The 57,671-nt window shown below is 36.3% G+C and carries 50 protein-coding genes, 16 tRNA genes, 2 rRNA genes and 1 pseudogene (1 of these 69 running past the window's edge); 48 read left to right on the forward strand and 21 right to left on the reverse strand.

Features of this window, described 5'->3' with window-relative positions; translation table 11 throughout:
- The 18 genes from ACFVT8_RS15400 to ACFVT8_RS15485 form a co-directional block, all read left to right on the forward strand.
- Positions 1–89: ribosomal RNA gene (locus tag ACFVT8_RS15400) — 23S ribosomal RNA — on the forward strand; the annotation flags it as partial.
- A gap of 117 nt (positions 90–206) precedes the next feature.
- A 5S ribosomal RNA gene (rrf, locus tag ACFVT8_RS15405) occupies positions 207–322 on the forward strand.
- A gap of 16 nt (positions 323–338) precedes the next feature.
- Positions 339–415: transfer RNA gene (locus tag ACFVT8_RS15410), tRNA-Asn, on the forward strand.
- 5 nt (positions 416–420) lie between these two features.
- Positions 421–512 (forward strand) — tRNA-Ser (locus ACFVT8_RS15415).
- Positions 513–542: 30 nt separating this feature from the next.
- Positions 543–617: transfer RNA gene (locus ACFVT8_RS15420), tRNA-Glu, on the forward strand.
- 14 nt (positions 618–631) lie between these two features.
- Positions 632–707: transfer RNA gene (locus tag ACFVT8_RS15425), tRNA-Val, on the forward strand.
- A gap of 25 nt (positions 708–732) precedes the next feature.
- Positions 733–807 (forward strand) — tRNA-Met (locus ACFVT8_RS15430).
- A 4-nt stretch (positions 808–811) separates the two neighbouring features.
- Positions 812–887, forward strand: a tRNA-Asp gene (locus tag ACFVT8_RS15435).
- Between the two features lie 15 nt (positions 888–902).
- A tRNA-Phe gene (locus tag ACFVT8_RS15440) sits at positions 903–978 on the forward strand.
- A 9-nt stretch (positions 979–987) separates the two neighbouring features.
- Positions 988–1,063, forward strand: a tRNA-Thr gene (locus ACFVT8_RS15445).
- Positions 1,064–1,073: 10 nt separating this feature from the next.
- Positions 1,074–1,157: transfer RNA gene (locus ACFVT8_RS15450), tRNA-Tyr, on the forward strand.
- A gap of 13 nt (positions 1,158–1,170) precedes the next feature.
- A tRNA-Trp gene (locus ACFVT8_RS15455) sits at positions 1,171–1,244 on the forward strand.
- Between the two features lie 12 nt (positions 1,245–1,256).
- Positions 1,257–1,332 (forward strand) — tRNA-His (locus ACFVT8_RS15460).
- A gap of 35 nt (positions 1,333–1,367) precedes the next feature.
- Positions 1,368–1,443, forward strand: a tRNA-His gene (locus ACFVT8_RS15465).
- A gap of 4 nt (positions 1,444–1,447) precedes the next feature.
- Positions 1,448–1,522, forward strand: a tRNA-Gln gene (locus ACFVT8_RS15470).
- A gap of 6 nt (positions 1,523–1,528) precedes the next feature.
- Positions 1,529–1,603: transfer RNA gene (locus ACFVT8_RS15475), tRNA-Gly, on the forward strand.
- 8 nt (positions 1,604–1,611) lie between these two features.
- Positions 1,612–1,685: transfer RNA gene (locus ACFVT8_RS15480), tRNA-Cys, on the forward strand.
- Between the two features lie 47 nt (positions 1,686–1,732).
- Positions 1,733–1,813, forward strand: a tRNA-Leu gene (locus ACFVT8_RS15485).
- A gap of 439 nt (positions 1,814–2,252) precedes the next feature.
- On the opposite strand, the gene ACFVT8_RS15490 is transcribed toward ACFVT8_RS15485, so the two are convergent.
- Complete coding sequence (locus tag ACFVT8_RS15490) at positions 2,253–3,446, reverse strand: MFS transporter (RefSeq protein ID WP_387083400.1); 1,194 nt, start codon at positions 3,444–3,446, stop codon at positions 2,253–2,255.
- Between the two features lie 247 nt (positions 3,447–3,693).
- On the opposite strand from ACFVT8_RS15490, the gene ACFVT8_RS15495 reads away from it, so the two are divergent.
- The gene (locus ACFVT8_RS15495) at positions 3,694–4,272 is read left to right on the forward strand and encodes a TetR/AcrR family transcriptional regulator (protein ID WP_387083700.1); all 579 of its coding nucleotides are present in this window, start codon (positions 3,694–3,696) and stop codon (positions 4,270–4,272) included.
- A 215-nt stretch (positions 4,273–4,487) separates the two neighbouring features.
- Here ACFVT8_RS15495 and ACFVT8_RS15500 read toward each other — a convergent pair whose 3' ends face one another.
- From ACFVT8_RS15500 to ACFVT8_RS15510, 3 genes and pseudogenes are all read right to left on the reverse strand, one after another.
- The gene (locus ACFVT8_RS15500; protein WP_387083401.1) at positions 4,488–5,015 is read right to left on the reverse strand and encodes a hypothetical protein; all 528 of its coding nucleotides are present in this window, start codon (positions 5,013–5,015) and stop codon (positions 4,488–4,490) included.
- Entirely contained in the window at positions 5,002–5,493 is a 492-nt protein-coding gene (locus ACFVT8_RS15505) for an RNA polymerase sigma factor (protein WP_387083402.1), read from the reverse strand. The genes ACFVT8_RS15500 and ACFVT8_RS15505 overlap by 14 nt, the downstream gene beginning before the upstream one ends.
- A 423-nt stretch (positions 5,494–5,916) precedes the next feature.
- Positions 5,917–6,105: pseudogene (locus ACFVT8_RS15510) on the reverse strand (alpha/beta hydrolase); the annotation flags it as partial.
- Between the two features lie 396 nt (positions 6,106–6,501).
- On the opposite strand from ACFVT8_RS15510, the gene ACFVT8_RS15515 reads away from it, so the two are divergent.
- Complete coding sequence (locus tag ACFVT8_RS15515; protein ID WP_387224291.1) at positions 6,502–11,157, forward strand: DUF8202 domain-containing protein; 4,656 nt, start codon at positions 6,502–6,504, stop codon at positions 11,155–11,157.
- Between the two features lie 554 nt (positions 11,158–11,711).
- On the opposite strand, the gene ACFVT8_RS15520 is transcribed toward ACFVT8_RS15515, so the two are convergent.
- Positions 11,712–14,672: a hybrid sensor histidine kinase/response regulator gene (locus ACFVT8_RS15520; protein ID WP_387083405.1), complete on the reverse strand. Its 2,961-nt coding sequence runs from the start codon at positions 14,670–14,672 to the stop codon at positions 11,712–11,714.
- Positions 14,673–15,036: 364 nt separating this feature from the next.
- Positions 15,037–16,203, reverse strand: a complete 1,167-nt coding sequence (locus ACFVT8_RS15525; RefSeq protein WP_387083406.1) for a response regulator — start codon at positions 16,201–16,203, stop codon at positions 15,037–15,039.
- 1,577 nt (positions 16,204–17,780) lie between these two features.
- Between ACFVT8_RS15525 and ACFVT8_RS15530 the strand changes: the two genes are divergently transcribed.
- The 6 genes from ACFVT8_RS15530 (at position 17,781) to ACFVT8_RS15555 (ending at position 22,430) form a co-directional block, all read left to right on the forward strand.
- Positions 17,781–18,698 carry a DUF3885 domain-containing protein gene (locus ACFVT8_RS15530; protein WP_387083407.1) on the forward strand — a complete coding sequence of 306 codons (918 nt, stop codon included), beginning with the start codon at positions 17,781–17,783 and terminating at the stop codon, positions 18,696–18,698.
- A gap of 225 nt (positions 18,699–18,923) precedes the next feature.
- A complete protein-coding gene (locus ACFVT8_RS15535) occupies positions 18,924–19,154 on the forward strand; it encodes a hypothetical protein (RefSeq protein ID WP_387083408.1) in 231 nt (76 codons plus the stop codon).
- Between the two features lie 360 nt (positions 19,155–19,514).
- Entirely contained in the window at positions 19,515–20,075 is a 561-nt protein-coding gene (gene thpR / locus ACFVT8_RS15540) for an RNA 2',3'-cyclic phosphodiesterase (RefSeq protein ID WP_387083409.1), read from the forward strand.
- 148 nt (positions 20,076–20,223) lie between these two features.
- Positions 20,224–21,258 carry an ABC transporter permease gene (locus tag ACFVT8_RS15545; RefSeq protein ID WP_387083410.1) on the forward strand — a complete coding sequence of 345 codons (1,035 nt, stop codon included), beginning with the start codon at positions 20,224–20,226 and terminating at the stop codon, positions 21,256–21,258.
- A gap of 1 nt (position 21,259) precedes the next feature.
- Entirely contained in the window at positions 21,260–21,946 is a 687-nt protein-coding gene (locus tag ACFVT8_RS15550) for an ABC transporter ATP-binding protein (RefSeq protein WP_387083411.1), read from the forward strand.
- 199 nt (positions 21,947–22,145) lie between these two features.
- Entirely contained in the window at positions 22,146–22,430 is a 285-nt protein-coding gene (locus tag ACFVT8_RS15555) for a hypothetical protein (RefSeq protein WP_387083412.1), read from the forward strand.
- 227 nt (positions 22,431–22,657) lie between these two features.
- Here the strand turns inward: ACFVT8_RS15555 and ACFVT8_RS15560 are convergent, their stop codons facing one another.
- The 3 genes from ACFVT8_RS15560 to ACFVT8_RS15570 are packed head-to-tail and all read right to left on the reverse strand — an operon-like array spanning position 22,658 to position 24,784.
- Positions 22,658–23,473, reverse strand: a complete 816-nt coding sequence (locus tag ACFVT8_RS15560; RefSeq protein WP_387083413.1) for an SDR family NAD(P)-dependent oxidoreductase — start codon at positions 23,471–23,473, stop codon at positions 22,658–22,660.
- A gap of 18 nt (positions 23,474–23,491) precedes the next feature.
- On the reverse strand, positions 23,492–24,187 hold the full coding sequence (locus tag ACFVT8_RS15565) for an SGNH/GDSL hydrolase family protein (protein ID WP_387083414.1): 696 nt from the start codon (positions 24,185–24,187) through the stop codon (positions 23,492–23,494).
- Positions 24,188–24,784 (reverse strand): TetR/AcrR family transcriptional regulator, encoded by a 597-nt coding sequence (locus tag ACFVT8_RS15570; RefSeq protein ID WP_387083415.1) that lies wholly within the window; start codon positions 24,782–24,784, stop codon positions 24,188–24,190. It abuts the gene before it with no gap.
- A 203-nt stretch (positions 24,785–24,987) separates the two neighbouring features.
- Here ACFVT8_RS15570 and ACFVT8_RS15575 point away from each other — a divergent pair, with 203 nt between their 5' ends.
- On the forward strand, positions 24,988–25,338 hold the full coding sequence (locus ACFVT8_RS15575; RefSeq protein WP_387083416.1) for a VOC family protein: 351 nt from the start codon (positions 24,988–24,990) through the stop codon (positions 25,336–25,338).
- A gap of 111 nt (positions 25,339–25,449) precedes the next feature.
- On the opposite strand, the gene ACFVT8_RS15580 is transcribed toward ACFVT8_RS15575, so the two are convergent.
- Positions 25,450–26,193, reverse strand: coding sequence for an arylamine N-acetyltransferase family protein (locus tag ACFVT8_RS15580; RefSeq protein ID WP_387083417.1), 744 nt, complete (start codon positions 26,191–26,193; stop codon positions 25,450–25,452).
- Positions 26,194–26,388: 195 nt separating this feature from the next.
- Here ACFVT8_RS15580 and nagB point away from each other — a divergent pair, with 195 nt between their 5' ends.
- The 5 genes from nagB (at position 26,389) to ACFVT8_RS15605 (ending at position 29,498) form a co-directional block, all read left to right on the forward strand.
- On the forward strand, positions 26,389–27,102 hold the full coding sequence (gene nagB / locus ACFVT8_RS15585) for a glucosamine-6-phosphate deaminase (protein WP_387083701.1): 714 nt from the start codon (positions 26,389–26,391) through the stop codon (positions 27,100–27,102).
- 100 nt (positions 27,103–27,202) lie between these two features.
- Positions 27,203–27,421, forward strand: a complete 219-nt coding sequence (locus ACFVT8_RS15590; RefSeq protein WP_387224293.1) for a hypothetical protein — start codon at positions 27,203–27,205, stop codon at positions 27,419–27,421.
- Positions 27,414–27,851, forward strand: a complete 438-nt coding sequence (locus ACFVT8_RS15595; protein WP_387083419.1) for a hypothetical protein — start codon at positions 27,414–27,416, stop codon at positions 27,849–27,851. Before ACFVT8_RS15590 ends, ACFVT8_RS15595 begins: the two co-directional genes overlap by 8 nt.
- Positions 27,852–28,146: 295 nt before the next feature.
- The gene (locus tag ACFVT8_RS15600; RefSeq protein WP_387083420.1) at positions 28,147–29,049 is read left to right on the forward strand and encodes a S66 peptidase family protein; all 903 of its coding nucleotides are present in this window, start codon (positions 28,147–28,149) and stop codon (positions 29,047–29,049) included.
- A 47-nt stretch (positions 29,050–29,096) separates the two neighbouring features.
- The gene (locus tag ACFVT8_RS15605; protein WP_387083421.1) at positions 29,097–29,498 is read left to right on the forward strand and encodes a cytidine deaminase; all 402 of its coding nucleotides are present in this window, start codon (positions 29,097–29,099) and stop codon (positions 29,496–29,498) included.
- Between the two features lie 60 nt (positions 29,499–29,558).
- On the opposite strand, the gene ACFVT8_RS15610 is transcribed toward ACFVT8_RS15605, so the two are convergent.
- Positions 29,559–31,145 carry a catalase gene (locus ACFVT8_RS15610; protein ID WP_387083422.1) on the reverse strand — a complete coding sequence of 529 codons (1,587 nt, stop codon included), beginning with the start codon at positions 31,143–31,145 and terminating at the stop codon, positions 29,559–29,561.
- 879 nt (positions 31,146–32,024) lie between these two features.
- Here ACFVT8_RS15610 and ACFVT8_RS15615 point away from each other — a divergent pair.
- Together ACFVT8_RS15615 and ACFVT8_RS15620 are read left to right on the forward strand one after the other, a co-directional pair.
- Positions 32,025–32,627 (forward strand): hypothetical protein, encoded by a 603-nt coding sequence (locus ACFVT8_RS15615; RefSeq protein ID WP_387083423.1) that lies wholly within the window; start codon positions 32,025–32,027, stop codon positions 32,625–32,627.
- Between the two features lie 137 nt (positions 32,628–32,764).
- Positions 32,765–33,430: a hypothetical protein gene (locus ACFVT8_RS15620; protein ID WP_387083424.1), complete on the forward strand. Its 666-nt coding sequence runs from the start codon at positions 32,765–32,767 to the stop codon at positions 33,428–33,430.
- 100 nt (positions 33,431–33,530) lie between these two features.
- Here the strand turns inward: ACFVT8_RS15620 and ACFVT8_RS15625 are convergent, their stop codons facing one another.
- Both ACFVT8_RS15625 and ACFVT8_RS15630 read right to left on the reverse strand, forming a co-directional pair.
- Positions 33,531–34,040 carry a hypothetical protein gene (locus tag ACFVT8_RS15625; RefSeq protein WP_387083425.1) on the reverse strand — a complete coding sequence of 170 codons (510 nt, stop codon included), beginning with the start codon at positions 34,038–34,040 and terminating at the stop codon, positions 33,531–33,533.
- Positions 34,041–34,054: 14 nt separating this feature from the next.
- Positions 34,055–34,744, reverse strand: coding sequence for a B3/B4 domain-containing protein (locus ACFVT8_RS15630; protein WP_387083426.1), 690 nt, complete (start codon positions 34,742–34,744; stop codon positions 34,055–34,057).
- 59 nt (positions 34,745–34,803) lie between these two features.
- Here ACFVT8_RS15630 and queG point away from each other — a divergent pair, with 59 nt between their 5' ends.
- Positions 34,804–35,934, forward strand: a complete 1,131-nt coding sequence (gene queG / locus ACFVT8_RS15635) for a tRNA epoxyqueuosine(34) reductase QueG (RefSeq protein WP_387083427.1) — start codon at positions 34,804–34,806, stop codon at positions 35,932–35,934.
- A 13-nt stretch (positions 35,935–35,947) separates the two neighbouring features.
- On the forward strand, positions 35,948–36,421 hold the full coding sequence (gene trmL, locus ACFVT8_RS15640) for a tRNA (uridine(34)/cytosine(34)/5-carboxymethylaminomethyluridine(34)-2'-O)-methyltransferase TrmL (RefSeq protein WP_049668897.1): 474 nt from the start codon (positions 35,948–35,950) through the stop codon (positions 36,419–36,421).
- Positions 36,422–36,592: 171 nt separating this feature from the next.
- On the opposite strand, the gene ACFVT8_RS15645 is transcribed toward trmL, so the two are convergent.
- Positions 36,593–37,438, reverse strand: a complete 846-nt coding sequence (locus ACFVT8_RS15645; RefSeq protein WP_387083428.1) for a VOC family protein — start codon at positions 37,436–37,438, stop codon at positions 36,593–36,595.
- Positions 37,439–37,959: 521 nt separating this feature from the next.
- On the opposite strand from ACFVT8_RS15645, the gene ACFVT8_RS15650 reads away from it, so the two are divergent.
- Together ACFVT8_RS15650 and ACFVT8_RS15655 are read left to right on the forward strand one after the other, a co-directional pair.
- Positions 37,960–38,136 (forward strand): hypothetical protein, encoded by a 177-nt coding sequence (locus ACFVT8_RS15650; RefSeq protein WP_170939047.1) that lies wholly within the window; start codon positions 37,960–37,962, stop codon positions 38,134–38,136.
- An 84-nt stretch (positions 38,137–38,220) separates the two neighbouring features.
- Positions 38,221–39,051, forward strand: coding sequence for an aldo/keto reductase (locus tag ACFVT8_RS15655; RefSeq protein WP_387083429.1), 831 nt, complete (start codon positions 38,221–38,223; stop codon positions 39,049–39,051).
- Between the two features lie 52 nt (positions 39,052–39,103).
- On the opposite strand, the gene ACFVT8_RS15660 is transcribed toward ACFVT8_RS15655, so the two are convergent.
- The 3 genes from ACFVT8_RS15660 to ACFVT8_RS15670 all read right to left on the reverse strand — a co-directional run bounded on the left by ACFVT8_RS15660 (position 39,104) and on the right by ACFVT8_RS15670 (position 43,156).
- On the reverse strand, positions 39,104–41,278 hold the full coding sequence (locus tag ACFVT8_RS15660) for a 5'-nucleotidase C-terminal domain-containing protein (RefSeq protein ID WP_387083430.1): 2,175 nt from the start codon (positions 41,276–41,278) through the stop codon (positions 39,104–39,106).
- Positions 41,279–41,839: 561 nt separating this feature from the next.
- Entirely contained in the window at positions 41,840–42,676 is an 837-nt protein-coding gene (locus ACFVT8_RS15665; protein WP_387083431.1) for an RluA family pseudouridine synthase, read from the reverse strand.
- Between the two features lie 54 nt (positions 42,677–42,730).
- Positions 42,731–43,156: a disulfide oxidoreductase gene (locus ACFVT8_RS15670; RefSeq protein WP_132364075.1), complete on the reverse strand. Its 426-nt coding sequence runs from the start codon at positions 43,154–43,156 to the stop codon at positions 42,731–42,733.
- Between the two features lie 232 nt (positions 43,157–43,388).
- Here ACFVT8_RS15670 and ACFVT8_RS15675 point away from each other — a divergent pair, with 232 nt between their 5' ends.
- Complete coding sequence (locus tag ACFVT8_RS15675; RefSeq protein ID WP_387083432.1) at positions 43,389–44,504, forward strand: GAF domain-containing sensor histidine kinase; 1,116 nt, start codon at positions 43,389–43,391, stop codon at positions 44,502–44,504.
- Between the two features lie 11 nt (positions 44,505–44,515).
- A complete protein-coding gene (locus tag ACFVT8_RS15680) occupies positions 44,516–45,163 on the forward strand; it encodes a response regulator (RefSeq protein WP_387083433.1) in 648 nt (215 codons plus the stop codon).
- A gap of 73 nt (positions 45,164–45,236) precedes the next feature.
- On the opposite strand, the gene ACFVT8_RS15685 is transcribed toward ACFVT8_RS15680, so the two are convergent.
- Complete coding sequence (locus ACFVT8_RS15685) at positions 45,237–46,358, reverse strand: response regulator (RefSeq protein ID WP_387083434.1); 1,122 nt, start codon at positions 46,356–46,358, stop codon at positions 45,237–45,239.
- Positions 46,359–46,962: 604 nt separating this feature from the next.
- Here ACFVT8_RS15685 and ACFVT8_RS15690 point away from each other — a divergent pair.
- Positions 46,963–47,883, forward strand: a complete 921-nt coding sequence (locus ACFVT8_RS15690; protein WP_387083435.1) for a helix-turn-helix transcriptional regulator — start codon at positions 46,963–46,965, stop codon at positions 47,881–47,883.
- 67 nt (positions 47,884–47,950) lie between these two features.
- A complete protein-coding gene (locus ACFVT8_RS15695) occupies positions 47,951–48,694 on the forward strand; it encodes a zinc ribbon domain-containing protein (RefSeq protein WP_387083436.1) in 744 nt (247 codons plus the stop codon).
- 332 nt (positions 48,695–49,026) lie between these two features.
- Here ACFVT8_RS15695 and ACFVT8_RS15700 read toward each other — a convergent pair whose 3' ends face one another.
- The 3 genes from ACFVT8_RS15700 to ACFVT8_RS15710 all read right to left on the reverse strand — a co-directional run bounded on the left by ACFVT8_RS15700 (position 49,027) and on the right by ACFVT8_RS15710 (position 51,746).
- Positions 49,027–50,364, reverse strand: a complete 1,338-nt coding sequence (locus ACFVT8_RS15700; protein WP_387083437.1) for a hemolysin family protein — start codon at positions 50,362–50,364, stop codon at positions 49,027–49,029.
- Positions 50,365–50,896: 532 nt separating this feature from the next.
- A complete protein-coding gene (locus tag ACFVT8_RS15705; RefSeq protein WP_387083438.1) occupies positions 50,897–51,310 on the reverse strand; it encodes a hypothetical protein in 414 nt (137 codons plus the stop codon).
- A gap of 232 nt (positions 51,311–51,542) precedes the next feature.
- Entirely contained in the window at positions 51,543–51,746 is a 204-nt protein-coding gene (locus tag ACFVT8_RS15710; RefSeq protein ID WP_387083439.1) for a YheE family protein, read from the reverse strand.
- Positions 51,747–52,070: 324 nt separating this feature from the next.
- On the opposite strand from ACFVT8_RS15710, the gene ACFVT8_RS15715 reads away from it, so the two are divergent.
- From ACFVT8_RS15715 to ACFVT8_RS15740, 6 genes are all read left to right on the forward strand, one after another.
- Positions 52,071–53,213 carry a DUF445 domain-containing protein gene (locus tag ACFVT8_RS15715; protein ID WP_387083440.1) on the forward strand — a complete coding sequence of 381 codons (1,143 nt, stop codon included), beginning with the start codon at positions 52,071–52,073 and terminating at the stop codon, positions 53,211–53,213.
- 17 nt (positions 53,214–53,230) lie between these two features.
- The gene (locus tag ACFVT8_RS15720; RefSeq protein ID WP_387083441.1) at positions 53,231–53,575 is read left to right on the forward strand and encodes a YlbF family regulator; all 345 of its coding nucleotides are present in this window, start codon (positions 53,231–53,233) and stop codon (positions 53,573–53,575) included.
- Positions 53,576–53,833: 258 nt separating this feature from the next.
- On the forward strand, positions 53,834–54,496 hold the full coding sequence (locus ACFVT8_RS15725) for a ribonuclease H family protein (protein ID WP_387083442.1): 663 nt from the start codon (positions 53,834–53,836) through the stop codon (positions 54,494–54,496).
- A 430-nt stretch (positions 54,497–54,926) separates the two neighbouring features.
- Positions 54,927–55,847, forward strand: a complete 921-nt coding sequence (locus tag ACFVT8_RS15730; RefSeq protein WP_387083443.1) for a stalk domain-containing protein — start codon at positions 54,927–54,929, stop codon at positions 55,845–55,847.
- Positions 55,848–56,028: 181 nt separating this feature from the next.
- Positions 56,029–57,066 carry an LCP family protein gene (locus ACFVT8_RS15735; RefSeq protein ID WP_387083444.1) on the forward strand — a complete coding sequence of 346 codons (1,038 nt, stop codon included), beginning with the start codon at positions 56,029–56,031 and terminating at the stop codon, positions 57,064–57,066.
- 148 nt (positions 57,067–57,214) lie between these two features.
- Positions 57,215–57,671, forward strand: the 5' end (the start) of a protein-coding gene (locus ACFVT8_RS15740) for a coproporphyrinogen III oxidase (protein ID WP_387083445.1). Its footprint extends 1,049 nt past the window's final position; the window shows 457 of its 1,506 coding nt (coding positions 1–457); its start codon is at positions 57,215–57,217; its stop codon lies beyond the right edge, outside the window.

Genomic DNA, 57,671 nt, shown 5'->3' on the forward strand with positions numbered 1-57,671 from the left:
CCTCAAAGACGATGAGGTAGATAGGTTCGAGGTGGAAGTGTGGTGACACATGGAGCTGACGAATACTAATCGATCGAGGACTTAACCAAAAAAGTTTGAAACATTCAATGAACCGTTTATCCAGTTTTGAAAGAACAAAAACTATTAAAAAGATACTTGAACTTCATTGTGAAATATGTTATAATAAATATTGTCTTTCAAAATAGTCTAGTGATGATGGCAAAGAGGTCACACCCGTTCCCATACCGAACACGGAAGTTAAGCTCTTTAGCGCCAATGGTAGTTGGGGGCTTCCCCCTGTGAGAGTAGGACGTCGCTAGGCTATATGATAAAATTATTCCGAAGTAGCTCAGTTGGTAGTAGCACCTGACTGTTAATCAGGTTGTCGCAGGTTCGAGTCCTGCCTTCGGAGCCATTCTTGGAGAGTTGTCCGAGTGGCCGAAGGAGCACGATTGGAAATCGTGTAGGCGGTTAACACTGTCTCAAGGGTTCAAATCCCTTACTCTCCGCCAGCACTTTAAGGATTTTTCATTCCAAACGAAGGCCCCTTGGTCAAGTGGTTAAGACACCGCCCTTTCACGGCGGTAACACGGGTTCGAATCCCGTAGGGGTCACCATTTAATACCCAGATGGAGGATTAGCTCAGCTGGGAGAGCATCTGCCTTACAAGCAGAGGGTCGGCGGTTCGAGCCCGTCATCCTCCACCATTATTTAAATAAATTACCTTATTATCGCGGGGTGGAGCAGTGGTAGCTCGTCGGGCTCATAACCCGAAGGTCGTTGGTTCAAATCCGGCCCCCGCAACCAAAATGGTCCCGTGGTGTAGCGGTTAACATGCCTGCCTGTCACGCAGGAGATCGCCGGTTCGATCCCGGTCGGGACCGCCATTTTTTAAAAAATATGGGTCAGTAGCTCAGTTGGTAGAGCATTAGATTGAAGCTCTAAGTGTCGGCGGTTCGATTCCGTCCTGACCCACCATATTTTTTTGCCGGTGTAGCTCAGTTGGTAGAGCAACTGACTTGTAATCAGTAGGTCGTGGGTTCGACTCCTATCGCCGGCACCATGGCTTTTCCGGAGGGGTAGCGAAGTGGCTAAACGCGGCGGACTGTAAATCCGCTCCTTAGGGTTCGGCGGTTCGAATCCGTCCCCCTCCACCAGTTTTTATTTAATAGGGGCATAGTTCAACGGTAGAATAGAGGTCTCCAAAACCTTTGGTGTGGGTTCGATTCCTACTGCCCCTGCCAATTAATTTTATGGCGATTGTGGCGAAGTGGTTAACGCACCGGATTGTGGTTCCGGCATTCGTGGGTTCGATTCCCATCAGTCGCCCCATTTTCAATAAAATTAATAAATACAATATAACAATGGCGATTGTGGCGAAGTGGTTAACGCACCGGATTGTGGTTCCGGCATTCGAGGGTTCGATTCCCTTCAGTCGCCCCATTGTTGGGGTATAGCCAAGCGGTAAGGCAACGGATTTTGATTCCGTCATGCCTAGGTTCGAATCCTAGTACCCCAGCCATTTTTTGCGGAAGTAGTTCAGTGGTAGAACACCACCTTGCCAAGGTGGGGGTCGCGAGTTCGAACCTCGTCTTCCGCTCCAAATATTATGGCGGCATAGCCAAGTGGTAAGGCACAGGTCTGCAACACCTTTATCACCGGTTCAAATCCGGTTGCCGCCTCCATAATTTATTACTTAATCGGTTTATCCGATTTTTTTTATCTCCATTATGCCGGTGTGGCGGAATTGGCAGACGCGCACGACTCAAAATCGTGTTCCTTTGGAGTGTCGGTTCGACCCCGACCACCGGTATCATTAGAAGTTTCTTAGTCAAGATAAGAAATACTTGAAAGCCCATAAACCTTGTATATCAAGGTTTATGGGCTTTTTTCGTTTTAAAGAAAACGATAAGAATTGAATTCATTTTACACAAGAAGAAACCTTGATAATACTGCTTTCTTTAGCAGTAAGTCATATAAATTTTATACAAATTGTTCTCAAATCCCTTATGAGTATCGATTATTAATTGTATTAAATATAAAAAACGCATATGCATAAAAGTGATATATTATTATGCACACGTTACGCAGGAATTATGTGCAGATATTTTTTGCCTCTGGATCTAATTCCAATTTAGCTTGAGCATGTTAGGACGATGTGATTAAGAATAAAGCGAATGTGGAAGATAGTAATTCCACATTCGCTTCTTTTGTTTAAGTAATGATAAAGGTTCTTTAAAACTATCTTAGAATTACTTCTTTTCTGTGGTAAAGTAAAATATGGAAAGTATAGGAGGAATTATTCCAATCCATAATGTAGTATTCCATCCTCCAATTGCATAGGCCCATCCTCCGATTGCTGACCCAATCGCACCACCAAAAAAGAAAATTGCCATGAATAGTCCATTTAGACGACTACGAACTTCGGGACTCAACGAGAAAAGCGCACGTTGGCTGAGCACAAGATTTGCGGATACTCCAGCATCTAACAATAAGGATGAAACTACGAGAACAGCAATTCCAATAGGTGAACTAGTATGGATAATAAGCGGCAATAAAAGAGAAATGACAACAATAAAAAGTGCTATCCCTGTTGCAGGTCTAGTCATGCCACGATCAGCAATTCGTCCTGCAATAGGCGCGGCTACTGCACCAGCGACTCCAACAAGCGCGAATAACGCAACGTCTTTCTGAGAAAAATGAAAGGCAGGGCTAGTTAACAGTTGTGGAACTGTTGTCCAAAATAAACTAAAAGATGCAAACACACCTGCATGATATGCAGCTCGACGGCGTAAAATTGGGGTTGTTCGTAACAAATGCCACATAGAACCGAGTAGAGCTATATAGTGTGTGTCGGTTGAAGGTTTTCTTCTAGGTAACACCTTCGAAAGTACAATAGCCAAAACCATTATAGTTATTGCAGACAAAATGAATATGGCATGCCAGTCAAGAAACTCAGCAACTAAGCTCGACAAAGGACGTGAGAGCATGATTCCAAGTAACAAACCGCTCATGACATTGCCGACAACACGGCCACGTGAAGAATCGGATGCAAGATATGATGCAAAAGGTACGAGTACTTGCGTAGCTACCGAACCTAAACCTATGACAAACAAAGCGACTAAGAACAGCAAAATTTGTTTCGTCATTGCTGTGATTGCAAGGGCAACTGCCGTCATAAGTAAAGATGAGACAATTAGCTTCCGATTTTCAAGAATATCTCCTAAAGGCACGATAAATAGCAAACCGACAACGTAACCAATTTGCGTTAACGTAACGATTAAGCCAGAACTGTTTGCTGACAATCCAATTGATGAGCTAATTATCCCAACTAAGGGCTGCGCGTAATATAAATTAGCTACAATGATACCGCATGCGGCAGCCAAAAGAATAGTTAACCAAGAAGGAATATTTTTTTCGATTGTTTGTTTCTTTATATCAGTCATTTTGTACAACTCCTTGTATGTGAAATATAATGCTTTACTGTTAAAAATACGTTGTGTAGTTTCCCTCCTTAAGTTAGTTAATTATTTTTATTTTAAAATACTGAACGTTTAGTATATAAAATCATTAACCACATAATATACTGAACGTATAGTTTTGTAAATAGGCAATTTCAACTTTCTGTTTTTTTATTTAATTGATATACTGAACATACAGTTTATTAATTTCGGAAGAAAGGTGGTATTTATGATGAATGGAAAAAGAGGCAGACCACGTAATTTAGAAGCACAAAATTCAATCCTTTCCGCATCTTATGATTTATTGTTGGAAAATGGGTTTCAGGCTGTCACAGTTGATAAAATCGCAGAATATGCCCAAGTTAGCAAAGCAACTATTTATAAATGGTGGCCAAACAAGGCTGCAGTAGTGATGGATGGTTTCCTTTATGCTGCCTCTGAAAGATTGCCTGTGCCTGATACTGGTTCGGCGTACAATGATATTCTAATTCACGCTACAAATTTAACCAAGTTTTTGACAAGCCGGGAGGGAACCATAATTACGCAGTTATTGGGTGAAGGACAGTTTGATTCAGGATTGGCAGATGCCTATCGTACTCGATATTTCCATCCCCGCCGACTTGAAGCAAGGAGTCTTTTGGAAAAAGGAATTCAACGTGGTGAATTGAAAAAAAGTATCGACATTGATATATGTATTGATTTAATTTACGGTCCAATCTTCTATCGATTACTGGTGACAGGCGAAACGTTAGATGAATCATATGTACAACAATTAATATTAAACGCTTTTGATGGAATTCGTTCTTCCTAGTTGTAAAAATAGGTTTAACCGAATCATCTTATTTAGCATTCTAGAAAGATTTTTTAAAAATGATGTAACTTTGCTGAATACTATTCTTAGCAGGCTTATAAATCGCATTCAGCGGGCAATTTTTTTAATTTTGTCCGCTGAATATAATTGTGTAATTAAATATGTGTTCGTTTCTTGAGAATCCCATTTTCTAATTCATTATGAATAAATATTATTTATTCTACAGGAGCCATATTGTTGTAGATTACGTCGGCAGTGACTTTTCCAGTACTAACATCTTGAGATGTGTAACCAGAAATGAAGTTTCCTACTTTAAATTCTTTTTGCAACAGTTCTTCTGATGGTTTCGCTGCAGTTGGGCCATTGATCCCTAGCTGGGTTTTGTTTGTTACCGTTACCCATAAATTGCCGATCTTAAAGCTTTTACCGTTTGTACTAACCTCAGTAATCGTTCCCTCGATATTCACAGCTGCTTTGGCTGTGATTTGCGGTCTGTTCGTATCTACTGAAGTACTTTGCGTGTCGGTCTTCGAGTGCTGTATCATCGTGTATGAACCTGTCAATACTGTACAGACTGTGGCTATCAGGCCCAAGTTTTTTAAGGATAATTTCATGCTACTTTTATTCATTTTAGTTTCCTCCTTAATTGGTGTTGATTGAATAAGTTTTTTATAAGTTTCTTCTTTGAATCTATCGTTCATCTTCACCTTATCTATCGCCGATTTATAGCTAGATTTCCTCATTCTCAAGCCCTCCAATCTTTTCTTTTAAAAGAAGGCGTCCACGCGCAAGCCAAGTACCCACTGTTGCTGGCTTTGCCTGCAGGATCTCTGCAATTTCTTGGATCGTATATCCCTCATAATAGTGCAGATGGATGGGAATTCGATATTTTTTATCCAGAGCTAATACTGCCTGTAATAACTCATTCTCTTCCTTAGGGAGGTAGCTTAAGTTCTCAGGAATTGGATTTCTGCTGCGGAACCAACCGGTTTTCAACATGTTTTTGCTTTTGTTAATGGTTGTGCGTATGAGCCAAGCTTTTTCATGTTCAGTGTTGTTGAATACAGGGGAATTCTGCAAATAAGTTAAAAATACCTCTTGTGTAACCTCTTCAGCATCCGCTACATTTTTTAGATATGCGAACGCCACTTTTATCAGACTCTGGGAATATAACTCCAGTATCCGTTGCAAAGCATCATGAACTTCTAGAGAATGATGCACCCCACCATCTCCTTTCACTTTAAATACAACTGAGGGCGCCTTTATTTTTCATTGAGAATAGAATTTCTTTAAAATATTATTTTAAGCTGAGTTCACAAGTTGTCTAAAAAGGAACAAGCAAAATTCTCAAGTTCTATAATGTAACATGTTATGGAGTTAAAGATTGCACAATAGAAGCAACACAGGACGAAAAGTTGTTTGTGGATGCAATTAAAATTAAGAAATAAAAGGACCAAATATTATTGGTTTTAATTATAGATGGTTTTGCCGATTGGGAAGCAAGTTATGTGACTACAGAAGGGTATATATTTGCGATAAGTTATTGGATAAATATACGATCCACTCAAATAGTCAATTATTTGAGTGGATCTACTTGTTTTTTATTTATTTGCAGTAGTCTCTATATACGAAACAATAGATTAATTAAAACCCTTTACTTAACCAAGTTGTGGCAAGATCAATTGCTCCACGTGCAGCTTCAGTTTTGGCTAAGGCGTTGAGCATCACGAAATTGTGAATGATACCTTGGAAACGTACTGCAGTGACCGGAATACCTGCTTCACGAAGTTTATTGGCATATGCTTCTCCCTCGTCACGAAGTACATCAGTTTCAGTAAAAAATGATTCAGATGTTAGGAAGCCTAAATGTAGTAAAGCCTTATGGAAATGTAAAAGGCGGTATCAAGTATGTAGATTGGAAAGTCTGGAATATGATTAGATAGAAACATAAAATCGTGGTGAGTTTCCTAGTAAAACAAATCTACTTAGCGGATTAATTAAATTCTGTAATAGAACTTAGACTGAAAAAGATAAGGGGTAACCCGCAAAGTCAGGGCTGAACTTGTAAATGTTTTGTATATATCTCTCGTTTATATTTAAATATCTAGAAATCTGTCGAAAAAAGACCAGATTACTAATGAAAAAAAAAGCATTTGTAAATAAAGAGGGAGATGAGTAAAACCATTACAAAAAATCTATAAAGTTTTTAAAAAGATTGGAGGAACAAACATGCAAACAAAAAAACAACAAAAATGGTGGAAACGCTCTCTCAACACTTTTCTTGCCACAGTACTAATCGCAAGTAGTATCTCATTTGTTGGTGTTCCACAAGAGGCAAAAGCAGCAATAAATGATACGCCAATATCATCCCCAGCAGGTGTAGATGGTGCAGCTTTATGGCTTCGACCAGATAAAGGAATTAGTACTGAAAGTGGAGAGCTTGTATCTGAATGGAAGGATCAAAGTAGCCTAGCAAATGATGCTACACAGAGTACAGCAACTTTCCAACCAACATATAGAAATGATGCACAATATAATGTGAATTTTAATCCGACGTTGGAGTTTAATAATAAGTATCTCAATTTGGATGTAGCAAAGCTTCCTACAGGAAAAGAGCCTCGAACAATTGTGGCAGTAGCAGCAACAAATACTCCAACAGGTAATCATTACATTATTTCATGGGGAAATCCAGCATCTGGTCAAATGATGGGGATGTTACAGTATAGTACAGCAATGGGAGCATTGTCTGGATATGGTACTCAATTTGCAACTGGTGCTAATTTCTGGCAACCGAAAGTACCAAATGAGCTTTTTGGTACATTTGACGGCATTAATGGTGCTTTATACAGTAAAATGCAACTCATAGGTCAAGGTACCAGACCGTGGAATACAGCTAATACACAGGCAAGAGTAGGTTCTATTGTTTACGGAAGTTCTAGTCCTTCAGAACCATGGACGGGAATGATTGCGGACATAATTGTATTTGACCGAGTTCTTGATAATACAGAGCGCCAACAGTTAAGCTCGTACCTTTCTATTAAATATGGATATACCCTTACTAATGTAAGTTATTTGAACTCGTCAGCAGGTACTCTTTGGGATGCAACGACAAACGCAACATATCATCATAGTGTAGCTGGTATTGCGCGTGATGATAATGGTGGTTTATTGCAAAAACAAAGTAACAGTACAAACTCTGGTCATCAAGTGATTATTGGTTTAAGTGAAATTAGTGAGAAAAACTCTAGCAATACAGCACAATTTTCAACGGATATGCAATATTTAATGTGGGGAGATAATAATCAACCATTTACTTATACTCAACCACTTGGTGATAGAGCACATACTGAACGTATTTGGAAAGTCCAAAATGTAGGGGATGTTGGACAAGTGGAATTTGCCATTCCTAAAGATGCGTTACCAGAAAAAGGAGCATTGCTTGTTGGAAATGAAGATTTTAGTAGTGCTAAAGAGTATTCATTAACATTGAGAACAATTAACGGAAAAGAATACTACACAACAAAGTTAACGTTCACTGATGGGCAATACTTTACTCTAGTGACAACAAAGCCTGAATTAGAAACGGCAACACTGACACAAACAGTCACAGATAACAATGAAGTTACACTAGTTTTTGATCAGAGTGTGACATTAACGGATTTAAGTGGATTTACAATTACAAAAGATGGAATCGAAATCCCTATAGGAAATGTCTCATATAAAATAGATGGAAATACAATTGTTTTAACATTACCTACAAATGAAAATGTTACGGATGAATCAATTATTAAGGTAAAATATGAAAAAGATACGGGTAACTTAATAGGTAATACAAATAATCTTCCAGTTGGGGATTTTGACATAAAGGCAGTAAATTCGTTTGCAGCCTCTTTAACAATTGATACACCAACATCGACAATTGTGGAAACACCACAACCAGAGATTAAAGGTATGGTAGAAGTAGGTTCAGATGTTGAGGTTGTGATAAAAGATAAACAGGGGAATGTAATAACCAATGCGGGTGGCACGGCTAGTGTTGATGGCAGTGGTAACTGGACATTTATCCCATCTGTGAACTTAGCACCTGGTAATTACACAATTGAAGTGAAAGCTACAAAAGATCGAAAGACATCCACAAAGACAAAACCTTTAACAATTGTTGATAAAACAGCCCTTCAAGCAGAAGTAGCGAAAGCAGATGCATTAAAAGCAACAGACTATACAGCCGAGACATGGTCAGTTTATGAAGCAGCATTAGCGTCAGCTCAAGCAGTATTAGGCAATGACAATGCGACACAAGAACAAGTGGAAGAAGCACGAGCGGTATTAGCAGCAGCACGAGCAGCGTTACAAGAAAAACCAGGTGTTGTTAATAAAGTATCACTTGAAAAAGAAGTAGCGAAAGCAGATGCATTAAAAGCGACAGACTATACAGCAGACACATGGGCAGCTTACCAAAAAGAATTAGCAAAAGCTCAAGCAGTATTAGGCAATGACAATGCGACACAAGCAGAAGTAGATGCAGCAGAAGCAGCATTAGCAGCAGCACGTGAAGCGTTACAAGAAAAGCCAGGTGTTGTTAATAAAGCGGCACTTCAAGCAGAAGTAGAAAAAGCAGCAGGTTTAAATGAATCAGACTATATAGCAGACACATGGGCAGCTTACCAAAAAGAATTAGCAAAAGCTCAAGCAGTATTAGGCAATGACAATGCGACACAAGCAGAAGTAGATGCAGCAAAAGCAGCATTGGCAGCAGCACGTGAAGCGTTAAAAGAAAAGCCAGGTGTTGTTAATAAAGCGCCACTTCAAGCAGAAGTAGAAAGAGCGGCAAATTTAGACAAATCAGACTACACAGCAGACACATGGGCAGCTTATGAAAAGGAATTAGCAAAAGCCCAAGTAGTATTAGGCAATGACAATGCGACACAAGCAGAAGTAAATGCAGCAGAAGCAGCATTAGCAGCAGCACGTGAAGCGTTACAAAAAAAATCAGGTGTTGTTAATAAAGCAGCACTTCAAGCTAAAGTGGATGAAGCAAAAGGTTTAGTCGCATCAAAGTTCACGCCAGAAACATGGGCAAACTATCAAAATCAATTAGCAGCAGCCCAAAAAGTATTAAACAATGCAGATGCAACACAAGCAGAAGTAGATAAAGCATTAGCTGATTTAACAGTAGCCAAAAATTCTTTAAGACCTGTTCTAACAACACCAGGTCTAGGCTCATTAGTACCATCACAAGGTGCATTAAGCCCAAGCTTCTCATCAGAAATGACAAATTATACAATGAACGTTGATTATGCAACATCACAATTATCGTTCTTGGCAACACCAATTAACCCAGGTGCTTCGGTTACGACAACTGTTAATGGGCAGCCAGGCACTATTGGACAAATTCCACTACAAGTAGGGGAAAATATAATTGTTATCACAGTGACAGATTCAAATGGTAATGTGAGACACTATACAATTAAAGTATATCGTGAAGCATACACAGGCGGTGGCGGAGGTACATGGACACCAACACCACCAACGACTGAAACTGGTACAATAACAACAAAAATCCAAGTGGCATTAGAAATTGATGGCGACAACCCACTGGAAAAAACAACGGTGGAAATTGAACGCACAAAACATACTAATGGTGAAATCACAGATTTCGTGGCATTAACAGAAGCGAATGCGAAGGAAGTTGTAGAAAAAGCAAAACAAATTAGCAATAACATCGCACGTATCGTCATTCCAGATGTGAAAGATGAAGTGGATAAAGTAACGGTGGAAATTCCAAAGCAATCTCTAAAATTACTACGTGAAAACGGATTATCGTTTGAAATTGCCACAGAGAATGGACTGATTGCAATTCCACTTAGCTCGATGAACGGCGTGGATGACAACTTCTACTTCCGCTTAGTGCCTGTCAAGAAGGAAAGCGAGCGCAAGGCGATTGAAGAACGCGCTAGAGTGGAAAAAGTGGTGCGTGAGACACTACAAAGCAAAAATGTACGTGTAGTAGCTCGTCCAATGACGATTGAAACGAATATGCCAAGTCGTCCTGTCCAAGTGACATTGCCTTTAAAAGGTGTTAAAGTGCCAAAAGCGACAGCGGAGCGTCAAGCCTTCCTAGACCAACTAGCAGTGTTTATTGAACATTCGGATGGTGAGAAAAAGGTCGTATTCCCTGAAGTGGTGACAATGGCGAAAGGAGAACTTGGCTTACGCTTCACAGTCGACAAGTTCAGCACATTTACAGTTATTCAATTCGAGAAACCATCAGTAGGTAAGCATGAGGCTTATATTAAAGGCTTCCCGAATGGTACGTTTGGTCCTGAGAAAAACGTGACTCGTGCACAAGTAGCGACGATGATTGCACGTATCTTAGGCTACACAGATGACCAAACAATAGATTATGCACCATTCAAGGATATTCCAAGTAATCATTATGCAGCAGGAGCTATTGCCTTTGTGAAAGAGCGAGGCATTATGAACGGGGATATGGCTGGTAATTTCCGTGCAAGCGAGAATATTACACGTGCACAAATGGCAACAGTGGTTGCGAACTATAAGCACCTACAGATAGAAGAAGGTGTAGAGATCACTTTCAACGATACAAAAGGTCATTGGGCACAATGGATTATTGAAGCAAACCGTACTGCCGGCATTATTAACGGTCGTCAAGATGGAAGCTTTGCACCGAACGAGCACCTAACACGTGCGCAAGCAGTTGTCATGATGAATCGCATGTTTGAACGTGGCCCATTAAATGGTGTGACAACACCTAGCTTCCCAGATGTGAAAGATACGCATTGGGCATTCAAAGAAATCGAAGAAGCCGCAAATTCTCACTCTTATATTATTAATGAAGATGAGAAAGAAGAGCTTTCAAAATAATATAATTTAAATGCAAACACCTCATGTATGTATGGGGTGTTTGCTTATGTTCAGAAGTTGTTGAGAGGTTGTGATAAACATTTATCTCAATGGTCAGAATGCTTCGACAGGTACTGTGCGGAAGCGAAAGTCACTAAATGAGACATCGAATTTTCATGTTGTAACAGATACATATAAATCTCGACAAGCTGCTAAAAATGTACATTGATGAAGTATCGCTTTGGCTGGAGTGCATCCATTGAACAGATTTTATTTTGCAGTAAATGGAGAATCAATATGGGGATATTTACTAGCATAGCGGAAGCAAAAAAGAGAGAAGAAAATTAAAGTAGCTAAACTTTCAACAGTTACATATGTAATAGCTGAATGATTAAAGTATGTTCAGAATGTAGTAAGCTATTTTATGTAATCTTGTCAAAGTCCAAAATCTTGAACAAACAAAAAAAGACTAGGCTTCCTTGTATGCCTAGTCTTTTTGATATATAAAGCGGATTGGATTACGAAAGCGATAGATAAAGTCATCGAACTGACGGATAGAACGATAAAATACCTCATTAAATTTTGGGAATGGAGAATGAGATGGTTGTGCCTTGACCAATGACACTGTCTACATTTAATTCCACGCCAAATAATTGCTTCAGGCGCTGTTCCGTATTTACGAGGCCTACGCTTGTTTTCTTGTGAGATGTCTTTGGCTCAAATCCAACACCATTATCTGAAATGCCTATTGTAAAATGACCTTCTTCCTCTTGAATAGAAATGGTCACAGTACCACCCTCACGTCGTGGTAAAATGCCATGCTGAATAGCATTTTCGACAAGGGTTTGTATGGAAAGCGGAGGAACAAAAAACTCCATTTCATTTGGTGTATCCCAAACTATTTGTACCCTGTCGCCAAAGCGTATTTGTTCAATGGCAAGATAGGCACGAACAAGCTTTAATTCATAGTCGATTGGCACGACTAAATCAACGTTTTGGAAATCGAAACTTGTTTGTAGATAGTCACTAAAGGCAAGTAGTAATTCTTCCATTTTCTCCTCATCTACACCATGTAAAGAAATAATAGAGTTCAAAGTATTGAAGAAAAAGTGCGGCTGAATTTGTGCCTGAAGCCATGCTGCCTCAATGCGCAGACGTTCCTCGCTAGATTGCTTTACTTGAATAAGAGCTTTAACACGTGATTTAAGCTCCATATATTCCATTGGTTTTTTTACATAATCATTGGCGCCACTTAAAAAGGCTAGTTGAATATCTTCACTTTGCTGTCGAGCTGTTAAGAACAATATTGGTAGCTCTGCGATAGAGAATTTTTCGCGAATGTGCTTGGCTAAGTCGTAGCCAGACATATGTGGCATCATAATATCTGAAATAACTAAATCATAGCTATTGTTTTGAAGCATATCGAGAGCCTCCGCCCCACTTAAAGCCGTTTCGATTTCAAAGGAATCCGTTGAAAATGCATTGGCAAGTACTTGTAAGTTTACAGCGTCATCGTCAACAATGAGAATTCTTGCATGGCTAGATACTAAAGAGCTCTTTTCTATAGTAGCAGCAATATTGTATTCTCTCGAAAAATCATTTAATGAATATTTGATAGATGCAGGATCCTTCTCAACATTTAATTCCTTGTCTTCCATATTCTGCGACTTCGCTATTGGTAATGAGAAAGTAAAGGTTGAGCCTTTACCGATAGTAGATGATACCGACATTGTTCCACCATGTAAAGAAACAAGTTCATGGCAAATGCTTAAACCTAATCCAAGGCCACCACCTATGGATGTCATTGTCGAATCCACTTGTTCATATGGCTCAAATACTCTTTCTTGCATATTTTTATCAATGCCGATCCCTGTATCGGTAACGGAGATATATAATTGTTTCCTAACTACTTCGGCATCAATCGTAATGGTACCTTGCTCAGTAAACTTAATGGCATTATGAATTAGGTTCATAAAAATTTGGATGAGTCTTGTTTCATCCGCTAAAACAAGTGGTGAATTAATTGGTATTCGCACGACAACTTCTACGGGCTTTTCTTTTAGCATAAAGCGAAACATAGTACTGACCCCACTAGCCAGGTTATAGGCATTCAAAGGTTTTAGATGAAGTCGAAGCGTTTTTTCTTTTAATTTTACTAAATCCAATAAATCATCTAACATGTGGGTCATGTGATTTCCTATTGTTACCATTAATTTTAAGTCATTTTGTGCTTCTTTATCCTCCTGCTTAGCCAACATCGTTTGGGCAATACTCATCATGCCATGCAAAGGATTGCGTAGCTCATGAGAAGTATTTGCTAGAAAATCATCCTTTGTATTTATTTCTTTTTTTAATTTCACAGAAAGCTTTTTTGTTTGTAAAGTCGTTTGAAAATAGCTTGTAAACCAAAATGCGGATAATGCAGTTACACTAATTAACATATCAAAAGGATAATGACTATAGGGTAATATTGTATTCTGTCTTGAATTGAAAAATAATGAATTGGTTGCCACTGCTGTTCCGGTTAATAATAAAAATATCACGCCTTTTTTACCTTTTAAAGCTAAAATCAATGTGAAAATAGTTACAATAATAGGAGAGAAGATAAAAAGTATTATTAATATCATTTTAGTTTTAAAAATATATTCAATGGGAGCTACTACAATAAAAAATATATAGAAAGCATATACCAATGGGACAATTGTTAATATTTTAGGTTTAGCGTATTCCTTCATCAATTCACGTATTAATAAAACAAAAAACAGTGCACTATGTATGTAAGATAAAAAGTATAGCTTGTTCGCCCAAATCCAATTTATTGGTAAAAAACTAAATAATATTTTATTGCTAGAAGTGAGTATCGTGAAACAAGTTGAAATAATAATCATAGCAAAATAAAATAAAGTTTTATTTCGAACGCCTATACCCCAAAGCAAAATTGCGAATAGTAGATAAAATAGGAAGACTAAGAGAACAGCCATTTGAGTATCAATGGAAAAAGAAGTCGATTGTTCCATTGAGTGCAAATCACCAAGAATAATTTCTCGTTGAAACCCACCTGGTACATAAGGATTTGTTTGAACACCTTGTATAATAATTTCACTTTCGTTCGTATTAAGCGTAAAATAATAGGTTATAGGTCTGCCAATAGGAGCAGTTTGAGTAAGATTCGTCGTAAGATTTCCAAGTCCTCCAATGAATTGACCGTTTATATAAAGCTCATAGGGTGCTAAACCTTCAGGAATCGTAATGCCGTACATTTGGGGGGAAGTGTGTTCTTTTAAAATTTTTAAACGATAAGAACCATAACGAACTTTTTCGTTATTTTTAAAATATTGATCCCAAGATTCTGGCTGATTCGTATAAACCTTATTTTGTTTAACAGATTGGACATTTTCAGAAGTGAGGAGGACGTTAGGGTAGAATTCCCATTCATTCTGTAGCTTAACTTTGAAATTATGGCTTGTATCAATACTTCTTAAATCAACGGTTCCTTGTATAACATCGACACCTTTTGAAATGTTAGTGAAATTCATCCAGGTAAAGTGTAAAAAAGTTAGAAAACAAAAGAATAACCCGGAAATTAGGAAAACGGTAAGTTTTTTAGAAAATATTTTCTTTTTTATGATAAATAATAGATTTCTATAAATAGGTTTATTTCTCCTTTAAAAGTAATGGGTTTTGGTTTTTCTATTAATTCTTAAAAAAAAATAAAAGATGTTGAGATGATGAATGAAAGTTGAATATTGATTTTGCCTACAGCATTTGAAAAGCTCCTATGTATAGTTCTAAACCAGAGAAAATCAGAAGTCGCCGCTCTTTGTTCCAATTAATAAAAAGATACCCAACGCTATTGTAGCCTATAAAAGAAAGGACTCTATCGCAGAGTCCTTTCTATATCTATCCTAAACTAAAACATTTCTCCGCCGAAATTTCACTTATTTTTCTCCAATTTTTATACCAGTCTTCAACTTCCTCACTCGGGTCCACCGCTAATTGTTCCTGTAACATTTTCTTTAATAACCAATATTGTTCTTCGACTGCAGCAGCATTGTTGAGTAAATCATAGAGCTTCATTAAGGTGAAATAGCTATTCTCCTCATCAGGAGAAAATGATTGTACTTTTTCTTGTACCATCACGGCAGCAAGGTAATTTTCATTTTTAATATAAAATTCACTTAATTGCTGAGCATGATGTAGCCACAAACGTCTTAATCTCTCTCTTTCGCTTTCTGACCATATATAATTGCTATCGCCTAAATAATCGCCTGTATAATACTGGAATGCATGCTCGTGCTTCTTTAACGTTTCATGGTCAAGTGGAGGTAAAGATTTTAATTGAGCTAGCCATTGTTCTACATCAATAACAACATTTTCTGTCATTAATTGATAGCCTGAATTCAACAATAGACTTGAGATTTTCACACCGTCTAGTCCATAATTTTTTACAGTTTGTCGGATGGTATAAATAGCTGTATAAAGCTGCTTGGAGGCCTTATCCATATCCGACTCTGGCCAAAACATCTCTAATATGGTGTCTCGATAAATCATTTCATTATGATGGCTAAGCATATAAGCAAACAATTCTTTCGCTTTCGACGTACGCCACTTCATTAATTGTGTATTACCATCAGGCGTAACTATCTTTAGACCACCTAATAGCTTAATCGTTTTCTGTTTTTTTGATATTGGCTGATTTTTTTCGATAACCCGTTGAAGTCGTTCCAATGTTTTATTTAAACGTAGCTTTTGCACAGGCTTTAAAAGATAATCTATAGCATGCAAATTGAAAGCATCTATAGCGTATTGGTCAAAGCCTGTGGTAAAAACAATTTCTACGTTTGGCAATAGTTCTTGAATTTTTTCACCTAGCGCAAGCCCATCCAAATCTGGCATTACTATGTCTAAAAATACAACATCGGGTAGTAAAGTTTCTATTTTGTCAATGACTTCTAGAGAATCTGTATATTCTCCAACTATATCAATTTCGGGGATACCGCATTTTTCAAGTAAGGTTTTTAGTCTCGTTAATGGTAAATGTTCATCATCAACTATCACGATTCTCATAACAGCCCCTCCTTAAAAACTAGTATTAATATCGTTCTTAGATAGAAAAACATTACTTTTGAAGGGATATTGAAAATCAGTCGAAACTATTCGACATGATATAAAAAGTAAATTCTCTTCAAAAATTTTAAAATTTTTCTGATTGCTAGCCAGCTTACATTACTTCGCTTTACCTGGATAAGATTTTAATAATGTCCATGAAGAAGGAATAGCTGCGCAACAAGGTACTATCGATTTAAGAGATATCGAAACAAGCAAAGATCTATCTAATAACATGCTATTTTATTTTTTGCGTGATTTGCTCAAGAAATATAAAGCTTAAAATATTCATTGGATGCATATTTACTTTTTATTGATCTAGCCCCTATGGATATTAAATTTAGCACTAAAATTATTTTCATAATACTCATTATGTATCTCCTATTATAACTATTTTTATACTAATTTATAGTAGTAAAGGGGAAAGAGGGTAAATTATTCGAAAACATGTTTTAACAGCATGATTGAATAATTTTATTTTAATATTGCTCCTTAATAACTTTAATAAAAATAAAATCCGCGGAAGTTACTAGACAATATGTAACCTTTTTCGGTTTTCGATTATTGGTTTACAGTTTTTTGCAATATATATTGTGTCTTGAATATTCAAAACAGAATACTTTCTTTGAAACTTATTATTTTTTAAAAGTATGAAATTACGGATTCATATTATAACGTTCTGTTATATGACCATCGAGGTATTCTACGATGGTCGAAAAACCGAAAGAAGTCAGAAGTTTTAAAAGGAACACTTACAGCTTATGATTAGATTCTTATTGATGAATTATTGAGTGATGGGATTAAACAAGAAAAATTCGGTAAAACATATGCTACTAACTACAAAGAATCGCTAAAAGCCTTCAGGATTTTTTAGATGAGGATGAAAACACAAATAATTGATAAGGTTTTGGAATTTTTTATTAACTTTATATAGCACAAAAACATATAAAACATATATAACGCTAATCAAGAATTTCAAACATAAAGTAAAAGGTCAGGTGTCGGGGTGTTATAATCATAGTTAGAAGGTCAATGTTATTTAATGATGATAGCATTCCTGCTCCCGCGATCAGAGTTAAAATTAATGCCGTGTAAAACATGAGAAAATACTCTTTATTAACAGTATTTTACCGTGTGTTTTCCTTGCTATTAATTTCAAAAAAGGTAAAATAGGAACATAAATTGACAGGTCGTATGACACGATTTAAGAAATGTTGGATAAATAGCATAATACCAATGGTTCAAGTGTTCAGACGTTCAAGTACGACTCAAAATCGTGTTCCTTTAGAGTGTCGGTTCGACCCCGACCATCGGTATCATGTCACTGCTTGCCAATGCAGTGTAATCAACGTTTCTTACACTTTGTATGAAGCGTTTTTTTATTTTCTTCAATAGGATTTTTATAATCATATCGCGTACATATTCTGTCATTAAACGAGGGATGATCAATCATTAACATACCAAAAGGCAATTAAGGAGATTGATCTCAAACATAAAGATATTAAATTAGTGAATAAATATATCTAGGGAGTTTAAAGATGGAGCTGTTTAACCAATTGACAAGAAATCCAAAATATTGGATTCGTTTTGAATTAGGACTTGTCGAATTAGAAGGCGAGGAATATTCTAAAGAAATTTATCATCGTGTATTATCTATTTTTAACTTTCTTTTTAATAAGACTGATACCATTATGCTAATTGCTTCAATTAATACATCTATTGAATACAGAGGAAATGATCTAGTTAATATACACCGTTTTCTCAAAAACAAAAAATTAATATATGGATTAAATTGTAAAACAGTACCTTATGAGTATGATGAAGAAGATACTGAAATGAAAACAATTCAATACAGTTTAAAGCTTAAAAAGGAAGATATTCGTTTAGGTTATCTTTTTCAAGCGATAAGTAATACTAATTTCGATAGAAAGCCAAGAATAGAAGGAAATCTTTATTTACTGAATTTGTCAAAGAGTACATTATTACATATGTATGATGACCGTGGATGTGATGTTTATAGCTTAGATAAAGAAAGTTTATTGCCCTTATACCATAAATATAGAAATTGGATTTTAGACTATAATCGTATTCAAATTGACCATATTTTTAAAGAAGGATTATTTAATTACTCTGAAACATCAACAGAAATGGAAAATAGACTTCAAACCAATAAATCGAGAGTACAGGAAACAAGAATTAATTTATATGAAGTTAATACATGTGACATTACGCATCAAATTGAAATACCAAAAGATTCGACAGAAGAATGTGTGAAAGAGATAGAACAAACAGGATTTATTATTGAAGTTGATAATAAATATAATGATTATAATGTTCTTAAAGTCATGAAAACTGAAGCCCTGGCACTTATTGATTATCAGACAGAACTTATGTCTTTATATTCAAAGAAGTATAACGGAAAGTATAAAGGATGGTCAGTGAAAAGAGCTTTTTAATTAAAGACTTCAACAATTATGTTGCAGTCTTTTTTGTTTGTCTTTACATAACAAAGTGAAAGAGTATAAGGTCATCAGTAATAGTTGTATCTCTACTTACAAAGAAATCTACGTCAAAGCCCATATGTTATTCTTTAGTCATAATATCAACCCTTGATGATAAATATGTATTAGATTATTTTAAGGCTTTTGCTAAAATATGATTAAAAACTAGGGAGTGAAATCATGAAGGGAGACGATGATAAAAAGGATGAGAAAGAAAAAGATTATTATGCAGAAGCTTCAAGATATACACTTGCTATTTTACTTGCAGCTTTATTGATTTGGGCATTATATGACTTGTTTAAAAATGATAAAAGCGATGGTATTCAATGGGTATTGATACCATGTATATGTTCAGTTCTTGAAGTAACTAGGCGTTATTTAATAAGAAAAGATAATAAAAAAAACAGATAGAAATCAATTTAAATTTACTGAATATTAAAATTAAAGATTTAGTAAATAGTTAGATTCGATAAGCAAAGATTTTTTGTTTAATGTACACAAACAGTAGAGAAAAAGGACAGTATGAAAAAGAAGTAAGGTACAATAATAAAAGATAAAAGTCCAACTATCATTACAATAAGCGCTATTGTCTATATTTGGAGAAAGTTTTTGAAGAATAATCTTAAATTTAAAAGCTTCGTAAGCTTGCTTAATTCTTTCATTGCGTGGAATTTACATTCGTTTTGGTTTTTGTAGTAATGGTTAAATTTTAGTAGGAAAAGACATAAAGCCTGTTAAGTAGCATTTTCGATGAATAGAGAGGGTATGATTATGAACAGACATTTTTTTATTGCCGTGCCACTTCCTTCAGATATTAAAGCAGCTCTTAACGTGAGATGTGAAGAAATGAAGGCAGATTTTTATTTTAAACGATGGGTACACCAGGAAGATTATCACATCACATTGGCTTTTTTAGGGCATACGGATGAAGAGCAATTACAGGCTGTAATGGATGAAACGAGGAAAAATCTTATAAATGTTTCTCCATTCGAATTAAACATTCAAGGGTTCAATACTTTTGGAAGAAAAGAATATCCAAGAATTTTATGGGTTGATCTGCTCGAATCTCAGCAATTAAATTTTGTGAGAGAAATAGTATACCGTGATTGTATAAAGGTTGGATTTGAATTAGATAAGAAGCCCTTTAAACCGCATATAACTGTTGCGAGAAAATGGGATGAAGGATACGGGGAGTTTCCGTTCGAAGCATTGCTAGAAGAAAATTTTCAGCTTCCAAAATTTCTAGTAGAAGAAGTGATTTTGTACGAATCTAAATTAGAGGAAACGCCAAAATATCATAAAAAAGCTGTCATTCGTTTAGATGGCCAATAATATTTCAATCGGCTCGTAAACCTAAAAAAGAAAAGGGGTTTATGAGTTATTTTTTTGTTTTAAACTCCTTATTTTTAATGATTAGTTCATCTTCCGTTCATTTAAGGATTTTATGCTTAGGATGTAAAAAGGAATGGAGGAGTTCACTATGAATCTTGCCTGGAAGGAAATTAAGAAAAATAAAGTCAGATTTTTAATATTGGGTTCGATTGTTTTTCTTGTTAGTTTATTAACTTTTATTATTTCTGGTTTGGCGAATGGGTTATCACAAGATAATGCCGCTTTAATCAAAGACTTACCGCAAGGACAATTTTATATGAATGAAGATGCGGATCAAACTTATAATCTTTCAAAAATAGATAGCAGTACTCAAAATAAAATATTGAGCAATGAAAAGGATGCTGTAGCTTTTTCACTACAAATGGGCTTTTTAAATGATGAGGATAATAAGCAGCAAAGTGTTGCGTTTGTTACATCGACCGATTCAGAGTTATTTGAAAATGTAAAACACGAGGAGGTCATTTTAGACAGCTCATTGAAAGACAAAGGAATTAAAATAGGAGATACATTAACGAATAATCAATTTAATGGCAAATTTGTAGTAAAGGGATTTGTAGAGCAAAAAAAATATAGTCATGCGCCTGTCGCTTATATTAATGAAGAAGATTATAAAGAAATTTACCGTGTTGATGAAATGCAGCTGATTTTTGTACCAAATGGTGATTCTTCAAAACAATTTGCTGGATTACAATCATTTTCAAATAAAGAATTTCTTAATACAATTCCAAGTTATAATGCAGAACAAATGTCTTTAAATATGATTGTGTGGTTTTTAGTAGTCATTAGTGGGATGCTGTTTGCTATCTTCTTCTATATGATGAACGTCCAGAAAATTGGTTTATACGGAATTTTAAAGGCCATTGGTGTGAAAACGAGCAAATTATTCAAAATGATATGGACACAGATGGCTATCATTACAGTTATTTCACTTATTTTGTCGGTAGCCTTTAGCCAAGCATTTAATCTAATAGCACCAAAAGGAATGCCTTTCACTTTAACAATTATGACAACTACCCAATTATCAATCGTATTCCTAATCATTGGATTTATTGGTGCTACAATTTCAGGCATCCAAATTAAAAAAATTCAACCATTACAAGCGATACAGCAAGGAGAGGCTTAATATGACTTTATTTAAAATTGATGAAGTTAGAAAAACGTTTAGGAATGGCGAGGTAGAGGAAGAAATACTTAAAGGGATAGATCTTTCGCTAAATGAAGGGGAAATAACAGCATTGGTCGGTGCATCTGGATCTGGTAAGAGTACACTTTTGACAATAGCTGCTGGACTTCAGCCTGCATCAGAGGGGCATGTTATATTTGAAGGAAAAAATATGTCCAACATGAACTCTGAAGAGGTTCGAAAAGTACGAGCAAGTGAATTTGGGTTTGTCTTTCAGTTTGCACACCTTGTACCTTTTCTTACAGTTGAGGAGCAACTGCTGCTAATGCTAGATGTTTCCGAATCAAAATTAAAGAAGCAGGAACAAAAAAATGAAGTTGATCGAATACTAAAATTAGTAGGGATGGACCATCGAAAAATGGCTTATCCTTCTTCATTGTCAGGTGGAGAGAAGCAACGTATTGCTATTGCTCGAGCAATCATTCATAAACCGAAAGTTCTATTCGCAGATGAGCCAACAGCAAGCTTAGATTCACAAAGATCAAAAGAGGTTATGTTACTAATAAGAGACTTGACTAAAACGTTAAACATTACTACTTTAATGGTGACACACGATGAAGAAATGCTTGCTTACACGGATCGAATTATTAAAATGAGCGACGGTGTTATTTTGCCAGATGTCATTTAGATTGAACAGCTAAAAACCACAACCACATTTATTGATGGTTGTGGTTTTTTGATGAAACAAGCTCTTCGCCATATTGTGGGACTGATTTGCGTTCCATCTGAGCGCAATTTATAGATATTTTTAATCAGCCTAGTGTTAAGTTACCAAATCACTAAACTAATGAAGCATATTATAGAAGGAAAGAAGGAGGTGACTTGAAATGGCGTTTGTTATTGCCTTATTGATTGTATTAGTTGCTTTAATAGCGGCATTCCAATTAACCGAAGGGAAATCGGAGAAAGGGAAATATATCATTTGGGGTATCTTTACAATGATAGCGTTTGCACCATTCTTATCTTTTGTGATTGGCGTAGTGTATGGAACGATGTTTAGTAATGGCTGGGTAGCATCGATTATGTTGTTTTTATCTCCTTTAATTTTTGTTATCGGGGTTATTATATTAATCTTAGGGATTTATAAGAAAGATGAAAAAGAGCATAAATAACTAGTTACTTGTCTCTGAAAAGGGGTTATTCCGTTAAGTGTTTTAGTTATCTTAATTATAAAGGTAAAAAGCCGCGAGACTCCTACGAATTGTATTTGCGATGAAGTTTAAATGAAAATGTAGAGAAGGAGATATATGCCTTCGTATCCAACATCCTATTTTTTGCCCTGATGCGGCTCGTGCCTTGCCGGCGGAAAAGCATAGCGGTTTTTTACCATTTAGAATGTTTATGTTAATCGAGCTTTACGGCTTACTTTACAGACCATTCTCATTAATGCCCTGTGTAATGAAGGGAAGATCATAAAGACAATATCCATTGTTTTACGCATTGGCATAGGACAAATAATTGGCTTATTTTTGTGTACGCCTTCTATAGTGATTTTGGCTAGTCGCTGTGGAGACATCATTTTTTGCTTTTTCAATTGTTTGGACATCACTGATTTATCGATATTAATAGCTGTTGCTTTATCAAAAATAGGTGTATCAACAAAAGTAGGACATAGCGTACTTACCTTGATGCCAAATTCCTCAGCTTCATAGTGTAGTGATGTCGTTAAGCCCACAACAGCATGCTTCGTAGTTGAATATGCCGCAGATATAGGAGATGGCCCCAACCCTGCTGCTGATGATGTATTGATGATATGACCAAAACCTTGTTTCTTCATGATTGGATAGCCAACTTGAGTACCATATACAACGCCCCATAAATTAATATCCACAATGTCTTTCCATTCGTCCACCGTCATATCATAAATTTCACCGTACATAGCAATACCAGCATTATTGAATAAATAATCTAATCTTTGAAATTCCTCATAAACATTTGTAATGACACGTTCAACACTTTTGTAATCGGTTACATTTAATTCGATAAATTGAGCATTTGAAGCATCTTTATTTAGTTCTGTCTCTAGAAGACGTCCATCACGTTCGTTAATATCTGCAATAATGACAAATACATTTCGATCTACTAACTCTTTGCAGATAGCTTTCCCTATACCGGATACACCGCCAGTAACAATCGCAACCTTCCTCATATTCATCACCTCTCGTATGGCTTCCTAATGTACGGTAGCTTCTTGCAATTGAAGCTGTTCAATGATTGCTGTGTATTCTTTCATGACAAGTTCTGCTCCTTTACTATTTAAATGAACACCATCTAACGTTAAATGTAGCCCTCTCTTTTTGGATAATCGGTCAATGCGCAAAGGGTTTTTATAAAACAGTACATCTTTCATTACCCGCATAACATTGGTGTTCATATAATCCGAACTATTAACTTCCTCTAAGTGATGCGCAAAAACTTCTTGAATATTTAAAAAGCTTACATTTGCATACTTAGAAGAAATGGACTGAATAATAGAGGAGAGCTCTTTTAACTCCTTATTAGGAGTATTTTTTATCGCCTCACCTATTAAAGCTGGTGTTACTAAAACGACATGTTTAGAGGATGCTAAAATCATTTCTAAACAATTTACATAGTAATCTTTAAATTCTTGATGATCTTTTGTAACTGGCTGTGCCTGTACTTTCATAAGTTTAGAATACACATCATTGACACCAATCCAAAGAAAGCTAAGGTCATAAGAAGTAGCTAGCTTCGATTTCTCTAAACGAGTGTGTAAGCTTTTTACTGTTTCACCTGGTTTACCGAGATTATCAAATTCGATATGTGGATGTTTTGTTGTTAGTAGTTTAAAAAATGAAACACCTGGTCGACCTTCTGTTAAGCTGTCTCCTATACATGCAACTTTCATTTATATCCCACCTTTTTTAATCTCCTTTAAAAAAATAGTTATTGCCTGATTAAAGAGTGGCTCTAGCGCTTTAAGCTCCTGATTATTTGTTAGCTGACATAACCCCCCTAGCCATGTGCCTAGTAGAACTGTCCACTCATCAATATTGCCATTAAAAAATTCCCCTTTATCAACCCCTTCTTGAAGAATCGCACGATAAGCACCCATCGGTACAATCGCTAAATTGTATAGTTGTTGCACTGATTCAGGGCTCGATTTTGGATTGGAAGCTAGCTCTTGCCCTGATCTTAATAAAGGTGTTTGGTAATGATAGAGAACGTGCATGGCCATGCCATATAATTTTTCTGTTGCCGTGGAGTAGGTACATTCTTTTTGTAGCCATTTGTTGTTCCAATCTTGCATTGTTTGCTGTGCTAAAAGAACAAAAAGCTTTTCTTTGTTTTCAAAATGATAATAAATATGTCCTTTGCTGTAGCCTGAAGCGGTTGAAATATCTCCAACTGATGTTTGATTATAGCCTTTTTGAGAAAACAAACTAACCGCATGTTCCATAATTTCAACTTTTGCTTTCTCGCTATCATAACGTCTTTTATTCAATGATTTACTCCTTCTTAACATTTGAACGGTCGTTCTAATTCATTATACAATATTTTACCAATTAAGGAATAGTTAAATACCTAAGTCATTATGTTTTCACAATTCCTTACTACCATCTAAGGATGGTGATGAAGTTAATGGAGGAAATATCCATCAAAATGCTGAACTATACATTATGATTTAAAAATCAGGAGGGGATTTAGATGGGCAGAGTAATAGGGTTTGAATTGAATAGTCAAGAACCTGAAAAAGCAGCTGAGTTTTATGCCAATGTTTTTGGTTGGGAGGTAGCTGCACCTAATTGGGAATATTGGGTTGTAACAACCGGGGATGATAAAAAATCAGGGATTAACGGCGGTATTGGAAAGGGACCACATGACTATCCTTTTGGAACACGAATTCAAATTGAAGTTGATTCTATCGATGAAGCTATTTCTACAGCTAAGCAGAATGGTGCCATCATTGTTCGCGACAAAATGGAATTCGATGAGTTTTATCTTGCCTATATGGTAGATCCAACAGGGCTTGGCTTCGGCTTAATTCAAAACAAATAATCTATTTAATAAGTCTCTGCAAACGATTGTGGAGGCTTTTTTGTGATTAAGTCGTATAGTACAAGAAAAGCAAGTCTCCTTTTAGATGAGGAGGCTTGCTTTCTGTAGCATCTAATCTAATGAAATATGAAAAAAACGATGAAGTGCTTGTCGCCATTCTTTTTCGTTATGAGTTGTATAGGTTGTTAGGGATTGTCCCTCGTATATTCGGAATTCATTGTTAAGCATTGTATGTCGCCCGCCAGGAGTACGAATCATAGCGATTTTATTTTCTTGTTTAGAAAGTCGTGGTGCAAACTTTGCATCATTAGCATCATCAAAAAAACTATAAAGTAAACGCCAATTACTCTTTGTTAGTTCGTACAGCATCCAGCCGTTCGTTTCATCTCGTTCAATTTTATAAAGTTCTTTACCTTCACGATGTTGATGCCCAGCTATAAGTGGAACTGGCTTACAAGGAGCTAGTGCGCCTACGCCAACATCTGAAATATATGATTGACCATCGAAATTGACAAGCAATAGCTGATGCATAGGTACATCCTCAATAGGCGTATCTGCTTCATTGTTGCGCCAAAACTGAGCATAGCGATTGGTTACAGAAAAGCCAAGTTCGCGAAGTAGCCAGCTAAATAAAATATTTAGCTCAAAGCAATTGCCTCCGCGAAGTTGAAAAATTATTTTTTGAAAAAGGTCAGGAATAGCGAAGGAGATGCCATGTTTTAAGGCAACATCTATGTTCTCATAAGGAATGGTATGTAGATGTTTTGTTTGGAGCTGACCAAGTAGCTTAATAGACGGCTCTAAAGATCCTTGAAATTGAATTAGCTTTAAATATTGCTGTATTTGTGAATTCATAAAATCGCCTCACTTCCTTACTAAATAACATAACCGAAATGGTTTGAGAATACACGTGAATAATAGAAAGAAAATAATAGAAAAGAAGGTAAATAACTTGTAAAATGAAAATATTAACTACTATAACGAGAGATATTTCCTATTATTTTAGTTAATAATAATGATTGTAAGGTAGGTATACGAATGACAAGCGAAATGAAATGGTTAGAAGTAAATTCATACGATGAAATGAGCGAAGTAGCAGCGGATATTTTCACTAAACAATTACAAGTAAACCCAGCGAGTATTTTAGGATTAGCAACTGGTGGTTCTCCTGTAGGGATGTACAAGGAATTAGTGAAACGCCAACAAGCTGGAAATATATCTTTTAACGACGTGATTACTTTTAATTTAGACGAATATGTAGGTCTCGATCAATCAAGTCCAGCAAGTTATTGGACATTTATGCATGAGAACTTATTCGATCATGTAGATATTAAGGAAGAAAATATACATTTACCAAATGGTAAGGCAGAAAATTTAGATGCTGAGTGTGTAGCTTATGATGCTCGAATCAAGGAAGCGGGTGGAATTGATCTACAGCTACTAGGCATAGGCGTTAACGGACATATTGGCTTTAACGAGCCGGGCACACCTTTTGGCTCACTAACTAATATTGTAGAGTTAACTGAATCTACACGCACAGAAAATGCAATTTATTTTGATGACTCTAAGGATGTACCAACACATGCTATTACAATGGGCATTCAATCTATTATGCATGCCAAGGAAATCGTGTTAATTGCATTTGGGGAAAAAAAGCTAGAAGCTATTGAAAAATTAAAAAGTGGTATCGTCACTGAAGATTTCCCAGCAAGCCAATTATTAAATCATCCAAATGTAACAGTCATTTACGGCGGAACAAAATAGGAATTAAGCGTAGACTTCGTATTATTTAAAGTCTGCGCTTTTTTATTTTGGCGTTCAGAACGACGGAAAGAGTCGCTCAAGTGACGGATGGAAGAGCCAAGTGACGGAAGGAAGAGCCAAAGCGACGGATAGAATCATCAAAGCGACGGAAAGAAGAGCCAAGGTGACGGAAAGAACAGTCAAAGTCATGGATAGAACAGCCAAAATCGTGGATAGAAACGTCAAAATGGTGGATAGAAGAGCCAAAGCGACGGAAAGAAGGGCCAAGGTGACGGAAAGAAATCAGAGCGACGGAAAGAAGAGCCAAAGCGGTGGATAGAAGAGCCAAAGCGACGGAAAGAAGAGCCAAAGCGACGGATAGAATCATCAAAGCGACGGAAAGAAGAGCCAAGGTGACGGAAAGAACAGTCAAAGTCATGGATAGAACAGTCAAAGTCGTGGATAGAAACGTCAAAATGGTGGATAGAACAGCCGAAGCGACGGAAAGAAGAGCCGAAGTGACGGATAGAATCATCAAAGCGACGGAAGGAAGGGCCAAGATGAAGGAAGAGATCAGAGCGACGGAAAGAAGAGCCAAAGTGACGGATAGAATCAGCAAAGCGATGGAAGGAAGGGCCAAGGTGACGGAAAGAAATCAGAGCGATGGGAAAGAACAGTCGAAGTGGTGGATAGAACAGCCAAAATCGTGGATAGAAACGTCAAAATGGTGGATAGAAGAGCCAAAGCGACGGAAAGAAGGGCCAAGGTGACGGAAAGAAATCAGAGCGACGGAAAGAAGAGCCAAAGCGGTGGATAGAAGAGCCAAAGCGACGGAAAGAATCATCAAAGCGACGGAAAGAATCATCAAAGCGACGGATAGAAACGTCAAAGTGACGGATAGAACAACCAAAGTCGTGGATAGAGCCGGCAAGGCGACGAATAGAAATCAGAGTGACGAGACATTCATCCGGAAATTTTATATTTTATCAACACTAACTTCGCTATTAATCAATGCTACAATATGGTCTATAGGCTAGAAAAAGAAAAACTATAGGAGGGGTTAGGGTGAAAAGCACCGTACCACATTTACAAAAAGGCGATACAGTTGGCCTTGTGGCTTTATCAAGTAAAGTTAAGCCCGAAAAGCTAGGAGATGCTATAGCCTTTCTTGACGATTTAGGTCTTAACTATATAATTGGGGATACTATTCAGGCAAAGCACGATTATTTAGCAGGTAGTGATGAGGAGCGTCTGAATGACTTTCATGAGATGGTGAGAAATCCAGAGGTGAAGGCAATTTTTTGTGTTAAGGGGGGCTATGGCTCTGCACGAATTGCGGAAAAGATTGACTACGGACTACTTGAGGAAAATCCAAAAATTTTCTGGGGCTTCTCTGATCTTACATATTTACATTGCGCGATTAACGAATTTGCTAATTTAGTGACGTTTCATGGACCGCTCCTTATGTCTGTAGATAGAATAGATGATTTATCAAAGAAAATGTTTTTACAGTTATTTTCACCGATGGAATTACAGTATACGGAGGATATTGCCCCGTTAACAACGATTGTATCAGGTGTTGCTCGCGGTCAGATTATTGGTGGGAATCTACGTCGCCTTGTTAACACATTAGGTACTAAATTTGAAGTGCGCACGGAAGGTCGCATTTTATTAATTGAGGAGCTTGGAGAAACTATTCCAAAAATCGATGAGAATCTACAGCAATTAAAGCAGGCGAGAAAGCTTGAGCAGTTAGCCGGTGTCGTTATCGGTTCCTTTACGCAAACAGAAGCGGATGAAGCGGAACTATTCACTTTAATGAAGGATTATTTTACGGATTTAGGCGTTCCGGTTGTAGCAGGCTTTAAAATTGGCCATGATTCAACGAATATTGCTATTCCATTAGGAGTAGATGCTATTTTAGATGCACAGGAAAAGATACTGAAGATTTTGCCTGGTGTTCATTAAAAAGAAGAATTCTATGTTTAATTGATTAAAAACGGGGGGAGAAGAAGATGGATATTGAGCGAAAATTATATCAGTCGGCGGTAGAATTGATCGAAAAAAGATACCCTTCTGGTTGGGGTGGTGCGGCAGCAATGTATACTGAAGATGGTCAGATTTTAACGAGCGTAGCACCAGAGGTTATTAATGCCTCTACAGAATTGTGCATGGAAACTGGTGCAATACTTGAAGCGCATAAACTTAATACGAAGGTTACTCATAGTATTTGTATTGCCAGAGAAAACGAAAATTCAGTATTTACTGTGCTAACTCCTTGTGGTGTATGTCAAGAAAGGCTTTTTTACTGGGGTGAAAACGTAAAAGCGGCTATCACTAATCCGAATGGTGAATTGATATTTAAAACACTGAAAGAAATACAACCATATCATTGGTATAAAGCATACGAAAAATAATTAAAAAGTAAAAAAAAGACATTACATATTTGTTGTGAAAATATGTAATGTCTTTTTGATTTAATAAGGCTCAGCGTCATGACCTTTATCTACAGCCTTTTTAGGTGCTTCATCACCAGCAATATTGCCAAGTGGCTTTGATGAAGATGAATCATTTCGAGCTTTTTGTAATCCTGCTTTTAACAAACGACCATATTCTTCATCTGCTTCCTCTGCTAATGCAATCATCGCTTCTTGAATGGCTATATGACAGACTGCTAAATCACGAATTAAGTTTTCAAGCAGCTCATCTCGCTCCCACTGCTCAAAATTACGATATGTTTCTCCAGCTTGCTTAGTATTACTTTGACGATCAATGGATTCCCGAACGAGATTACCTTCCACGAGTGGTGTATATTCATTTGCCGATTGAGTAGCTTCCTTTAAACCATTTAACATCGAAGGCTCATAGTTAATATGAGGATTTTGTCCAGGAGCTAAATCACGCTTATACAGCATTTGACCACCATTTTGATTGGTTGCTACTCGTTTTTTAGGAGCATTGATAGGAAGTTGTAAGTAGTTTGCACCTACACGATGACGCTGTGTATCAGAATAAGAGAAGGTACGACCTTGTAGCATCTTATCGTCCGAGAAATCCAATCCGTCTACAAGTACACCTGTACCGAAAGCAGCCTGTTCAACCTCAGCAAAATAATCTTCTGGATTTTTATTTAACACCATCTTACCAACTGGATACCACGGAAATTGATCATTCGGCCAAAGCTTCGTATCATCTAACGGATCAAAATCAAGCTCTGGATGTGGACCATCCTCCATAATTTGGACGTTAAGCTCCCATTCAGGATAATCATCATTTTTAATTGCATCATACAAATCTTGTGTGGCATGATTGAAATTTTTCTTTTGGATTTCTTCTGCTTCTTTTTGTGTTAAGTTTTTAATGCCTTGTAAAGGTTCCCAATGATATTTTACAAGGACCGCTTTGCCTTCACTATTGACCCATTTATACGTATTAACGCCAGAGCCTTGCATCATTCGATAATTAGCAGGAATACCCCAAGGTGAATAAATAAATGTCACCATATGGAATGACTCTGGTGAGCTTGCACAGAAATCAAAAAAGCGTTCAACGTCCTGAATATTTGTAATCGGATCAGGCTTAAAAGCGTGAATCATATCAGGGAATTTCATAGCATCGCGGATAAAGAAAATTTTTAAATTATTGCCGACTAAATCCCAGTTACCATCTTCAGTATAGAATTTTACAGCAAAGCCTCGAGGATCACGTAAAGTCTCTGGTGAATGCCCCCCATGAATAACTGTTGAGAAGCGCACAAAAACAGGTGTCTGCTTCCCCTTATCCTGAAATACTTTTGCCCTTGTATACTTAGAAATAGGATCATCCCCAACAACACCGTATGTCTCAAAATAGCCATGTGCCCCTGCACCTCGAGCATGAACAACACGCTCAGGAACTCTTTCGCGGTCAAAGTGACTTATTTTTTCTATAAAATCATAGTTTTCAAGGGTTGCAGGTCCTCGATTACTGACAGTTCGTATATTTTGATTGTTAGTAATAGGGTGCCCCTGTCGATTTGTTAAAGTCATGTCATGCTCGTCTGTCGAATCATGTTGTTTTGTCATTGTATAACCCCTTTCTTTTGATATAGCCATTCTGTCCATATCAGGGGGCAAATAGACATGAAAAAATCTCGTGCACACGAGATGAGTGAGTTAACGAAGGTGAAATTATCAAAACATGATTAAGAACTTGAAAATGTTGATTTTGCCTCTGTTGATATTCATTGCGAATGAAAAAAGCCCTCCCACACACAAGGTGTAAGAGAGCTAGTGGATGGCGTTTTCGAATGATTTATTAAGTTTACAGGTATGGCCATTGCTTATAGTTGGTTATTAGTCATTGGTCATACAGTAACAGGTAACTTGTCATTGGTTTTGTTTAAGTTAGCTCCAAAAAGCTAGTTTTGAAAACAGCACATCCAATTCGATATGAAGTCTCATCGACTTCATAACCTATTGTATACATTTCCTTATGATATGAAAAGCTCTGATTCATCGGATGTACTGTAAGAAATAAATTACAAACTCAAATAACGAGCAAAAACTCAAGTTTGTTACAAATTTCTGAAAAACTATCAGTGACATGTTGTAGAAAAATGCCAAAATCATTTCATATTTGAATTCATTTATTCCTGTACACACTTTTCCTATTTTTTTATAGTTTTATCCCTAATATACAAGGCTTGAATAATTTTTAATAGATGTTTCCTTCGGTGCAATCGAGCGTATGTTTTAGTTATTTTAATGTATAACAAAAAGTTTTAATTTTACCAAAATGTCGAAAAATGGCGAATAATAACTATGGTAATATACATCCGTTTTTGTAAGAATTGTAATAAGAGGATGTTAAATAGAAATTTAAGTATTTATTTTACTATAATTCTATTTCATTGAATCTAGTAACGTTATTTTTTATTGATGCATTTGGAGGGAATATAGGTAATGAAGAAAGCTTTATTATTACTTCTAGCAGTTATGTTAGTTGGATGTTCTGGAGAGGGAACAGAGAAGAAAAAAGATGATGTTGTAAAGGAAGAGAAAGTTGTTACAGTAAAATTTGAAGAAGTTGATTCTGAATCAAAAGCTACGGTAGAAAAATTTGCAAAAGATTACAATGCTGGCGTAGATGTATTTAAACAGGTTCAACCGGTAGAATTAGTGAAGATTCCAGAACCAGTAACTAATGAACTTAATGATTTCTCACAAATCTTATTGGATACTGATTTTAAAGAATATAAGGGCCATTACAAACTAGTTGCTAAATATAATAAGGATAAAAAATTAATTGGATATAATGTTTCTGTAGAAGGACTTCCAGAAAAAGAAGTAAATGAAGAGGGAGATGAATGGCAAGAAGGAATAACTTCCGCTGTATTAGTTGCTCAAGTTCTAGGATTAGATTTAGATAAATTTAGTGATTCCTTAGGTGAAGCTGAGGAGAAGAAAGGCACTCATTCATATACGGATTCGAAATATAAGGTAACTAATCTATTTGCTGATCTAGAGTCAGGAAAATTTGAATTTAATTTTGATTTAACTAAGTAGAGCAAAAAGCATCTCTAATGAACTGCACCTCAATTGTGTAAAACAATTGCAATGCAGTTCAAGGGAGCTATAATTCTATTCCATTGAATCTAATAACATATATTTTTTATTGATATGCATTCGGAGGGAAAAAGGTAATGAAGAAAGCTTTATTATTACTTCTAGCAGTTATGCTAGTTGGATGTTCCGGAGAGGGAACAGAGAAGAAAAAAGAGGCAGATGTAAAAAAAGAAGATGTTGTAGAGAAAGAACCAGCTGAGGAAAAGAAAGTCGTTCCAGTAAAATTTGAAGAGGTTGATCCTGAATCTAAGGCTGCGGTAGAAAAGCTTGTTAAAAAATACAATGTCAAAGTTGATGTATTTAAACAGGATCCAGAAGATCCAATCGAAATAGACAAGATTTCAGAACCAATTACTAGTGAACTGAATAAAGAAGAGAATAATACATTCTCACAAATCTTATTGGAAACTGATTTTAAACAATATAAGGGTCATTATAAAGTAGAAGCTAAATATAACAATGATAAAAAAATAATTGGATACGGTGTTTCTATGGAAGGAGTGCCAGAAAACGAAGTAAATGAAGATGGAGATGAATGGGGAGAAGGACTTTCCTCCGCTATATCAATGGCTGCTATATTAGGAGTGAATGTGGATAAACTTATTGATGAATTAGATAAAGCTGGAAATGAGAATAAAGGTACTCATACTTATACTGATTCTAATACTAATCATAATGTAACTTTTCTTATTGCTGACATGGATTTAGGAAAAATTGGGATTAATTTTGATTTAACAAAGTAGAAAAAAGCATCCAAAAATAAGCTGCACTCCAATTGTTAAACTCAATTGGAAGTGCAGTTCAAAAAGGATGCTTTTTTTATTGCAGTATTTTATGATCTGATTAGAAATAACGAGAATCATCGAAGTTAATTTCAACACTATAATTCTTTGCATTGATAAGATTCGATAATTTATGTGCATCTTTTTCTAGTGTAATAGCACGTTCACGATACTCATCTGGCTCATACATAGCAATTTCATAAAGCATTGTAGTTTCACCATAGCCCGTTCGTACACTTTCTTTTTCATGCATACTAAACTCCTTGCAAAGCTCGGCATCTGCGCGGAGTTGTGTAGCGAGTTCAATCGCTTCAACTAATGCTAGTTTTTCCCCTTTAAAGTCTACTGTGTTTTTTATATTTGCTTCGTATACTAAACGATCTAATGTACGAACATCGAGACGTACTTGAGCCAATTCAGCTTCAATTACTGTCATTGCCCGATTACTTGTTTTAGGTGCTTGTCCCTTTTCAACAGTTACAAAAGCGCTACGTTCTAATTCGCCAATAAGCTCCTGTACTTTTTTTGCTAAAATACTTTTTAGCTTAACGGCTTCTGCAAGATTAATCATGAAAACACGTCCTTTTACAATGTAGTAGATGGTGCTGCGTTTGTTAAGAGGGCCATTTTATATTCGCCGCCATGAATTTGGTTAAACATCTTACCGGCAGATTCTAGAAGCTTATTCGCATTTTCTTCTGACAAAGATGGGCGAAGATAGAAAATATGTAGAGCTTCAGTCGTTTCCTCTGTAACAGACGTACGTTTAGAATCGACAAATGGTGACCCAAATGCTCCTTCAGTATCACAACTATAAAGGATATTTTTTAATGCATTAAAACGACCATTTAAGCCTTCATAGCCAGTGTCCTCATTGCCAAGTGCAATTTCTATATTTCCTTGTAGTTCAGCTACATCATATAAGCCTACTGGAATTTCATATTGGAGGGAGAAGAAATTATTTAAATCAACACCAGAGTGAAGTGGTGTTAAATAATTTTGCTTACTAATTCGGCGCATTAAGCTTTCTGCTGAGTGACGATAGCGGTTCGGATCTGCACCAAGCTTTTTCCATAGTTGTCGCCATTCTGCGATACCCTCCCGTTGCGTTACAGGATTATCTTGCATTTCTAAAAATAGATTTTCCTGATACAATTGCATGCGACCTTTAATCATTTGAGGAGATTCTGCAACGACAATTTTGGTATAATGAATAATGCCGATTTTAAGCTCGGGATGTTGTGTCAATAGAGATTGATTAATTGAAATGTCCATAAAACATCACCTACTTTATCTATTTCTATTATTGTACCATGTAAGGAGTTGGAAATAAAATGAACATACATGACCTACAACGTGAATTTGTGGCGTATGCAATGTCCATTGGTGTAGATAAAATTGGCTTTACAACAGCAGCTCCTTTTACTGAAATGAAAAATAGACTGCGCCGCCAGCAAGAACTTGGCTATCAGTCTGGCTTTGAAGAAAGTGATATAGAAAAACGTACCGAACCCCTACAATTGTTAGAAGGAGCAGAGAGTATTGTGGCGATAGCTGTAGCATATCCGTCACGTATGCAAAATGCACCTGTTGGCAAGAAGGGAGCAAGACGCGGAATTTTTTGCCGTGCTTCCTGGGGGATCGATTATCATACAGCATTACGTGAGCGATTGAAATTATTATCAGCCTGGCTTGAAGAACGCGTAGAAGGTGTTCGTATTGAATCAATGGTTGATACGGGGGCACTTGTCGATAGGGCAGTTGCGGAACGTGCAGGGATAGGTTGGAGCGGAAAAAACTGCTCGATCATTTCGCCTGAGTTCGGTTCCTATGTATATTTAGGAGAGCTCATCACGAATATCCCTTTTGCTCCTGATAAGCCTATGGAGGATGAATGCGGGGATTGCCGCTTATGTTTAGATGTTTGTCCAACAGGCGCGTTAATCGAGGGAGGGCAGCTAGACTCTCAACGTTGTATAGCCTTTTTAACACAAACTAAGGGAATGCTACCTGATGAGTTTCGTACCCATATTGGTAATCGTTTGTATGGCTGCGATACATGCCAGACCGTATGCCCAAAGAATAAAGGAAAGATTAACTGGATGCATGAGGAATTTAAACCTGATCCAGAGCTTGCCAAGCCATTACTTGTACCACTTTTAACAATTTCAAATCGTGACTTTAAAGAAAAGTTTGGACATGTTTCTGGTTCATGGCGAGGGAAAAAGCCAATTCAACGCAATGCTATTTTGGCACTTGCACACTTCAAAGAAGAAGCTGCGGTCCCAGACTTAGTAGCACTTCTTGAAAAGGATGAACGACCTGTAATTCGAGGGACTGCAGCATGGGCTTTAGGCAAGATAGGCGGGGAGCAGGCTCAATCCGCATTACTTAAGGCAAACGCACAAGAACAAGACGAGGAAGTACTCGTTGAAATTAATAAAGGTTTACAATTTTTTAGTTAAGGAAGTGTACCGTATGCCATTGCATATAGTTTTATATCAACCAGAAATTCCAGCAAATACAGGAAATATTGCACGCACATGTGCTGGAACAAATACGTCACTACATTTAATTCGTCCTCTTGGTTTTTCCACAGACGATAAAATGCTAAAACGTGCCGGCTTAGATTATTGGCATAGTGTCAATGTCGTGTATCACGATTCGCTAGAGGATTTTTTAGAGGCATCCAAAAATGGTGACGTTTATTTAATTGAGACCTATAGTGAAGAACCATTTACGACACATGATTTTAGTGATAAAGATCGTGATATTTACTTTATGTTTGGAAAAGAAACGACTGGCTTGCCAAAGGATTTTGCGTATGAGCGTAAAGATATGTGCTTACGTATTCCACAGAGTGAGCATGTTCGTTCACTTAATCTATCGAATACAGCAGCCATTGTTATTTATGAGGCATTGCGTCAACAAGGATATCCAGGGTTACATTAAAAAATGCAGTTCTCCATTGAGGAGAACTGCATTTTTTATTAGACGTGAAGGGATTCGAAAAGTGATGGTTAGAACCCCGCAAGCGACGGAAAGAATCTCACAAGCGCCGGATAAAACCCGTCAAGCGACGGATGCAATCCTCACCCCGACGGAAAACCTGTCAAATCACTCTTAAAATTTTAATAAAACAGTGATACCTGATGGATCTTCTGTTTGGAAACCTCCATCAATATCAGTAACAGGTGCACCAATTGCACGAAGATTTTCTTTCATTGTTGCTGCTTGCTCTTCATTATCTAGACGTAATGAAAATGTTTGTAAGCCAACCTGATTTTCACCAAGCTTTGGTGCGTTTTCAGAGTGCCAAGTGTTTAAACCGATATGATGATGATAGCGGCCAGTTGAGATGAATAAAGCTTGTGCTCCATAGCGAGTGACAATATCAAATCCTAATCCTTTTGTATAAAATTCCTCTGCGGCAGCTAAATTAGAAACAGATAAATGAATATGCCCCATAACCGTATCGGCTGGAAGGCCATTCCATCTACCGTCACCTTCCTCCAAGATAGAACGGATTTTAAGAGGTTCAGTCACCATATGCACTTGATCGAAATGCCAAGTCCATTCATTTTCAGGGCGATCCGCATAAACCTCAATGCCATTATTATCAGGATCATTTAAATAAAGTGCTTCACTTACATCATGGTCAGATGCTCCAAAGTACACGCCATTGTTATGAAAATGAGTAATAATATTCGCTAAATCACGACGAGTTGGCAGTAAAATTGCAAAGTGATAAAGTCCAGTTGTTAAGCTCGTTTTTTCTTCAACTGTTTCGGGTTGGACGATTGTCAGTAAAGCTGTTTTGCCATCAGCAGTTAGAGTTGCTCTATGAGACTCCTGATGTAAAACTTTAAAGCCAATTACCTCCTGATAATAAGTTAATGAACGTTGTAAATCGCTCACTTTAATTTCAACATTTGTAACATATGTGTTAGGTTTCTCATGAAAATGCATAGTAAATTACCTCCAAAATTTAAGTTATCATTAATTATCAAGTTACTTTATGTAAGTAAGTTTATTTTATAAAGTATAGAATGTCAAGTAATTATATTGTTCCAAATAAATAAGAGAAGTAACAAAGTGGCTCATCGGACCATTAGGAAAACACTCAGTCATAACGGAAATCAACCACTCGCTTTGCCAAAGAGCAAACTTTATCTAAAATGACTTTGCTGTAATAGTTTTAAACAAAAAAACCACTAAGCATATATTCATGCTTAGTGATTTTTTTGAGATATTATTTGTCTGCTCTGTAGTCGCCTTCATAACCAGCAGTAAAAATTGCAGCTAAGAACGCAACAGTTACACCAATAATTAATAGTAAACTCATGGAAGTACCCTCCTCATGTTTATAAAGACATCTCTTTTTAGTATAGCCTATCTACTATAAAAATGAAACGACGTAGCGGAATAAAATATGTCAGAAATGGTTCGGAAATAACTATTTAGGGAAAACTATAAGAGAGGTGATAATAGTGGAAAAAAAGGTTCCAAACATCGAAAATGGTACAATGGCTAGAAATTTTAAAGATTTACAGGATTTAGGGAAGCAGATGGAGCATTTACGTGATGGTCAAGAGCTTATAGAAGACGATCGAATTCCAGACCCTATCCAAGTGGATGATTATGAAGAGAAAGCAGAAGAACAATAAGTAATTCCCCCGGAAACTTTCCTGATGTTTCTTAAAACCAATTTTTTGTATAATGGTACTAGGAAAAGAAAGGGGTTGTTATTCTTGAATTTACAATCAACAAAAACATTAACAAACGGTGTGGAAATGCCTCGCTTTGGCTTAGGTGTTTATAAAATGACAGAGCGTGATGAGACTTTGCAGGCTATTGATAAAGCTCTTAAATATGGCTACCGAGCTATTGATACGGCATCGCTTTATGGAAATGAGGCTGAGGTGGGTGAAGCTATTCGTCATTCAGGTGTTAAACGTGAGGATATTTTTGTGACGACAAAGGTTTGGAATAATGACCAAGGTTATGATGAAACATTACGAGCTTTTGAAGTATCTTTGAAAAAGTTAAATATGGATTATTTAGATTTATATTTAACGCATTGGGCAGTTCCAGAAACATTTGAAGAAACGTATAGAGCAATTGAACGTTTATATGATGAAAAATTAATTCGTGCAACAGGGGTTTCAAATCACCATGAGCATCAACTACAAAAACTATTAGCTAAAGCAAATATAGCACCGATGGTCAATCAAGTAGAGGTGCACCCATATTTACAGCAAGACGCATTACGAGCATTTTGTAGTGAGCATGGAATTGCTGTTACGGCATGGTCTCCATTAGGTCGTGGTGGAGTACTTGATAATCCAACAATTATGGAAATTAGTCGCGAAATAGGGAAGACAGCTGCACAGGTAGTGCTGCGCTGGCATTTGCAAAATAATACACTTGTTATTCCAAAATCTGTGACACCTAATCGAATTGAGGAAAACGCACAGATTTTTGATTTTGAATTAACACTAGCTCAAATGGATAAAATTGCGGCGTTAAATCGTAATGAACGATTTGGGCAGGACCCTGATAACTTTAAATTTAATTTTTAGTGCAATAGAAAATCCCGCTCTCTAATGTGAGAAGCGGGATTTTGTAAATATATTATTTAGATTCTTTTACAAAAGGAATGTAGTTAGAAAGCATTTTTGCCATATGTGCACGTGTTGCATTGTTACTAGGCATAAATTTGCCGTTTACGCCGCTAACAATCTTTAAGTCTTTCATAAGTGCAATAGCATTTTGAGTTTCAGCGTTATATTGAGAAATATCACTGAAATCTGCTTTTAAACCAGTTTTTGCATCGTGTTGTAGGTTGTATGCACGAGCAAACATTAATGCAAGTTGAGCACGAGTTACTTTTGTATTAGGATTGAATTTACCATTCACACCTTGTACAATTCCTGCTTCAGCAAGTGCTGTAATTTCCTTTTGTGTTGCAGGATTTACATTCGCAAGATCAGAGAATGTTGTTTGACCTTTTGCTTCAAGCTTTAAGGCACGCGCGATAAAAGATGCAGCTTGTGCACGAGTTAAGTTTGTGTTCGGTGAATATGTTGTTGCAGTAGTACCATTTGTTAAATCACGGTAATAAAGATCACGAACATAGCCAGCTGTTTCTGAACCTTTTGCGATATCTTTAAATGGAATTGTTGCAATAATACGTCCTTCTACTTTTGGATCAACTTTTTTCAGCGTATCTAAGTGTTCGATAAACATTTCATAGTCAATTGTACCAGGCTCACTTACACGGCCGTCCGCATATACTTTTGCCAGTGTATCGTAGCCGTCGCCACCTTTAGCAGTAAATGTATTTGTTGCCCCTTTATAATAGGTTGCTTTATCAATCTCTTTACCATTTAATTTAATAGATTTTACACGTTTACCAGCTGGTGCTTTTCCATCAAATTCTACTTGTAAACCAGAGAAGTGTAGGAAGCCACCAGATTCTTTCGGAAACTCTTTCACACTATGTTCAACAATATCATACATTTCAGCACCAGTTAATTTTACGATACCAAGTGCATTACCAAATGGCATAACTGTCATAACCTCACCAACAGTGATATCTCCTGCATCAATACCAGCGCGGATACCACCACCATTTTGGAATGCAAATTGTACTTCTGGATCAATTTTTTTAGCACCAGCAAGCATACCATCAGTAATTAAGTTACCAAGGTTTGTTTCTCCAGCACGTACGCCCCAAAGACCACGACCACCATTTAGTGGTGACACAGCTGTATTGCCTGTTGATTGATTTAATATTTTAGAAATTTGCTCTTTATATGGAGCTAAAAGTGCTGTAGCCTCAGGATCTGCTTCTACAGGCTTTTCTTTATCATTTAAAGCATGTAATTGACCGAAGTAATCAACAACTGCTCCGTTATCGTCGAATGTTAAATCTAATTCACCTAAATTTTCGCTATATTGACCTGTTTGAACGATAATTGTAGGGTTCTTATATGTTGTTTCAGCTTTCACAGGCTTGTCTAATTTTGTATGTGTATGACCACCTACGATTACGTCAATGCCTTCTACAGATTTCGCTAGTAATTGGTCATTATCCCAATCTGCTGAGTCATCGAATCCTATATGAGTAACTGCGATAATTTTGTTAACACCTTGCTTCTCGAATTCTGCTACTGCTTTTTTCGCAGAGTCGATATAGTTAGCGAATTGAACGTTAGCAACGCTTGAGATTGTAGGTGTTTCTTCTGTTGTTAAGCTGAAAATACCTACTTGTTCTCCATCGATTTCTTTAATGATACCGTCATAAATTTTACCGTTTTCAAAATCTTTTGTGACTGTTTTGAATTGTAAGCCATCGAATAAAGAATCTTTCGAAAAATCTAGATTTGATCCTAGTAATGGGAACTCTGCGCCCTTAACGAATTTAGCAAGTGCAGCATGTCCTTCTGGACTAGATCCTAAATCGAACTCATGGTTACCAAAAGTCATTGCATCGTAACCCATTAAGTTCATTAATTTCATATCAGCTTCTCCAGCAAATTCGTTAAAGTATAAAGTACCAGAGAAAACATCACCAGCATCTAAAAGAAGTGAATTTGCATTTGCAGCTCGAAGTTCTTTTACTTTTGTTGCACGCTTTGGAGCATCTTCAACGTGTGCATGCGTGTCATTTGAGTGTAGAATTGTTAATTTGAAATCATCTTTCTTAGCTGTTGGTGTTGCTTCCGCTGCATGTGCGGCAAAACCGGGTGTAGCTAGTAAACTCGCAACTAGAGTTGTTGCTGCAATACTTTTAACCCATTTCATCAATGAATTCCTCCTCATAATATGTCAGATGACTGACAATTTACTCTATTCTATCATGAAAAAAAACCACCGTCATTACCAATAATGGAAATGCATATTAAAATTACTGTAAAAAATATATTAAAGAAATGTTAAATAATATATTTATACTTTTTTAGAATTATAAGGATAATCACAAAAAATGGGTATGACATTTATTGAAACGTATACTACGTATATAAATTGATCTTCGTTCCGACTGGGCGACTCCTTGGGGATTAGCGATAGAGGAACGAAGGCTAAAACCATCACGTCTTTGATAACGCCTTCGTGACCAGCATCGTGCTGGCCCAAGACCCTGCAGCGTAGCGGATGTTTTCTGTGCGAAAGCGAAGCGGCAGCGATAAAAGCGCCCAGTCGGAACGGAAATCAACCCCACGTTATGGTGATGAGCCAATTATAAGTAAAGGAATAATACTTTTCTCGAAAATACAATGTCTTCAATGCAAATTTGAGCATACAAAAACTGCACCTAGAATTGTTAGCTGATATACAACAATTCTAGGTGCAGTACGATAATTACTACTGATCCTTTACAACGATTTGCTTATTTAAAAATGGATGCTCGAATTCCAATTGAATAGCATGGAGCTCATAATCCCCGCTTGCCGTTTCTCTTGCACCATACATTGTATCTCCAATAATCGGATGACCGATATGTGCTAGATGTACGCGAATTTGATGTGTTCTTCCTGTTTCAAGAATTAGATGGACAACACAAGAGCTTTTATAGCGCGCTACAACTTCGTAATGAGTAACCGCATGCTGTCCAGTTTTTGAAACGACACGTCTTGTTGCATGATGTCGGTCTTTTCCAATTCCTTCAGAAATCGTGCCGGATGAAGAGCGTAAATTCCCTTGTACCTCTGCCGCGTATGTTCGAATAATAGATTTTTCCTCAATCATACGGTCAAAGATTGACTTTGCTAATGGATGCTTTGCTACAAGTAACAAACCTTGTGTCCCTTTATCTAAACGATGTACATGCTCAGCATAAGTACCACCTTGCTCTTTAATATGAGCCATAACATGATTCATACAAGTGTGGGTATCACGTTCATCATTTGGATGTGTCGACATACCTTTTGGTTTAGAAACGATCAAACAATGGTCATCCTCATAGACGACATCAATTGCACAAACTGGTGTCGGTTGATAATTGGATGCCGGAATAGGAAATGTAAATTTTATTATTGTTCCTACCTGTAGTTGATCATTCCACTGAATAGGCTCACCGTCCATTGTTGTGATAGCCTTCGCCATTCGTAATTCATGGACTAGTTTTTTACCGAGTCTCCATTGATTACGTAATAGATCCTCGACTGTCAAATTATTCGTATTTATTTCATAGTGAAACATAGATCTTCCTCCGTAGAAAAGACCGTATTCCAAATGTAGAACACGGTCTCATAATTATTTTGCTGTTTTAGCAGCCTTCATTACATAAAAGCTTGCCCCTGCAATTAAAATAAATGCAGTTAGCGCTAAAAATGGGATTGTGATAAATCCTAACCAGTTAATATATTGACCAGTACATGAAACAAGACCACAAGATGGTGCAGTATCAGCTAAAAAACTTAGCTTTTGAATACCGTAATGGTAAAGTGATATACTGCCTCCCATAATGGCAAAAACAGCAGTTGTTACAGCAATACGTGCGTTTTTTTGAATAAAGGCAATAGTAGTCATAATGACAATTGGATACATGAAAATTCGTTGGAACCAACACATTTTACAAGGTTCATAATGACGGATTTCAGAAAAATATAAGGAACCCAGTGTTGCAACGACAGAGACAATCCAAATAAATAATAAGCCATTTTCTACTTTTTTAGACATATAAATTCTCTCCTTAGTATAACCATGTACTTGTTCGATTATAGTTGTTCTAGTTTTATATGTAAATTAGCTTACCTAAAATAAGGTATATTTTTATCACTTAAGCCTCGACATAAGTGCGTATGGAAAGAAGTTAAAAAATTTCAGTCTAAAGTATGAATGGCTGAGGCAGACGTTCCAGACTTTGAAATGTTATCATTAAAATTAGTAATGCCAAAGAAGAGGTGTTTTTGTGAGGGAGAACGATCATTCCAATATTGGTATTTTAAAAGAGATTGCAGAGTTATTAAACGAAGAAACTGAAATTGTGTCGATGTTAAAAGGAGCACTTGTGAAATTTTTAAATGGCACAAATTTTGAAACAGGCTGGATATTTTTTATCGATGAAAAAGGGCGCTCAGAGCTTGTTGTCCATGTCAATTTACCAGAGGCACTGGAGTATAAAAATTGCCATTACTTAGAAAAGGGAGGCTGTTGGTGTGTTTCCCGCTATCGTAATGAGGAATTAAAAAAAGCCTCAAATATTATTGAATGTCAACGTATTGAAAGTGCCATTGCAGCAAATGTTGGCGATCACGAAGGCATTACACATCATGCAACAGTGCCGCTTCAATCTGGACAAGAGCGTTTTGGTGTCTTAAATGTTGCATCGAAGGATACCGTGCGTTTTTCAGAGGAAGAGCTAGCATTACTTGAATCAGTTGCATTTCAGATGGGATCAGCTATTAAGCGTATTTTACTGACAAAACAGGAGCAGGAAATGGCACTTGTGAAGGAGCGCAATCGTCTAGCCCGAGATTTACATGATTCCGTGAATCAACTACTTTTTTCGGTAACATTAACGGCGAGAGCTGGTATTGAAATGACAAACGATAGTGATGTGAAGGAAACATTTAAGGAAATTCAACACTTAACACAGGATGCCTTAACAGAAATGCGTGCTCTTATTTGGCAGCTCCGTCCAAAAGGATTAGAAAATGGTTTACTTGAAGCGATAAAAGTGTATGCAGAAATGCTTGGCTTAAAGCTTCATGTAACGGTCTCAGGTGTACTGCAATTCCCATCACGTATCGAAGAAACATTATTTCGGGTAGCCCAAGAAGCACTTAATAATGTTCGGCGTCATGCAGGTGTTTTGGAGGCTGCACTTTATATTACGGTTACTTCTACAGATATTTTACTTGTTATTCGTGATGAGGGACGAGGCTTCGTCATCGATCATAACACGAAGCTACTTTCGATAGGCTTGCAATCCATAAAGGATCGTGCAAAATCAGTTGGTGGCAAAGCTGACTGGGTTAGTGAAATTGGCAAAGGAACAGAGCTGTTAATCCGCTTGCCATATTAGGGGGGAAGAGTATGATACGTGTTTTAATCGCAGATGATCATCATGTAGTACGTCGGGGATTATTATTTTTCTTAAAAACACAGAAAGATATTGAAGTTGTAGGAGAAGCGAAAAATGGACTTGAGGCAGTAGCTTTAGCGGAAAGTATACAGCCAGATATTATACTCATGGACTTAGTAATGCCTGAGATGGATGGGATTCAGGCAACAAAGCGCATTAAAGCTAAATTTCCGCAAATAGAAATTCTAATGCTGACAAGCTTTTCAGACCGTGATCATGTGGTGCCAGCTATGGAGGCAGGAGCTGCAGGCTATCAGTTGAAAGATATTGAACCTGATGAGTTGGTATTGTCCATTCGCCGTATTATGCGAGGCGAAAATACATTACATCCAGAAGCAACAACGACTTTAGAAATGGACCGACAAGAATCTAAAAATGCACCTCATGTTTTAAACCCACTAACACCTCGTGAACAGGATGTGCTTGCAGAGCTTACAAAAGGGAAAAGTAATCGAGAAATTGCGTCCTCTTTATTCGTTACAGAAAAAACAGTGAAAACTCATATTTCTAATATTTTCACGAAGCTACAAGTGCAGGATCGTACGCAGGCGGCTCTTTACGCTGTGAAGCACGGACTAACAGAGGCTAGTGGTATATAAAATGTGAAAAAATAAGTAAAACGGCGAGTTCCTACAAGTGTAGTAGCCCGTCGTTTTTTAATGAATGAATCCTTTATTTATTTTTGAACAAAAAATTGTTGGAAATATCAATTAATGTAGAGCTTGGCGAAATTGATAGATCATCTTTTAGCTTCTGTTCATAAGCGAGGAATACTTTGTATGCCTGTTCATGAAACCCCTCATTTATTAAAACGTGTAAATAGTGTTCAAGTTTTTGTTCATTATAGGGATCAAACTCCAATAGTCTGTTTAAAAAATTTAATGCTTTATCAATATCTGTTAGTAATGTTGCTTGAAAACCTTTATCTAATAAATCTATGTATGATTTCGTCAGCTTATCTTTATAGGCAGTAGCCCACTCATAATCATCATAAATGAGTAATCCATTTTTATAAATTGAGAGACATTGATTGATCAATGAAATTGGTGGGAAATCTAACTTCGTGAAATCCTCATAATAACTATGAAAGTCATATAAATCACAAAGAATATTGGGTTTCTCGAAGATATAGTATTTGTTTGAAAAGATAATACAGTTTGCATAACCTATATTACTTAAGGTTTTTCTTAAATAAGAAAGAGCGGTATGAAGATTCGATTTTGCTCGTACATAGTCTAAATCAGGCCATAGAATTTCAATTAAATAATCCCGATGAATAGGAATGTTTGGATGTAATATGAAATATACAAATAACTCCTTTGTTTTCTCGGTTTTGAAGGCAACCAAGCTGTTGTTGCTATATGCGGCAAATTGATTAAAGCATTGTACGTGTAACATAGTTTTCGAAGCTTTTTTAATCATTTGCTGAATGGAATATTCATGCTCGATACGAGAAATAGTTTTTTCTAAGCGAGCATGACTAATTGGTTTAAGCACGTAGTCAAGACCACCAATTTCATATGCTTGTAAAGCAAAGTCTTTATATGAAGTTATAAAAATAACGCTAACATGTGGACGATCAGTTTTGATAATATCAGCTAATTCAAGCCCAGTTAGTTCATTCAGCCTTGTCTCTAAAAAAATGACGTCAAATTCTAGTATTGGAAGCTCATTTAAAAATACTTCCACACTTGTAAAAGTTTGGATGACCTGTATTTGCTGAAATGCTTGTAGTTTATTTTGAAAATAGTGTAAAGCTAAAGGTTCATTGTCTATTAAAACGGCTCGAATCACATCAAAATCTCCTTTTTACAATTAAATTGAAAACCATTAAACTCTTTTGTTGTCTTTGAAAATGCTTTTCGAAGCACTAAAAAGTAAATTCCACATAAAATTAAAAGTCTGACACAAAATTTATCTCTTTGTATTCCGTTTCCATAAGGTAGTGTCGGGTCTTCTCATAAGCTATCTCTTCATATAGGATTTATCTGTTTAGCTTTTTCCTGATGATGGGTCGTGTTCCATGCTAAACCTTTTTACATAGAAATTTGGACTTCCACAAATATTTACTATAAAGTTTTCTACGTAATAGTTTTTAGCGTCCTTATAAAGAGGATAGAAATTTTATATGTTGTGTTAAGAGAATTGAAATAATTAAGCGTTTATTGTTAAAAACAACGGAGTAATAGTATAGATTATAAGTAACTATGTTGTTTTTTCTTATATAGTGAAAATAGTATAATGAATGTAATAATTTGTTAGGCGCTATTATAGTACATTTGACTTAAATAAAACTCAAAAAGTACTTAAAAAATACTTAAAATAGATTAGGAATTAGTAAGTGGAATGATGTAATTAGCAGAGGGGAAAATAAGGTTTAAAGTAAAGGAGTACAAATATGAAGTTAGAGCGTCTATTAACGATGACAATGATTTTAATAAATCGTAAAAAGGTGACAGCCCAAGAGCTTGCCGATTTATTTAATGTGTCAGTTCGTACTATTTATCGAGATATTGAAACATTGAGCTGTGCTGGGGTTCCTGTTATTAGCCAGCAGGGAGTTAATGGTGGGATTAGTTTAATTGAGGGTTATCGTGTGGATAAGCAAGTGTTAACGAAGGAAGAGCTTACCTCACTTTCTATTGCCATTAAAAGTGCACTAACAACGTACGAGGATTCACATGCCGAAGCAGTACTTGAAAAACTAACAGGTGTTGCGGATGAGAAAGTAAAACAATCTATCGATCAACTATTTATTGACCTTAGTCCTTGGGGGCCAAATGTTATTTTTAAGGAACAAATTACTCTATTAAAAAAATCAATTGAACACGAGCATTGTATAAGCTTTACGTATTCTACTACCCATGGTCGTATAACAAGACGATTACTAGAGCCACACACTTTAGTACAAAAGGGAAAAGTTTGGTATGTATATGGCTATTGCACATTGAGAGAAGATTTTCGCTTATTTAAAATTTCAAGAATGAAGGATATTAAAGAAGAGATGACGACATTCCAGCGCAAAGAAGTCAACTTGACTGAACTCCCGTGGGATAAAACGTGGCATCACCCTCAAAATATAGTAAACCTTACATTATCCTTCGATTCTGCAATAACGACATTAGTAGAAGAATCATTTGGCGCTGAGCATGTAGATAATGAGAGTTCAATTATTAAAATTTCTTTGCCTGAGGATGAATGGCTATATGGCTTTCTTCTTAGCTTTGGCCATCGCCTAAAAGTCTTAGAACCACCTCATATAAGTGAGATTGTGCGAAAACGAGCGCAGGAAATTGTTGAGTTGTATAAAGAACTTTAATTGATGACATACAGATGTCAGGTTTCCTTTGTTATAGTCATAACAAATAGAACGAAGGGTGGATTTAATGATGCAAAGTTATTGTCAAAGCTGTGGAATGCCATTAATGGATGAGGCATTACTTGGTACAGAAAAAGAAGGGCACAAAAGTCAGGATTATTGCAAATATTGTTATGAATTAGGAGAGTTCAAGCAGCCAAATCTAACAGTTCAAGAAATGATTGAAATTTGTGTACCGCATTTAAAGGAAGATGGTATGGCGGAAGAGGAAGCACGCCAAATGATGACGTCTTTTTTACCAAGCTTAAAGAGATGGAGAAAGCATGACATTAAAGAACCGATTGTGATGAACAAAGAATTATTTCGAATCATAGGAATTTCAGCACGAACAAGTAATGCGAATGAAATTACCTCTCAAGCAAAAATCCCGCAATTATGGTCTGATTTTTATCAGCAAGATGTAACGGGACAAATAGCTAATGCAATTAATCAAGTAACGTATGGTCTGTATTCTGATTACGAAACGGATGTTAATGGAGAGTATTTAATTACACTTGGGGTGGAAGTAGTAGCCGCCGACGAAATTCCTGAAAGTATGGTCGTAAAAACAATACCAGCTGCAAAATATTTAGTTTTTACTTCTGACAAAGGTCCTTTTGAAGAAGTTGTTGTAAAAGCTTGGCAGGATGTTTGGTCCTGGTTCGCAAGCTCAGATGTAGAGCGAACATACACAGGTGACTTTGAAATGTACGATGAAAGATGTGCCAACCCGCAGGAAGCTCAAGTCGATATTTATATTGCAATCAAATAATTCAACAAATTAAGCCCCTTATCTATGATTGATAAGGGGCTTGTTTCCCTCTAGTAAAACTTTCGGGCATTATAAAAACGACTCCCTTCTCGTGTAAGGGAGTCGTTTTTGCGTGTATATTCATTTTTTCATTAGAAGCTCTTGCAATAATAGGTTATGAGCAAAATACTATTTTTATCGCCCGGATCGTACAAGTTCGATGTTTATCTTACGAAGGCAAATACGATAAGGCAATTTATCTTCTTTCATTGCTTGTCCAATATCCGCTGAAATAGTGCATGTATAAAGCCGAATTCGGACGCAATGTAATTATGCCGAGGCATAATTGATTATTAGTCATTTACTTCACCGTTCTCATTTGATAAATCACTTTCAGGTATTTTCAGAACTTCTAAGTATAAAATATGGTGACCATCTAATTCTTTTGCGATAAATTCATAACCTTGTTCTTCAATACTGTCTCCTTCGACCGCATCAAAGCGCTCCGTCATGAACCAACCACCGATTGTATCTATATCATCATCTTCTATGTCAGTACCTAGCATATCATTAACGCTTTCAACTAGCATCTTCGCATCTAAAATAAAATGATCTTCTGCAATTTCCTGAACCTCTGGAATTTCATCTTCATCGAATTCATCTTGAATTTCGCCGACAATTTCCTCAATAATATCCTCAATCGTAACTAAACCAGATGTTCCGCCATATTCATCCATTAAAATGGCCATATGAATGCGTTCACGCTGTATTTTTAATAATAAATCGTTAATTTGCGTTGTTTCCATTACGCGAATAATCGGCTGCATATAGTCAATCACTAGCTTATCGCCATTTGCTGGGTCTTTAATGTAAGCAGTTAATAAGTGCTTCATATTGACTAAGCCGATAATATGGTCTTTGTCACCATCGATAATTGGGTAACGGGTATATTGCTCAACGCCCATTAAATCGAAAACTTCTCTAATCGTTAGTTCTTTTTCAATACCGACGATTTCAGTACGTGGGACCATGACTTCTTTTGCAAGACGATCAGAGAATTCAAAAATACTGTTCACATATTCATATTCAGAAGTATTAATTTCTCCACCTTTTAAACTATCCGACAAAATCATACGTAACTCTTCTTCAGTATGGGCTACTTCTGATTCTGACATCATTTTTAAGCCGAAAAGACCAGTTAAGCCACGTGCAGATCCATTCAACAGCTTAATGATTGGATACGTAATGTTGTGGAATAAAATTAATGGGCCTGACAAGTTTAATGTTACAAATTCTGCTTTTTGGATGGCTAATGTTTTTGGCGCCAATTCTCCTATAACAACATGCATAAAAGTAACAATTGAGAATGCAAGTATAAATGAAAGGACAGTAGTAATACTCTCACTCAAATTTAGAAACTCAAACACTGGATTCAAGATAATCTTAAATGTAGGCTCACCAAGCCAACCTAGACCTAAGGCAGTGATCGTAATACCTAACTGACATGCAGATAAGTATTCATCTAAATCTGAAATAACACGTTTTGCATTTTTTGCTTTTTTATTTCCTTCCGCAAGCAATTGATCAATGCGTGTAGATCTTACTTTAACGATTGCAAATTCGGTTGCAACGAAAAATCCTGTCATTATTATTAGTAGGGCGAATGCCGCCAACCTTATGGTTATTTCCAATATGTCTCCGTCCAAATAATCCCTTTGTCCCCGCCCGAATGAGGGAGGTAAACAAAGTGTACACCTCCTATGATTTAAAAAAATTGTTGAATGATTTAATCATAAAATATTTACATGCAAAACACAAATATTGACAACAATTTTTTTAACTTCTTTCATCAGGTGTTTGGACATTCGATGAAATAAAGGAACTCAGTCTAAGAACGCCACGTCTTGTTGCAATTTATCTGTGCGACAGCGGTAATTATGCTAAGGCATAATTGATTTGATTTTCCTACTATAAATTGAAGAAATTAATTAATTTCAAACACCAAAAGATTGAAAATAAAAATTTGTTATGCTAACTTTAAATGTAGCAAAGAAGATAGTTTGTTTGAAGAAAGAAGCATTTACATTCTCATATAAAACGACACGTCAAAAATCTCAAGAGAGCTTTACGTGCAGATTTTTTTAAATGAATTATTTTAATAGCACAAAAAAGGAGCTGTCTCATTTATATGAGGCGGCTCCTTTTGCATTAATTAATCATTTATTATTGTTGAAAACGTAATTTCAAGCAAGCTTTTTCCACATCGTGTAGCGTTTCTTTTACTGGTATTTCACCTGAGTAAAGTGAAATCGTAACAGGTGCTTTCTCTGTAATACCTTGCTGTGTAAAAATATAATTTTTGCCGTTATACGTTAAATATATATTTTTCGCAGTTCTTTTTCCGAAAGCACTAGTAGATGAATCGAAAAAACCTTTTAATTGACTGCAGTATTCATTGTAGAAATCACTTTTAAAGCCAGAAAGAGTTTCGAATTTTTTACTATCAATAGCTTCAGCTTCATTCGCTAACTCGAAGATTTTAGCCGAAAATTCGGAAAAAACTTCTTTTACTTTTGCACGAATTAATGCTTTTGAATTATAACTGTTTAAGTCATCAGATAGAGTGACTTTACTCATTGAAATAGCCTCCTGCATAAAAAACCTTTAGTACTTAATAACATAAATGTATAAGAAAAATAAGGGAATTTCAATATACTTAAACACTTTTAAGATAATAGCAGTGCGAAAGTTAGTGAAAAATAGGTGTTTTTATGCAGTGGGTAACAGGAAAATACTACCTGTGTCTTACTTTAGCGATTTTCTGTGCGAAAGTGATGCGGTAGCAATGATTAAGCCAAGAAGGAATTAATCAGTCGTAAACATGGTACAACATAAGCTCATGAATCATTTTTTTAACTTCCTCTTCGTTTGGAGGGATAGATCCCTTCCATTGTATTACGCCATCTTTTAAGTACTCCGCTGTATAACGTTCACGCTGATAAAAGAACGAAATAGACCAACCTGGAAGCTGTGAATTTTCAAATAAAGGCTTAAAGCTAAAATGCTGAATCATAACCAAACCCCATTTCTTATATATGTAATTAATATTATTCAAGGATAGTGGTAATTTTGCAACTCCAAATGTCAATCCTATAGTAATGAGCTGAAAAAGGATTTTTTGTTGATATTGCATAAGTATATACATTCTTACTCGACTCTCGCAGGAAAGTGAGTAGCCCGTAGCGGAAATCAGTATTTTAAAATTAATAAAGATGGATAAAAATAGTTAATATAATAGAGGGTATTTCTTTCGTAGAAAATCATTGCTCTGCTATAATTAGTGCATCAGGCGACAAATTACGCCAATAGTGAATACAATTGAAATGAGAGGATACTAATGGATAATTTTATAGTGACATTAATATTTATGGCAGTTATCGGTGCTGCAATCGGTGGTGTAACGAATCATCTAGCTATTAAAATGCTTTTTCGACCACATAATGCTATATATATTAAAAATTGGCGAGTGCCTTTTACACCAGGTCTTATTCCGAAACGACGTGACGAATTAGCAAAGCAACTTGGACTAACTGTTGTGAATTATTTATTAACACCTGAAACTTTTAGAAAGAAATTTTTCTCAAAGGATATTCAGGACAAGGTAGAACAGTTTGTACAAGCAAAGGTAGAAGAAACGGTTTTTACAAATGATAAAACAATTCAGGATTGGCTATCATTAGCTGGATTTTCCAATATGCCAGTAACAATTGAACAGAAGGTAGAAGCAATTGTTGAGGGACAATTTGAATCAGTTAAGAATACACTATCAACGAAATCAATTCGTACACTATTATCAGTAGATATTCAAAATACAATTGATGCAAAGATACCAGTAGCGGTTGATCATATTTTAGAAAAGGGTGAGGATTATTTTTTATCACCTGAGGGCGAACTGACAATTAAGGCGATGATTGATGACTTCTTATCGTCAAAAGGATCACTTGGTGGAATGATTAATATGTTTTTAGGTGATTCTTCGTCGCTCGTGGCAAAGGTTCAACGTGAACTTGTGAAACTTTTACAGGCACCAGGAACATCAACATTATTAACGAAAATTTTTACTCAAGAATTGGAAAAATTAAAAGATCGTCCAGCAATGGATTTCTTACAAGATATTCGTTTTGAATCAATATTATCGAAATTACAAACTTACGTAAAAGAACAATTAGCAGTTGAAGAGCGCTTGAATTATCCTATTTCGCATTACTGGCCAGAAGGTAATTCATGGATGAAGGAAACAGTAATCCCTCAAGCAATTGAAAAAGCTTTTGTAAAAGCTGAAGACAAACTAGAAGATGTTTTGAAACGCTTAAATTTACAAGAAGTAGTACGTGAGCAGGTTGATTCTTTCCCTGTAGAGAAATTAGAGGAGCTTGTACTCGGTATTTCAAAACGTGAGTTTAAAATGATTACAGTACTTGGTGCAGTACTTGGTGGATTGATTGGGATTGTCCAAGGCTTAATTGTTTACTTTATTTAAAAAGGAGAATTATGTTTATGATTAATATTTACAATGAAATTAATGCGTTAGAGGCAACTTTACGTAAAACACCTGAATTTGAAGCGTTGAAAGTAGCGGTGACAGCTGTTAAGGAAGATGAAGAGGCATCAAATATATTCAAAAATTTCCGTAAGGTTCAAATTGACTTACAGAAAAAGCAATTAAATGGCGAAGATATATTGGAAGATGAGCTTGTATACGCACAAAAAGCGGCACAGCTTGCACAACAAAATCTAAAAATTTCTGCAATGCTTGAGGCAGAAATGGAGCTGAGTAAGATTATTGAAGAAGTAAACCGTATTTTAATAAAACCTATTCAAGCATTGTATGAAGAATTTTAACAGCTAAGAAGTGCATCGAAGCGGCGGAAAAACATGATTTAGCGGAGAAGTTCAACATCCAAGCAACAGAACAACATGTTTAGCGTCGCAAACAAGAGTCCTGAAAAAGCAGATGCTATCATCGAGCTGATCAAACCAGCTTTCTTAGGCATAAAAATACTAATAGTTGCACATATAACAAGTAAGAAGAAAACGTGTTTCCGCAAGCCGGAGCACGTTTTCAATTTATGGCTCAATATCTATTGGAGGTTATATATTATGCATGTAATCATTGAATGGACCTATAAAGCGAAAAAGGGTGCGGAAACTGTTTTACGTTCAGAAGAAATGCCAGCAGCTCAAGCATTACTACTTGCAGAGGACATGGAGCGAACAGGGAGAGTAAAATCACTGCATTGTATCGATCGACAAGATACAAATTGGTCTTTAAAGGAACTGAAGGCATATTTAAAGGAAATTGACACTGAGCCACACAATATTACAGTCTATTTCGATGGTGGCTTTGATCTTGCAACAAAACAATCGGGGCTAGGCTGTGCGATTTATTATGAGCAAAATGGCAAACCATATCGATTAAGACAAAATTCTTTTTCGGCAGAGCTAAAATCTAACAATGAGGCAGAATACGCAGCACTTTATTTGGGGTTAGTTGAGCTTGAATTATTGAACGTTCATCATTTGCCAGTTTGTTTCACTGGTGATTCCCAAGTCGTTATCAATCAATTGAGTGGGGAATGGCCAGCACTTGAAAAGAATCTATCTAGCTGGGCAGATAAAATTGATGCAAAGCTAGAGGAGCTCAGTATCCAGCCAGAGTACAAGCTTATATCACGAAAAGAAAATTCTGAGGCCGATCGTCTTGCCACTCAAGCATTAAACGGTATCGATATTACAGGATTAAGGGAAATGATTAAGGAGTAGGTATTAGACACTTCAAAAGAAAAGAGGCTAGGACAGAACTAGTCAAAACTTTAAAAAGTGCGAGAAATCAATGTTAGAAAATTGATCTCTCGCACTTTTCTTATGTTAAATTTCATGACCAAGGATCTTATCGCTACGCTTTCGCAAAAAACATTTGTCGCTGTCGCTACGTTGCACTACGCTTTCGCACAAAAAACATTTATTACCTGGACACCAAAGAAAGGTCTCCTTCCGGTACGAAAATCACCCTTACGCCCTGGTGTTGGTCTGATTATTAACTTATCGAAAAAAATTATTCCATTCGTAATTGCTAATCACAAGAAATATTTACTGGTAAATGGCTTTTATCACAAATTTTCCTGTTTTTAATGAAACTTTTACCATTCCTAAACTACTACTACTACGAACCTAATAATTAAGGAGAGATTTTATGAACATGAAAAAATTTGCGCCTGCAGCAATGACAGCATTTTTAGTTGGAAGTTTAGCAATACCAGTCGCTTCGGCAAATGAAAAACAGACAGAGGCAGAACAGCAAGTACCACAAATTCAAATTGACCCTGTTCACATTTTCAATACTACTTATGGAACCATTGAAAAAGTTAATTCTAGTGAAAACATTACATATTTCACTGTAAAAGATGGCGATCAAACAAACATTTTAGAGATAGCAAAGGATACACTCGTTTTCGATAATACAGGTAAAAAAGTGGAACTTAAAGAAGGGGATAAAGTAGTAGCTTATACATTTGCAAACAAGCCACAAAAATTAATTTATCCACCACAATTCAATCCTGATGTTGTCATTGTTGAAACGAAGGAAGCTGGATTTGTTGAAGTTGATTACTTCTTTGAAAGCCTAACAAATACTTATGATATGTTAAAATTAAGCATTGGTGAAAACACGGAGCTTCTAAATAAGAAGGGAGAGAAAGTTGCAGCTAAAGATTTAGCAGAGAAGAACTTAGTTGTTTTCTATACAGCTTCAACAAAAAGTATCCCAGCTCAAACAACACCTTCGAAAGTAATTGTTCTTGATGACGAGTCTGAAAATACAACTGAAAATACTGTAGAAGCCGAAATAGCACAAATAATCGCGACAGATTACTATGAAGTCGATGGAACAAAAATGGTTCCATTGCGTTTGATTGCCGAAAAGCGGGGCTATAAAGTAGAGTCGACAGGTAAAGGTGCAATTATATCTAAAGGTAATTTATCTTACACAATTACTCGCGGAGAAAAAATGTTTGGTTATAACAAAGCATTACGTCCATTAAATGGAGCACCTGCTTTGTTAGAAGCAAATAAAACATATGTACCAGTTGAATTTGTAGAGGAATACTTAAAATAATTTAAAAAATCCCTGTAAAGGTAGATTTGCCTTTATAGGGGTTTTTGCGCTTTTTGGAAGGATTCTAAATAAATTTATTTCCAGATATAATCATTTAAGGAAACTTGAGAGGGCGATCATCGTCTTATTCAAGAAGAGAATGACTTTACTTCAGGAATTCAAATAGAAGAGAGGATTTAATGTGGAAAGAAAAACAAGGAGCTCTAAAAAAGCGAAACCTAAGAATAAAGTAATGAAAATAACCTTACTAGTAATCATAATTTTATTGTTAAGTGTAACTAGTTATGGAACTTATGCGTTTGTTAAATTTAAAAATGCCTATGATAGTTCAAAGATCGACTTAAATAGAGAAGGAAATAAATCAGATCTTAGGGAAGAGGATGTTTCATTTTCAAAAGATCCTATCTCAATTCTATTATTAGGTATTGAAAATTATTCTAGTAAGACGAAGGATGGTCGAGCAGACACGCAAATGGTCATTACGTTGGATCCGGATACATCTGAAATTAACCTAATTACAGTACCTCGAGATGCAAGAGTTAAAATAGAAAATGCAGGGGAATATACAGGTATACATAAAATCAATGCCGCTTATAATTACGGGTCAATTACAGGCTATGGGGCAATTAAACTTCAATTAGAGACAGTTGAAAAATTCCTTAATATACCGATAGATAACTTTATTGCAGTGAATTTTGATGGCTTTAGAGATATTGTCGATGCTTTAGGCGGAGTAACAATAGACGTAAAAGAAGATTTCTGGGAAGATAATTTTTACGATAAAAAAAGAATTGAATTTCATAAAGGTGAGGCACATTTAAACGGGGAAGAGGCACTTGCATTTGTAAGAATGAGAAAAAGAGCTGTTAATGCTTCATACTCTCGCGAAGAAAGACAAAGACAATTTTTGACTGCAACAATTAATCAAGCAAAATCGACGAATACAATATTTAAAATTGGTCAAATTGCAGATATTTTAGGGAAAAACGTAGAAACAGATTTAAACTCTAATGAAATCTACGCTCTCCAAAAGCAATATTTAAATTCCAAAAACATATCTACTAAAACATTAGAAATAAAAGGAGAAGATCAGTATATCGGCACAGTTTCTTATTTTATGCCTGATATGGAAAACTTGGAGAAAATAAGTATGGAATTAAGAAAAACTCTTAAAGTAAAAGAAGAAAAATTCAAAACAAATGCAGTTATTGAAAGATAAAAAATAAGAGTCCATTTTGAAAATTTTTCAAAATGGATTTTTCTTGTAAATGACAGAATGTTCTGTTATTAATTGCGGCTTTGCTTATCGTTATGAAAATTTGTTAAACTATTGGTGCTGTAATTTTTGAGAGAAAAGAGCGAAGAAAATGAAATTTATTCACATAGATCAAAAATATCCTGAGGATTGGATTCGCGTATTAAATCATATTGCGAATTTATTTTTTGAGGATTCCAAGCTAAAAGTGGAGTCTGAAGGAACAGATATGGCAGTATCATTCGAATATAACGTTGGGGATGATTTTTCGATTTCTACAAAAGCTGCACTTGAGGTTGACGGTAAGCGTTATACGAATGACTATCGTATTCAATACGAATCTGAGGTTGAAGGACGTGAGCTAAATATTCGTATGAAGCGTGCTTTGTCTCACGTATTTTTAGATGTGTTAGAGCAACATACGGGAATGCATCAGCAATGGGGAATTTTAACGGGAGTGCGCCCAACTAAGCTTTACCATAAATTCCGAAAGGAAGGTAAGAGCGAGGAAGAAATTGCTGATATTCTTATCCGTGATTTCCGCTTGTCTGAGGAAAAGGTAGCTTTAC

The sequence above is a fragment of the Lysinibacillus sp. NPDC058147 genome, from assembly GCF_042884205.1.
GTDB lineage: Bacteria > Bacillota > Bacilli > Bacillales_A > Planococcaceae > Lysinibacillus.

Excerpts from the sequence above, each read along its gene's own strand:
- ACFVT8_RS15490 (WP_387083400.1), bottom strand. The coding sequence starts at position 3,446 with ATGACTGATATAAAGAAACAAACAATCGAAAAAAATATTCCTTCTTGG.
- ACFVT8_RS15495 (WP_387083700.1), top strand. The coding sequence starts at position 3,694 with ATGAATGGAAAAAGAGGCAGACCACGTAATTTAGAAGCACAAAATTCA.
- ACFVT8_RS15500 (WP_387083401.1), bottom strand. The coding sequence starts at position 5,015 with ATGAGGAAATCTAGCTATAAATCGGCGATAGATAAGGTGAAGATGAAC.
- ACFVT8_RS15515 (WP_387224291.1), top strand. The coding sequence starts at position 6,502 with ATGCAAACAAAAAAACAACAAAAATGGTGGAAACGCTCTCTCAACACT.
- ACFVT8_RS15520 (WP_387083405.1), bottom strand. The coding sequence starts at position 14,672 with ATGAATTTCACTAACATTTCAAAAGGTGTCGATGTTATACAAGGAACC.
- ACFVT8_RS15525 (WP_387083406.1), bottom strand. The coding sequence starts at position 16,203 with ATGAGAATCGTGATAGTTGATGATGAACATTTACCATTAACGAGACTA.
- ACFVT8_RS15530 (WP_387083407.1), top strand. The coding sequence starts at position 17,781 with ATGGAGCTGTTTAACCAATTGACAAGAAATCCAAAATATTGGATTCGT.
- ACFVT8_RS15535 (WP_387083408.1), top strand. The coding sequence starts at position 18,924 with ATGAAGGGAGACGATGATAAAAAGGATGAGAAAGAAAAAGATTATTAT.
- thpR (WP_387083409.1), top strand. The coding sequence starts at position 19,515 with ATGAACAGACATTTTTTTATTGCCGTGCCACTTCCTTCAGATATTAAA.
- ACFVT8_RS15545 (WP_387083410.1), top strand. The coding sequence starts at position 20,224 with ATGAATCTTGCCTGGAAGGAAATTAAGAAAAATAAAGTCAGATTTTTA.
- ACFVT8_RS15550 (WP_387083411.1), top strand. The coding sequence starts at position 21,260 with ATGACTTTATTTAAAATTGATGAAGTTAGAAAAACGTTTAGGAATGGC.
- ACFVT8_RS15555 (WP_387083412.1), top strand. The coding sequence starts at position 22,146 with ATGGCGTTTGTTATTGCCTTATTGATTGTATTAGTTGCTTTAATAGCG.
- ACFVT8_RS15560 (WP_387083413.1), bottom strand. The coding sequence starts at position 23,473 with ATGAATATGAGGAAGGTTGCGATTGTTACTGGCGGTGTATCCGGTATA.
- ACFVT8_RS15565 (WP_387083414.1), bottom strand. The coding sequence starts at position 24,187 with ATGAAAGTTGCATGTATAGGAGACAGCTTAACAGAAGGTCGACCAGGT.
- ACFVT8_RS15575 (WP_387083416.1), top strand. The coding sequence starts at position 24,988 with ATGGGCAGAGTAATAGGGTTTGAATTGAATAGTCAAGAACCTGAAAAA.
- ACFVT8_RS15580 (WP_387083417.1), bottom strand. The coding sequence starts at position 26,193 with ATGAATTCACAAATACAGCAATATTTAAAGCTAATTCAATTTCAAGGA.
- nagB (WP_387083701.1), top strand. The coding sequence starts at position 26,389 with ATGAAATGGTTAGAAGTAAATTCATACGATGAAATGAGCGAAGTAGCA.
- ACFVT8_RS15605 (WP_387083421.1), top strand. The coding sequence starts at position 29,097 with ATGGATATTGAGCGAAAATTATATCAGTCGGCGGTAGAATTGATCGAA.
- ACFVT8_RS15610 (WP_387083422.1), bottom strand. The coding sequence starts at position 31,145 with ATGACAAAACAACATGATTCGACAGACGAGCATGACATGACTTTAACA.
- ACFVT8_RS15615 (WP_387083423.1), top strand. The coding sequence starts at position 32,025 with ATGAAGAAAGCTTTATTATTACTTCTAGCAGTTATGTTAGTTGGATGT.
- ACFVT8_RS15620 (WP_387083424.1), top strand. The coding sequence starts at position 32,765 with ATGAAGAAAGCTTTATTATTACTTCTAGCAGTTATGCTAGTTGGATGT.
- ACFVT8_RS15625 (WP_387083425.1), bottom strand. The coding sequence starts at position 34,040 with ATGATTAATCTTGCAGAAGCCGTTAAGCTAAAAAGTATTTTAGCAAAA.
- ACFVT8_RS15630 (WP_387083426.1), bottom strand. The coding sequence starts at position 34,744 with ATGGACATTTCAATTAATCAATCTCTATTGACACAACATCCCGAGCTT.
- queG (WP_387083427.1), top strand. The coding sequence starts at position 34,804 with ATGAACATACATGACCTACAACGTGAATTTGTGGCGTATGCAATGTCC.
- trmL (WP_049668897.1), top strand. The coding sequence starts at position 35,948 with ATGCCATTGCATATAGTTTTATATCAACCAGAAATTCCAGCAAATACA.
- ACFVT8_RS15645 (WP_387083428.1), bottom strand. The coding sequence starts at position 37,438 with ATGCATTTTCATGAGAAACCTAACACATATGTTACAAATGTTGAAATT.
- ACFVT8_RS15660 (WP_387083430.1), bottom strand. The coding sequence starts at position 41,278 with ATGAAATGGGTTAAAAGTATTGCAGCAACAACTCTAGTTGCGAGTTTA.
- ACFVT8_RS15665 (WP_387083431.1), bottom strand. The coding sequence starts at position 42,676 with ATGTTTCACTATGAAATAAATACGAATAATTTGACAGTCGAGGATCTA.
- ACFVT8_RS15670 (WP_132364075.1), bottom strand. The coding sequence starts at position 43,156 with ATGTCTAAAAAAGTAGAAAATGGCTTATTATTTATTTGGATTGTCTCT.
- ACFVT8_RS15680 (WP_387083433.1), top strand. The coding sequence starts at position 44,516 with ATGATACGTGTTTTAATCGCAGATGATCATCATGTAGTACGTCGGGGA.
- ACFVT8_RS15690 (WP_387083435.1), top strand. The coding sequence starts at position 46,963 with ATGAAGTTAGAGCGTCTATTAACGATGACAATGATTTTAATAAATCGT.
- ACFVT8_RS15695 (WP_387083436.1), top strand. The coding sequence starts at position 47,951 with ATGATGCAAAGTTATTGTCAAAGCTGTGGAATGCCATTAATGGATGAG.
- ACFVT8_RS15705 (WP_387083438.1), bottom strand. The coding sequence starts at position 51,310 with ATGAGTAAAGTCACTCTATCTGATGACTTAAACAGTTATAATTCAAAA.
- ACFVT8_RS15710 (WP_387083439.1), bottom strand. The coding sequence starts at position 51,746 with ATGATTCAGCATTTTAGCTTTAAGCCTTTATTTGAAAATTCACAGCTT.
- ACFVT8_RS15715 (WP_387083440.1), top strand. The coding sequence starts at position 52,071 with ATGGATAATTTTATAGTGACATTAATATTTATGGCAGTTATCGGTGCT.
- ACFVT8_RS15720 (WP_387083441.1), top strand. The coding sequence starts at position 53,231 with ATGATTAATATTTACAATGAAATTAATGCGTTAGAGGCAACTTTACGT.
- ACFVT8_RS15725 (WP_387083442.1), top strand. The coding sequence starts at position 53,834 with ATGCATGTAATCATTGAATGGACCTATAAAGCGAAAAAGGGTGCGGAA.
- ACFVT8_RS15730 (WP_387083443.1), top strand. The coding sequence starts at position 54,927 with ATGAACATGAAAAAATTTGCGCCTGCAGCAATGACAGCATTTTTAGTT.